Origin of the sequence: Mesorhizobium sp. M7A.F.Ca.US.010.02.1.1, from assembly GCF_004023085.1 — a bacterium.
Taxonomy (GTDB): Bacteria; Pseudomonadota; Alphaproteobacteria; order Rhizobiales; family Rhizobiaceae; genus Mesorhizobium.
Genome location: NZ_RZRV01000044.1, coordinates 1 through 49,448 on the forward strand (window position 1 = coordinate 1; position 49,448 = coordinate 49,448).

General features: G+C 63.1%; 61 protein-coding genes and 1 pseudogene. 31 read left to right on the forward strand and 31 right to left on the reverse strand.

All coding sequences use genetic code 11. The annotated features are described in order from the left end of the window. A partial coding sequence (locus tag EOA19_RS29355; protein ID WP_164893072.1) for an ABC transporter ATP-binding protein occupies positions 1 to 1,166 on the forward strand: 1,166 nt, incomplete at its 5' end. A gap of 110 nt (positions 1,167 to 1,276) precedes the next feature. Here EOA19_RS29355 and EOA19_RS29360 read toward each other — a convergent pair. Continuing rightward, positions 1,277 to 1,840, reverse strand: a complete 564-nt coding sequence (locus EOA19_RS29360; protein WP_128305574.1) for a TetR/AcrR family transcriptional regulator — start codon at positions 1,838 to 1,840, stop codon at positions 1,277 to 1,279. 103 nt (positions 1,841 to 1,943) lie between these two features. Between EOA19_RS29360 and EOA19_RS29365 the strand changes: the two genes are divergently transcribed. From EOA19_RS29365 to EOA19_RS29375, 3 genes are all read left to right on the forward strand, one after another. Then, the gene (locus tag EOA19_RS29365; protein WP_128305575.1) at positions 1,944 to 2,759 is read left to right on the forward strand and encodes an oxidoreductase; all 816 of its coding nucleotides are present in this window, start codon (positions 1,944 to 1,946) and stop codon (positions 2,757 to 2,759) included. 85 nt (positions 2,760 to 2,844) lie between these two features. After that, positions 2,845 to 3,711, forward strand: coding sequence for an alpha/beta hydrolase (locus tag EOA19_RS29370; RefSeq protein ID WP_128305576.1), 867 nt, complete (start codon positions 2,845 to 2,847; stop codon positions 3,709 to 3,711). 59 nt (positions 3,712 to 3,770) lie between these two features. Then, positions 3,771 to 4,772 carry an NADP-dependent oxidoreductase gene (locus EOA19_RS29375; protein WP_128305577.1) on the forward strand — a complete coding sequence of 334 codons (1,002 nt, stop codon included), beginning with the start codon at positions 3,771 to 3,773 and terminating at the stop codon, positions 4,770 to 4,772. Between the two features lie 20 nt (positions 4,773 to 4,792). Here the strand turns inward: EOA19_RS29375 and EOA19_RS29380 are convergent, their stop codons facing one another. The 3 genes from EOA19_RS29380 to EOA19_RS29390 form a co-directional block, all read right to left on the reverse strand. After that, on the reverse strand, positions 4,793 to 5,266 hold the full coding sequence (locus EOA19_RS29380) for a VOC family protein (protein WP_174800353.1): 474 nt from the start codon (positions 5,264 to 5,266) through the stop codon (positions 4,793 to 4,795). 43 nt (positions 5,267 to 5,309) lie between these two features. Beyond that, on the reverse strand, positions 5,310 to 6,458 hold the full coding sequence (locus EOA19_RS29385; RefSeq protein WP_128305578.1) for an amidohydrolase: 1,149 nt from the start codon (positions 6,456 to 6,458) through the stop codon (positions 5,310 to 5,312). 163 nt (positions 6,459 to 6,621) lie between these two features. Then, positions 6,622 to 7,065: an SRPBCC family protein gene (locus EOA19_RS29390; protein ID WP_023809353.1), complete on the reverse strand. Its 444-nt coding sequence runs from the start codon at positions 7,063 to 7,065 to the stop codon at positions 6,622 to 6,624. A 439-nt stretch (positions 7,066 to 7,504) separates the two neighbouring features. Here EOA19_RS29390 and EOA19_RS29395 point away from each other — a divergent pair, with 439 nt between their 5' ends. Further along, positions 7,505 to 7,648: a hypothetical protein gene (locus EOA19_RS29395; protein WP_023809352.1), complete on the forward strand. Its 144-nt coding sequence runs from the start codon at positions 7,505 to 7,507 to the stop codon at positions 7,646 to 7,648. Between the two features lie 98 nt (positions 7,649 to 7,746). Here EOA19_RS29395 and EOA19_RS29400 read toward each other — a convergent pair whose 3' ends face one another. Continuing rightward, the gene (locus tag EOA19_RS29400) at positions 7,747 to 8,439 is read right to left on the reverse strand and encodes a DUF2270 domain-containing protein (RefSeq protein WP_128305579.1); all 693 of its coding nucleotides are present in this window, start codon (positions 8,437 to 8,439) and stop codon (positions 7,747 to 7,749) included. 117 nt (positions 8,440 to 8,556) lie between these two features. Here EOA19_RS29400 and EOA19_RS29405 point away from each other — a divergent pair, with 117 nt between their 5' ends. Further along, a complete protein-coding gene (locus EOA19_RS29405) occupies positions 8,557 to 9,285 on the forward strand; it encodes a gamma-glutamylcyclotransferase (protein WP_128305580.1) in 729 nt (242 codons plus the stop codon). 196 nt (positions 9,286 to 9,481) lie between these two features. Further along, positions 9,482 to 10,633 carry an acyltransferase gene (locus EOA19_RS29410; protein WP_023809349.1) on the forward strand — a complete coding sequence of 384 codons (1,152 nt, stop codon included), beginning with the start codon at positions 9,482 to 9,484 and terminating at the stop codon, positions 10,631 to 10,633. Here EOA19_RS29410 and EOA19_RS29415 read toward each other — a convergent pair. The 5 genes from EOA19_RS29415 to EOA19_RS29435 form a co-directional block, all read right to left on the reverse strand. Then, complete coding sequence (locus EOA19_RS29415; protein WP_128305581.1) at positions 10,620 to 12,599, reverse strand: glycoside hydrolase family 127 protein; 1,980 nt, start codon at positions 12,597 to 12,599, stop codon at positions 10,620 to 10,622. The two genes, EOA19_RS29410 and EOA19_RS29415, sit on opposite strands and share 14 nt — an antisense overlap. A gap of 23 nt (positions 12,600 to 12,622) precedes the next feature. Further along, positions 12,623 to 13,480 (reverse strand): carbohydrate ABC transporter permease, encoded by an 858-nt coding sequence (locus EOA19_RS29420; RefSeq protein WP_128305582.1) that lies wholly within the window; start codon positions 13,478 to 13,480, stop codon positions 12,623 to 12,625. Further along, entirely contained in the window at positions 13,480 to 14,406 is a 927-nt protein-coding gene (locus EOA19_RS29425; protein ID WP_128305583.1) for a sugar ABC transporter permease, read from the reverse strand. The genes EOA19_RS29420 and EOA19_RS29425 overlap by 1 nt, the downstream gene beginning before the upstream one ends. 198 nt (positions 14,407 to 14,604) lie before the next feature. Beyond that, positions 14,605 to 15,852, reverse strand: coding sequence for a sugar ABC transporter substrate-binding protein (locus EOA19_RS29430; protein ID WP_128305584.1), 1,248 nt, complete (start codon positions 15,850 to 15,852; stop codon positions 14,605 to 14,607). 63 nt (positions 15,853 to 15,915) lie between these two features. Further along, positions 15,916 to 16,959: a LacI family DNA-binding transcriptional regulator gene (locus EOA19_RS29435; RefSeq protein WP_128305585.1), complete on the reverse strand. Its 1,044-nt coding sequence runs from the start codon at positions 16,957 to 16,959 to the stop codon at positions 15,916 to 15,918. 619 nt (positions 16,960 to 17,578) lie between these two features. Here EOA19_RS29435 and EOA19_RS29440 point away from each other — a divergent pair. Both EOA19_RS29440 and EOA19_RS29445 read left to right on the forward strand, forming a co-directional pair. Further along, the gene (locus tag EOA19_RS29440; protein WP_023809343.1) at positions 17,579 to 17,782 is read left to right on the forward strand and encodes a hypothetical protein; all 204 of its coding nucleotides are present in this window, start codon (positions 17,579 to 17,581) and stop codon (positions 17,780 to 17,782) included. A 5-nt stretch (positions 17,783 to 17,787) separates the two neighbouring features. Further along, positions 17,788 to 17,979, forward strand: coding sequence for a hypothetical protein (locus EOA19_RS29445; RefSeq protein ID WP_023809342.1), 192 nt, complete (start codon positions 17,788 to 17,790; stop codon positions 17,977 to 17,979). A 28-nt stretch (positions 17,980 to 18,007) separates the two neighbouring features. Here the strand turns inward: EOA19_RS29445 and EOA19_RS29450 are convergent, their stop codons facing one another. Next, positions 18,008 to 18,274 (reverse strand): DUF1488 domain-containing protein, encoded by a 267-nt coding sequence (locus EOA19_RS29450; RefSeq protein ID WP_128305586.1) that lies wholly within the window; start codon positions 18,272 to 18,274, stop codon positions 18,008 to 18,010. Then, positions 18,271 to 18,519 carry a hypothetical protein gene (locus EOA19_RS29455; protein WP_023760015.1) on the reverse strand — a complete coding sequence of 83 codons (249 nt, stop codon included), beginning with the start codon at positions 18,517 to 18,519 and terminating at the stop codon, positions 18,271 to 18,273. Before EOA19_RS29455 ends, EOA19_RS29450 begins: the two co-directional genes overlap by 4 nt. A 250-nt stretch (positions 18,520 to 18,769) precedes the next feature. Between EOA19_RS29455 and EOA19_RS29460 the strand changes: the two genes are divergently transcribed. The 3 genes from EOA19_RS29460 (at position 18,770) to EOA19_RS29470 (ending at position 21,551) form a co-directional block, all read left to right on the forward strand. Continuing rightward, positions 18,770 to 19,132: a co-chaperone GroES gene (locus EOA19_RS29460; RefSeq protein ID WP_128305587.1), complete on the forward strand. Its 363-nt coding sequence runs from the start codon at positions 18,770 to 18,772 to the stop codon at positions 19,130 to 19,132. Between the two features lie 33 nt (positions 19,133 to 19,165). Next, positions 19,166 to 20,794: a chaperonin GroEL gene (gene groL / locus EOA19_RS29465; protein WP_128305588.1), complete on the forward strand. Its 1,629-nt coding sequence runs from the start codon at positions 19,166 to 19,168 to the stop codon at positions 20,792 to 20,794. A gap of 259 nt (positions 20,795 to 21,053) precedes the next feature. Beyond that, a complete protein-coding gene (locus EOA19_RS29470; RefSeq protein ID WP_127271638.1) occupies positions 21,054 to 21,551 on the forward strand; it encodes a GAF domain-containing protein in 498 nt (165 codons plus the stop codon). A 12-nt stretch (positions 21,552 to 21,563) separates the two neighbouring features. Here the strand turns inward: EOA19_RS29470 and EOA19_RS29475 are convergent, their stop codons facing one another. The 3 genes and pseudogenes from EOA19_RS29475 to EOA19_RS29485 form a co-directional block, all read right to left on the reverse strand. After that, positions 21,564 to 22,619, reverse strand: a complete 1,056-nt coding sequence (locus EOA19_RS29475) for a YeiH family protein (protein ID WP_128305589.1) — start codon at positions 22,617 to 22,619, stop codon at positions 21,564 to 21,566. Positions 22,620 to 22,758: 139 nt separating this feature from the next. Beyond that, positions 22,759 to 23,136: an ester cyclase gene (locus EOA19_RS29480; RefSeq protein ID WP_164893073.1), complete on the reverse strand. Its 378-nt coding sequence runs from the start codon at positions 23,134 to 23,136 to the stop codon at positions 22,759 to 22,761. Positions 23,137 to 23,507: 371 nt separating this feature from the next. After that, positions 23,508 to 23,624: pseudogene (locus EOA19_RS29485) on the reverse strand (cation transporter); the annotation flags it as partial. Positions 23,625 to 23,933: 309 nt separating this feature from the next. Here EOA19_RS29485 and EOA19_RS29490 point away from each other — a divergent pair. From EOA19_RS29490 to EOA19_RS29545, 12 genes are all read left to right on the forward strand, one after another. Then, positions 23,934 to 24,413 (forward strand): GNAT family N-acetyltransferase, encoded by a 480-nt coding sequence (locus tag EOA19_RS29490; RefSeq protein ID WP_128305590.1) that lies wholly within the window; start codon positions 23,934 to 23,936, stop codon positions 24,411 to 24,413. A 15-nt stretch (positions 24,414 to 24,428) separates the two neighbouring features. Further along, positions 24,429 to 24,812, forward strand: a complete 384-nt coding sequence (locus EOA19_RS29495) for an ACT domain-containing protein (RefSeq protein WP_128305591.1) — start codon at positions 24,429 to 24,431, stop codon at positions 24,810 to 24,812. A 159-nt stretch (positions 24,813 to 24,971) separates the two neighbouring features. Next, on the forward strand, positions 24,972 to 26,405 hold the full coding sequence (locus tag EOA19_RS29500; protein ID WP_128305592.1) for an aldehyde dehydrogenase family protein: 1,434 nt from the start codon (positions 24,972 to 24,974) through the stop codon (positions 26,403 to 26,405). Positions 26,406 to 26,578: 173 nt separating this feature from the next. Beyond that, a complete protein-coding gene (locus EOA19_RS29505) occupies positions 26,579 to 27,001 on the forward strand; it encodes an MbcA/ParS/Xre antitoxin family protein (protein ID WP_128305593.1) in 423 nt (140 codons plus the stop codon). Further along, positions 26,995 to 27,693 (forward strand): RES family NAD+ phosphorylase, encoded by a 699-nt coding sequence (locus EOA19_RS29510; RefSeq protein ID WP_128305594.1) that lies wholly within the window; start codon positions 26,995 to 26,997, stop codon positions 27,691 to 27,693. Before EOA19_RS29505 ends, EOA19_RS29510 begins: the two co-directional genes overlap by 7 nt. A gap of 71 nt (positions 27,694 to 27,764) precedes the next feature. Further along, positions 27,765 to 28,097: a metalloregulator ArsR/SmtB family transcription factor gene (locus EOA19_RS29515; RefSeq protein ID WP_128305595.1), complete on the forward strand. Its 333-nt coding sequence runs from the start codon at positions 27,765 to 27,767 to the stop codon at positions 28,095 to 28,097. A gap of 93 nt (positions 28,098 to 28,190) precedes the next feature. After that, on the forward strand, positions 28,191 to 29,255 hold the full coding sequence (arsB, locus tag EOA19_RS29520; protein ID WP_032908875.1) for an ACR3 family arsenite efflux transporter: 1,065 nt from the start codon (positions 28,191 to 28,193) through the stop codon (positions 29,253 to 29,255). Further along, positions 29,252 to 29,674 (forward strand): arsenate reductase (glutaredoxin), encoded by a 423-nt coding sequence (gene arsC / locus EOA19_RS29525; RefSeq protein WP_023809326.1) that lies wholly within the window; start codon positions 29,252 to 29,254, stop codon positions 29,672 to 29,674. Before arsB ends, arsC begins: the two co-directional genes overlap by 4 nt. A 63-nt stretch (positions 29,675 to 29,737) precedes the next feature. After that, entirely contained in the window at positions 29,738 to 30,058 is a 321-nt protein-coding gene (locus EOA19_RS29530) for a metalloregulator ArsR/SmtB family transcription factor (RefSeq protein WP_023809325.1), read from the forward strand. A 44-nt stretch (positions 30,059 to 30,102) separates the two neighbouring features. Next, positions 30,103 to 31,530, forward strand: a complete 1,428-nt coding sequence (locus EOA19_RS29535; protein WP_128305596.1) for an NAD(P)-binding domain-containing protein — start codon at positions 30,103 to 30,105, stop codon at positions 31,528 to 31,530. After that, positions 31,523 to 32,752: an arsenite efflux MFS transporter ArsK gene (gene arsK, locus EOA19_RS29540; protein WP_128305597.1), complete on the forward strand. Its 1,230-nt coding sequence runs from the start codon at positions 31,523 to 31,525 to the stop codon at positions 32,750 to 32,752. The genes EOA19_RS29535 and arsK overlap by 8 nt, the downstream gene beginning before the upstream one ends. Positions 32,753 to 32,963: 211 nt before the next feature. Beyond that, the gene (locus EOA19_RS29545; RefSeq protein ID WP_128305598.1) at positions 32,964 to 33,467 is read left to right on the forward strand and encodes a hypothetical protein; all 504 of its coding nucleotides are present in this window, start codon (positions 32,964 to 32,966) and stop codon (positions 33,465 to 33,467) included. 9 nt (positions 33,468 to 33,476) lie between these two features. On the opposite strand, the gene EOA19_RS29550 is transcribed toward EOA19_RS29545, so the two are convergent. The 7 genes from EOA19_RS29550 to EOA19_RS29580 form a co-directional block, all read right to left on the reverse strand. After that, positions 33,477 to 34,205: an amino acid ABC transporter ATP-binding protein gene (locus tag EOA19_RS29550; RefSeq protein WP_031213610.1), complete on the reverse strand. Its 729-nt coding sequence runs from the start codon at positions 34,203 to 34,205 to the stop codon at positions 33,477 to 33,479. Positions 34,206 to 34,261: 56 nt separating this feature from the next. Further along, a complete protein-coding gene (locus tag EOA19_RS29555; protein WP_023813259.1) occupies positions 34,262 to 34,936 on the reverse strand; it encodes an amino acid ABC transporter permease in 675 nt (224 codons plus the stop codon). Further along, positions 34,933 to 35,604 (reverse strand): amino acid ABC transporter permease, encoded by a 672-nt coding sequence (locus EOA19_RS29560; RefSeq protein ID WP_023813260.1) that lies wholly within the window; start codon positions 35,602 to 35,604, stop codon positions 34,933 to 34,935. The genes EOA19_RS29555 and EOA19_RS29560 overlap by 4 nt, the downstream gene beginning before the upstream one ends. A 104-nt stretch (positions 35,605 to 35,708) precedes the next feature. Further along, positions 35,709 to 36,497 (reverse strand): ABC transporter substrate-binding protein, encoded by a 789-nt coding sequence (locus EOA19_RS29565; RefSeq protein ID WP_023813261.1) that lies wholly within the window; start codon positions 36,495 to 36,497, stop codon positions 35,709 to 35,711. A gap of 109 nt (positions 36,498 to 36,606) precedes the next feature. Beyond that, a complete protein-coding gene (locus EOA19_RS29570) occupies positions 36,607 to 37,770 on the reverse strand; it encodes a saccharopine dehydrogenase family protein (RefSeq protein ID WP_023813262.1) in 1,164 nt (387 codons plus the stop codon). Beyond that, the gene (locus tag EOA19_RS29575) at positions 37,767 to 38,267 is read right to left on the reverse strand and encodes an Lrp/AsnC family transcriptional regulator (RefSeq protein ID WP_023813263.1); all 501 of its coding nucleotides are present in this window, start codon (positions 38,265 to 38,267) and stop codon (positions 37,767 to 37,769) included. The genes EOA19_RS29570 and EOA19_RS29575 overlap by 4 nt, the downstream gene beginning before the upstream one ends. 132 nt (positions 38,268 to 38,399) lie before the next feature. Next, a complete protein-coding gene (locus tag EOA19_RS29580) occupies positions 38,400 to 39,263 on the reverse strand; it encodes a LysR substrate-binding domain-containing protein (protein WP_128305599.1) in 864 nt (287 codons plus the stop codon). A gap of 138 nt (positions 39,264 to 39,401) precedes the next feature. On the opposite strand from EOA19_RS29580, the gene EOA19_RS29585 reads away from it, so the two are divergent. Together EOA19_RS29585 and EOA19_RS29590 are read left to right on the forward strand one after the other, a co-directional pair. Next, the gene (locus EOA19_RS29585) at positions 39,402 to 39,608 is read left to right on the forward strand and encodes a hypothetical protein (RefSeq protein WP_023813266.1); all 207 of its coding nucleotides are present in this window, start codon (positions 39,402 to 39,404) and stop codon (positions 39,606 to 39,608) included. Positions 39,609 to 39,629: 21 nt separating this feature from the next. Further along, positions 39,630 to 40,379, forward strand: a complete 750-nt coding sequence (locus EOA19_RS29590; RefSeq protein WP_023813267.1) for a sulfite exporter TauE/SafE family protein — start codon at positions 39,630 to 39,632, stop codon at positions 40,377 to 40,379. Between the two features lie 15 nt (positions 40,380 to 40,394). Here the strand turns inward: EOA19_RS29590 and EOA19_RS29595 are convergent, their stop codons facing one another. The 3 genes from EOA19_RS29595 to EOA19_RS29605 form a co-directional block, all read right to left on the reverse strand. After that, entirely contained in the window at positions 40,395 to 40,913 is a 519-nt protein-coding gene (locus EOA19_RS29595; RefSeq protein WP_023813268.1) for an acetyltransferase, read from the reverse strand. Then, complete coding sequence (locus tag EOA19_RS29600) at positions 40,910 to 41,185, reverse strand: DUF1778 domain-containing protein (protein ID WP_023813269.1); 276 nt, start codon at positions 41,183 to 41,185, stop codon at positions 40,910 to 40,912. The genes EOA19_RS29595 and EOA19_RS29600 overlap by 4 nt, the downstream gene beginning before the upstream one ends. A 107-nt stretch (positions 41,186 to 41,292) precedes the next feature. Continuing rightward, positions 41,293 to 41,742, reverse strand: coding sequence for a universal stress protein (locus EOA19_RS29605; RefSeq protein ID WP_023813270.1), 450 nt, complete (start codon positions 41,740 to 41,742; stop codon positions 41,293 to 41,295). A gap of 208 nt (positions 41,743 to 41,950) precedes the next feature. Here EOA19_RS29605 and EOA19_RS29610 point away from each other — a divergent pair, with 208 nt between their 5' ends. Next, positions 41,951 to 42,532, forward strand: a complete 582-nt coding sequence (locus EOA19_RS29610) for a histidine phosphatase family protein (RefSeq protein WP_128305600.1) — start codon at positions 41,951 to 41,953, stop codon at positions 42,530 to 42,532. Positions 42,533 to 42,562: 30 nt separating this feature from the next. On the opposite strand, the gene EOA19_RS29615 is transcribed toward EOA19_RS29610, so the two are convergent. Then, complete coding sequence (locus tag EOA19_RS29615) at positions 42,563 to 42,964, reverse strand: VOC family protein (protein ID WP_128305601.1); 402 nt, start codon at positions 42,962 to 42,964, stop codon at positions 42,563 to 42,565. Positions 42,965 to 43,092: 128 nt separating this feature from the next. Further along, on the reverse strand, positions 43,093 to 43,845 hold the full coding sequence (locus EOA19_RS29620; protein WP_128305602.1) for a pseudouridine synthase: 753 nt from the start codon (positions 43,843 to 43,845) through the stop codon (positions 43,093 to 43,095). 29 nt (positions 43,846 to 43,874) lie between these two features. On the opposite strand from EOA19_RS29620, the gene EOA19_RS29625 reads away from it, so the two are divergent. Continuing rightward, positions 43,875 to 44,459 carry an SRPBCC domain-containing protein gene (locus EOA19_RS29625; protein ID WP_245486370.1) on the forward strand — a complete coding sequence of 195 codons (585 nt, stop codon included), beginning with the start codon at positions 43,875 to 43,877 and terminating at the stop codon, positions 44,457 to 44,459. A gap of 37 nt (positions 44,460 to 44,496) precedes the next feature. Here EOA19_RS29625 and EOA19_RS29630 read toward each other — a convergent pair whose 3' ends face one another. Then, the gene (locus EOA19_RS29630) at positions 44,497 to 45,330 is read right to left on the reverse strand and encodes a helix-turn-helix transcriptional regulator (protein WP_164893074.1); all 834 of its coding nucleotides are present in this window, start codon (positions 45,328 to 45,330) and stop codon (positions 44,497 to 44,499) included. Between the two features lie 92 nt (positions 45,331 to 45,422). On the opposite strand from EOA19_RS29630, the gene EOA19_RS29635 reads away from it, so the two are divergent. Next, the gene (locus tag EOA19_RS29635) at positions 45,423 to 46,307 is read left to right on the forward strand and encodes an SDR family oxidoreductase (RefSeq protein ID WP_128305604.1); all 885 of its coding nucleotides are present in this window, start codon (positions 45,423 to 45,425) and stop codon (positions 46,305 to 46,307) included. A 235-nt stretch (positions 46,308 to 46,542) separates the two neighbouring features. Here EOA19_RS29635 and EOA19_RS29640 read toward each other — a convergent pair whose 3' ends face one another. Genes EOA19_RS29640 through EOA19_RS29650 form a run of 3 tightly spaced genes read right to left on the reverse strand, consistent with a single transcriptional unit; the run spans position 46,543 to position 47,844 of the window. Further along, complete coding sequence (locus EOA19_RS29640; protein WP_128305605.1) at positions 46,543 to 47,244, reverse strand: RibD family protein; 702 nt, start codon at positions 47,242 to 47,244, stop codon at positions 46,543 to 46,545. Between the two features lie 4 nt (positions 47,245 to 47,248). Continuing rightward, positions 47,249 to 47,650, reverse strand: a complete 402-nt coding sequence (locus EOA19_RS29645; RefSeq protein ID WP_128305606.1) for a type II toxin-antitoxin system HicB family antitoxin — start codon at positions 47,648 to 47,650, stop codon at positions 47,249 to 47,251. 5 nt (positions 47,651 to 47,655) lie between these two features. Beyond that, positions 47,656 to 47,844: a type II toxin-antitoxin system HicA family toxin gene (locus EOA19_RS29650; RefSeq protein ID WP_128305607.1), complete on the reverse strand. Its 189-nt coding sequence runs from the start codon at positions 47,842 to 47,844 to the stop codon at positions 47,656 to 47,658. 363 nt (positions 47,845 to 48,207) lie between these two features. Between EOA19_RS29650 and EOA19_RS29655 the strand changes: the two genes are divergently transcribed. After that, positions 48,208 to 49,155, forward strand: coding sequence for a substrate-binding domain-containing protein (locus tag EOA19_RS29655; protein WP_128305608.1), 948 nt, complete (start codon positions 48,208 to 48,210; stop codon positions 49,153 to 49,155). A gap of 90 nt (positions 49,156 to 49,245) precedes the next feature. Then, positions 49,246 to 49,448 (forward strand): hypothetical protein (locus tag EOA19_RS35695; protein WP_206638133.1); only part of this gene is annotated, 203 nt, incomplete at its 3' end.

Here is a 49,448-nt window from a genome sequence, read left to right on the forward strand (position 1 = left end):
AGACCATAGGCTTTCGCTATCCTCATCAGGTCTCCGGCGGGCAGTTGCAACGGGCAATGACAGCGATGGCAATGGCTTGTCGTCCGGACCTCATAATATTCGACGAGCCAACAACGGCGCTCGACGTGACCACGCAGGTTGAAGTTCTAGCTTCCATTCGCAACATCGTGGAGGAATTCAGCACCGCTGCAATCTACGTGACGCATGACCTAGCGGTGGTGGCGCAAATGGCGGATCGTATCATGGTTCTGCGCCACGGACGTACCGTGGAGGAGGCTGATACACGCCAGATGCTGGCCTCGCCCAGCCAGGAATATACAAAAACGCTCTGGGCCGTACGCAAGCTCGCCAAGCCCGAAGTTCCAGCCGATGACAATCTGCTGACGATAGACAACGTTACCGCGGCCTATGCAGGAAAGGTCAAGGTGCTCCAGGATGTCTCCATCAAGGTTCCGCGCGGAAGAACCGTGGCTGTGGTCGGCGAATCCGGTTCGGGGAAATCGACGCTCGCTCGAGTCGTCACCGGCCTTTTGCCGCCAATTTCAGGTTCGATTTCTTTTGCCGGCCAGCTTCTTTCCACGGGCCTGAAGACGCGGCCGAAGGAGGTCCTGCGCCGCATACAGATGATTTATCAAATGCCCGACAACGCCCTGAATCCGCGCCAAACGGTCGAAGAGGTCATAGCGCGGCCGCTCGAATTCTACCTCGGCCTTCGGGGCGCGCGGAGGGATCGCCGGATCGGCGAACTTATGCACATGGTCGAGATGAGCGAAGATTTTCTGGAACGCCTGCCTGGCGAGCTGTCGGGTGGCCAAAAACAGCGCGTCTGCATTGCCCGCGCGTTGGCTGCCGATCCGGAGCTTATCATCTGCGACGAGATCACGTCCGCGCTCGACCAGATCGTCCAAGAGGAAATTCTCAAGCTTCTCATACGTCTCCAACGTGAACTCGGAATGAGCTACATCTTCATTACCCATGACATTGCTACCGTGCGCGCGATAGCCGACGAAATCGTCGTCATGCACCGCGGCAAAGTCGTCGAGCAAGGATTGAAGAGCGAAGTTCTCACGCCACCGCACGCGGCCTATACCGAACGGCTATTGTCCTCTGTTCCGGAAATGAATCCGGACTGGCTGACAAGGCTGCTGGCCAGCCGGAAGATCTGACGGATCGGCTATCCGTCAACGCCCGGCATATTCCTCACGATCAGCTTCCTTCGCGATCACCCGATGTCAGCCATATGGCCGGCAACGCCGTTACGATCTTTCCTGGAGCGCTAACGCTGCTCGATCAGCGTCTTCGCCGCGTCTTTCCCCGCCGAGAGGATGCGATCGGACAATTCCGTTCCGCCCACGGCGCGGGCCATTTGCAGCGTGCCGAGGAGCGTTGCGAAGACAGCCAGCGCCACGCCCTCCGGATCCTTGCCCTTCGGAAGCGCTTGCGCCAACTGGCGCACCAAAGCCAGCAGGTGGTCTGTATAGGCTTCACGCGTTTCAGGCGGCTGACGGGCGAGCTCCGGCAGCAGCGCAGCTGACGCGCAGCCCTTTCCGGGATTGTCCCGGTGCTCGGCCGACAGATACGTGTCGATGGCCATCTCCACGCCCGAAGCCAATGCTTCCGCCAGTTGCTGCGCCTGAAGCTCCATCGCCGCCGCCACGCTTTCGCGGACAAGCTGCGCCTTGGATTGAAAGTGTGGATAGAAGGCGCCGTTCGTCAGCCCGGCGTCGCTCATGATGGTCGCCAGTCCGGACGCAGCTATGCCGTCGCCGCGAAAGCGTTCCGCTGCGACCTCCATGATCCGTCCGCGCGAAGCGTCCTTCCGGCCCTTTTCGTAGCGCATGGCTGCTATTCCTTTCTGCTATTGCATTATGAGCGTAATCTGATATTACGAATGTAATTCAACGGGCGCAAAAAAGCTAGCCCTCATGATTTTGGAGCACGAAATGAATGCGAATTCCGGAAAAACCGCTGTTGTGACGGGAGCCTCTTCGGGCATTGGCCGCGCCAGTGCCGAGGCTCTGGCAAGGGCGGGGTTCACGGTTTTCGGAACCAGCCGGCGCAAGGCCGACGACGGCCCGGACGGGGTGACCATGCTGGTTTGCGACGTGACCGACGGTGAAGCCGTTGCCGCACTCGTTTCGACGGTGCTGTCGCAAACCGGCCGGATCGACCTCTTGGTCAACAATGCCGGCGTCGGCCAGCTTGGAGGCGCCGAGGAATTCTCGATTGCACAGGTGCAGGCCTTGTTCGACGTCAATCTGTTCGGCGTCATCCGCGTGACCAATGCGGTGCTGCCGTCGATGCGGCGGCGTGGCGAAGGGCGCATTGTCAATATCGGCTCTGTGCTGGGACTGGTGCCGGCGCCGTATTCAGCGCATTATTCGGCAGTCAAGCACGCGCTCGAGGGCTATTCGGAATCGCTCGACCATGAGGTTCGTGCCTTCAATATCCGTGTCTCGGTCATCGAGCCGGCATTCGTTCGTACTGTCTTCGACCAGAACGGGCTCCAGCCGGATTCGCCTTTGCAGGAATACGATCAGGCTCGAGCTACGCTGGAAGCGCTGCTTCGCGATGTGATGCCTGTCGCCGATCGGCCCGAAGTGGTGGCGCAGGTGGTCGTCAAAGCAGCGACCGATGCCCGTCCGCGACGGCGCTACACCGCCGGCAAGGCAGCGCGCCAAGTCAGCCTGCTGCGTCGCTTTGCTCCCGCAGGGATATTCGACAAGAGCCTGCGCAAACAGTTCCGCCTGCCGGTTTGAACAACAACGAGCAGAGGATTTCACGCACATGCGTCTAGGAACGACAACACGATTGGCCAGCCCCCACAAGGCGGAGGTGCCAAGCATGACACATGGGTTCAAGCGGTCGCCCCACTTACGGGCATCGTTCCAGGACACGCCAACGCATTCCGTCGATGTCGGCGGCACGGCATTCGTCTATCGGCAGCTCGGACCAAGGACGGGCGTGCCGGTAATCCTGCTGAACCATCTCGGCGCTCAACTGGACAATTTCGATCCACGCATCGTCGATGGCCTCGCCGCGGCCCGGTGGGTGATCGCCTTCGACAACAGGGGCGTTGGTGCTTCAGGCGGCAAAACGCCGTCACGCGTCGCCGAGATGGCACGGGATGCGGTCGCCTTTGTCCGGGCGCTGGGGTTCGATCAAGTCGATCTCTTCGGTTTCTCACTCGGCGGCTTCGTGGCGCAGGAGATCGTGCTGACCGAACCCAGGCTTGTGCGCAAGCTCATCCTGGCCGGCACCGGACCGGCCGGCGGCCAAGGCATCGACAAGATGACACCACTTACGATCGTGGACATGATCAAGGGTGCGCTGACTTTTCGGGATCCGAAATACTATCTGTTCTTCACCAGAACGGTGAATGGGCGTCGCGCCGCGAAGGCGTTCCTGCAGCGGCTGACAGAGCGCAAGGCCGACCGCGACAGGCCGATATCGCTTAGCGCATTCGGCGCGCAACTCCGGGCGGTGAAGGCTTATGGACTACAGGCGCCGCAAGATTTGAGCGCCATCCGCATCCCCGCGCTGATCGCAAATGGCGATCACGACAGGATGGTGCCGAGCGTCAATACCCACGATCTCGCCCGCCGCATTCCGGGGGCGCAATTGGTGATCTATGCGGATGCCGGCCATGGCGGGGTGTTCCAGAACCACGCGGATTTCGTTCCGAAAGCATTGGCCTTTCTCGAGGCCTGACACCTCTCACCGGGCGGCTTTCGTCCCGAACATCAACAATCTCTCAGAAAGTCACTGCCATGAAGGCATTCGTCGTCGACAAGTATAGTAAGAACGGCACGCTGCGGCTGGCCGAAATGCCGGAGCCGAAACTCGGGGACAGCGATGTCCTTGTCGAGGTCCACGCCGCGGCGGTGAACCTGCTGGATTCCAAGGTCAAAACCGGAGAGTTCAAGCTGATCCTGCCCTATCGCCGACCATTCATCCTGGGTCACGACGTGGCCGGGAGGGTTGTCCGCGTGGGATCGAAAGTCCGCAAGTTCAAACTCGGCGACGACGTCTATGCGCGGCCGCGCGATGGCCGGATCGGGACATTTGCCGAGTTCATAGCCATGGATGAGGCGGATGTGGCGCTGAAGCCCGGGAACCTCAGCATGGAAGAGGCGGCCTCGATCCCGCTGGTCGGCCTGACCGCCTGGCAGGCGCTCATCGAAAGGGCCAACCTGAAGAGGGGACAGAAGGTCTTCATTCAAGCCGGATCCGGCGGCGTGGGGACATTCGCCATCCAACTGGCAAAGCATCTCGGCGCGACCGTTGCGACCACCGCCAGCGCGGCGAGTGCCGGTCTGGTCAAGGGGCTCGGCGCCGATGTCGTCGTCGACTACAAGAAAGACGATTTCGAAAAAGTGCTGTCGGGCTACGACGTCGTCTTGAACAGCCAGGACACAAAGACACTTGAAAAGTCACTGAATGTGCTGAAACCGGGAGGCAAGCTCATCTCCATCTCCGGCCCACCGGATCCCGACTTCGCCAGGGAAAAGGGACTGAACATGGTGCTGAAGCTGGTGCTTCGCCTGCTGAGCCGCGGTATTCGAGCGAGAGCCAACCGCCGTGGCGTGACGTTCTCGTTTCTCTTCATGTGGGCGCAGGGCGAGCAATTGAGCAAGATCGCATCGCTCATCGAAGCTGGTGCGATCCGCCCGGTTGTCGACCGGGTCTTTCCCTTCGAAGCCGCCAACGAGGCGCTGGCCTATGTCGAAACAGGACGCGCCAAGGGCAAGGTCGTCATCAAGGTCAGATAGCAACTCAGCTGCGATCGAGGTCAGCCGCGCCGGGCTGCATCGATCGCCGCGACGTCGATCTTCGTCATCTCCATCATCGCATCAAAGGCGCGTTTGGCTTCCTCGCCGCCGGCCGCCATGGCCTCGGTCAACGTGCGCGGCGTGATTTGCCAGGACACGCCCCATTTGTCCTTGCACCAGCCGCACGCGCTCTCCTGGCCGCCATTGCCGACGATGGCATTCCAGTAGCGGTCGGTTTCCTGCTGATCGTCGGTGGCGATCTGGAACGAGAAGGCCTCGCTCTGCTTGAATGTGGAGCCGCCGTTCAATCCGATGCAGGGAATGCCGGCAACGGTAAATTCGACCGTCAACACGTCGCCTTTCTTGCCGGACGGAAAGTCGCTCGGCGCACGGTGAACGGCGCCCACCCTGGTGTCGGGAAAGGTCTCCGCGTAGAAGCGAGCCGCAGCCTCGGCGTCCTTGTCGAACCAGAGGCAAATCGTGTTCTTTGGCATCGTTGGCATTGCGTGTTCCTTTCGGTGTTAGAGTTGGCGGAGGTCAGCCCAGCAAATTACGTGCCGTGCGCATGAAGATCCTTGACCCGATCGGGATCAGGTCGTCGGGAAAGTCATAGTCGGGATTGTGCAAGGCAGGGTGCCGCTCGCCTGCACCGAGGAAGAACATCGCCGACTTGGCACTATGGCCGAACAGGCCGAAATCTTCAGAGGCGCGCATCGGCAGGGCTTCTTCGCCGTGCGCGACGCCCTCTTCATCGAGCGCGCGCCGCAGATGCTCCACCGCGTCCGGCGCGTTGACGCTGGCGACGAAGATCTCGTGATAGTCCCAGCGGACGGAAAGGCGATGCTCGCCCGCGATCCTGGCGACCAGTGCTTCGGCAGCAGCGCACAGGTTTGCCATGCGCTCGTCACGCCGGGTGCGCAGCGTTGCCCACACCTCGGCGTGAGCCGGCGCGATGCCGAACACGGCTTCGCCCATCGCGGCATGGGTGACCGTCAGCATGGAGAAGTCGTTATCGGCGAAGGTCCCGCGCCCGAGCGCCGGCAGCGCCGGCATCAGCTCACTGATCGCCAGCATCGGCGAGATGCCGGTCTCCGGCATGGACGAATGGGCGGTCTTGCCTTCCAGCACGATGCGCATGCCGCGTGATGCACAGTTGACCACGCCGGCTTTGAGCCGCACCTCGCCGAACGGCACGCCGGGCAGGTTGTGCAATGAGAAAGCGAAATCCGGCACGATCTCGCCGAAGCGCGGATCGGCGACGACGCCGGCCGCGCCATTGCCGGTTTCCTCCGCCGGCTGGAACATCAGCACGACGCGGCCGCTTGCAGGCCTCTCGCGCCCCAACTGACGGCCAAGGGATGCCAGGATCGCGGTGTGTCCGTCATGGCCGCACATATGCGACTTGCCCGGCACGCGCGACGAATGCGGCACGCCTGAAAGTTCTTCGATAGGCAAGGCATCGAGTTCCGAACGGAACAGCACCGTCGGCCCCGCTTTGCCGCTGTCATATATGGCCGCGACGCCGTGCCCGCCGAGCTGTGTCAGCACCTTGTCCGGCCCCGTATCGGCGAGGAAGGCGACGACCTCTTTTGCGGTCTTCTCCTCTTCATTCGAGATTTCCGGTTGCTGATGCAGCTTGCGCCGCCATTCGGTTAGTTCGACAATGTCTCGATTGGTCAAAGTCATGCTTTTTCAGCCTCCGCTGCACTCTTCATTTCATTGACACGTCCAGTCACAGGGGGTGTCAAACGCAATGATGAATTGCTAGCGATAAAGGGCAGTTCCCGCCACAGTCCAAGTTTCGGGCTTCGGCAGGCCAGAAACGACCGTTCTCCCAGCCACTCTCAGCCTACTGATTGATCTCGGGCTCGACGAGCTTTGCCAGATTTCTGAGCGACTCCTGCCAGCCGAGATAGCAGGCCTCGACCGGAATGACGTCCGGAATGCCCGCCTGGGTGATGTCGATTTCAGTGCCGACCGACACTTTTTTCAAGACCACGGTCACTCGTATCTCGCCGGGCAGGTTGGGATCGTCGAACCTGTCGGTGTAAAGCAGGCGCTCGCCCGGAACGAGTTCGAGATACTCGCCGCCGAAGGAGTGGCTGTCGCCGGTGGTGAAATTGCGGAACGACATCTTGAACGTGCCTCCGACCTTTGCCTCGAAATTATGGACCGTGCAGGTGAAGCCGTTTGGCGGAAGCCACTTGGCCAGCGCGTCCGCTTCAACGAAGGCGCGATAGACCTTTTCCGGGCTGGTCGTCAGAACGCGGTGCAAACGTACGGTGCCGGGCATTGCTGGATCCTTTCATGAATGCCTGTTCGATACCCCAAGGACGGACGAAGGCTAGCCAGTCCGACATTGGTTTGCGAATTTTTTGGGTTTGCGAATTTTTTGAGGCGCACGGCCTGCGTACCCACAGGCATGCCGTTCGACCCCGCGCCTGTCGGGCGAGGCGGCGGACGAACTGCACCGGCTCTGGAGCTGGCGTTCACCTGCTAAATCGGGTTCCTGAGCCATCTTGTTGTTCAGGCGCGGTTTTACCGATTGGCGCGAACGGCCGCGCGTCGCGGCCAATGCTTCGAACGGGCTAAATAGGGCAGCGCGTCTTTGCCGTCCAAGTGCCGATCATTAGAATTTGCCTCTGATCAGAGTTGATTTCCTATCAGGCCGTTAATGCGGCCATGCTTTTAATAAGCATTTGCTAATAAATCCTCCGAACCTGAGGCAAGCAATGACCAAGAATCTCGGCAATGCACGTCATACGCCAGCGAAGGACCAGCAGGTCTCCCTTCTTGGCAAAGCCGCGCCGGCACTTTTTCCGCTGGTCGTGGCGGCACTGGGCTACATGATTGGCAAGCAGTTCTTCGGCATCTAGCCGCGAAGACAGGGTCTTCCGTTCCCCAAACGTCCCGGCGGATGTCAACGCCGCGGGGCGCCGTTGACATTGCAGCGGCGTGTCGCCGGACATCAACGTCAAACATGGACGTCGCCAAAGGACAGTTCGCCGTCGTCATCGGCCGTGAAAAAGACGATGGCAAGCAACCCGACATAGAATGCGGCCACAACAACCACGATCGCCACACCGGGAACGGGGCCAAGGGCGGCGCTGTCTAGGGCCTCGCGAAGCGAGCCGGCAAAGCCGGCCCTGACACCCACGGTTTGAAGGCTGGGTGTGGATATCTTGAGCACCCAGGCCAGCAACAGGATCAGAAACAGATAGATGTAATTTCGCCGCAGCCGACGGGCTAGCGCGACGCGCTGCGACAGCAGGAATTTCGGCGCGCGCAGGCCTTCGCCGACGATGAGCAGCCAGTCCGAGGCGAAGTCGGGCTGTGGGGAAAAGATCTGGGCGAAATAGTGGCGTTCGAACTGGCGTACGCGCGCCCGATAGAAATCGAAGAACCGATAGCGGCGCGCCTCGATCCACAGCAGCAGCAGGATCAGCAGCATGGCGAACAGCAGCACGCCGTGATGCGCACTGGCCGTCGACAGCGATACCGAAAGCAGCGCCGCCACCACCGTGATTGCCCAGTTGGTTGTCCTGTCCAGCCGGTCGCGCCATCCCGCCATGCGAGCGATCTCGGCGCGGTGGAAATGGGACAGCGTGTTGACGCGCTCCGCCGATGAAAGGACGGGGCCAGCGGGCTTTGCCGACGCGTCGTTCATGGCATCCTCCGGCAAGGAACAGAACAGTTTGCCGGCAACATCGTTCCAAGACGGCTGCACGGCCCTTGAGAATCCTTCAGCCTTCGGCAACATGGCGGTAGGGCTGGGAGCGCGAAGATGAGCAAGGCTATTTCCACCGCATCATCGAGGGTCCCGCGCAACACGCCGATGGCGCTGACCGAGGATCTCATCGCGCGCACCATGCGTGCTGTCGAGGATGCCGGGCCGACGCCGGGCATGGTTCACATGACCGATGCCGACTATGCGCGCATCCGCGACGAGGTGCTGGCCGGCGCTCCGGCCGGGCCGCTGAAACTATTTGCCTATGGCTCGCTGTTGTGGAAGCCCGCCGGTGAGGTGAGGGGCGGAGAACGCGCGGTGGCCAGCGGCTGGCATCGTTCGTTCTGCTTCACGGTGCAGCGTTTTCGCGGCACGGTCGAGCAGCCCGGCCTGATGATGGCGCTCGATCGCGGCGGCCAGTGCCAGGGCATGGTGTTCGAGATCGCGGAGCCGCTGGCGGCTAACCTCGAAGCGCTGCTGCGCCGCGAAATGACCATCCTGCCCGCCGTCAACGTGCCGCGCTGGCTGCAGGTCAGGACCGAAGGCGGCCCATGTCGCGCGCTTGGCTTCGTCGTCGATCCCGCCAATCCGCGTTATGCCGGCAAGCTCGACAAGCAGGCGATCGCGGCGACGCTGGTGACAGCCGCCGGTCATTGGGGCTCGGGCGCGCAATATCTTTTCGAGACGATCCGCCACCTCGAAGCCTGCGGCATCCGCGACCGCAATCTGTGGCGGTTGCAGGAATTGGTGGCCGTGGAGATCGGGCTGACCATCGCCCAGAAGTGATCCGCCCAGAAGTGATCCGCTCAGACGCGGCACGCTTCAGTCGTGTTTGGCCCCGGATGTTTGCAGGCCACAGCACTTTTTGAAGCAAATCTCTGATTTCGAAAGTCTCCGCAGTGAGGGTTTAATGAATTGAAAACAGTTCTGGCCCAACGATGACCTGAACACCGGCGCAGGACACGGTGCGCGTGGGCAAATCATGAAATCCTCGACCGGAGAGCATTACCCAGCGCTGGATCATGTTCGTGGCCTGGCGGCCTTTCTTGTCTTTTCCTGGCATTTCCTTCATGCGTCTCCTGAAGGCCCGGTGCCTTATGACTTCGTGCCGGCTCTTCCCCTCTTCAGCGTTCTGGATGAAGGGCATACTGGCGTTTCCCTGTTCATGGCGCTTTCCGGGTACCTGTTCGCCAAGCTGCTCGATGGAAAGCAGATCAACTATCTGCCCTTCTTTGCCAACAGGGCCCTCAGGCTGCTTCCGCTTCTGCTGGTCGTGATCTGTATCGAGGCTTGCCGCAGGTACCTGGCCGGACAGTCCCTCGACGGGTATTTCACGGGCGTCGGATTGGGGTTTCTTTTTCCCACCCTCCCGAATGGCGGCTGGTCGGTAACGATCGAAGCGCACTTCTACCTGTTGCTGCCGTTCTTGCTGATGGCATCCAGGCGGTTTGTGTTCGCGCCCTTGCTGTTCATCGCGGCAGCCATTGTGCTGAGGTCCGTCCTGTATGTGCAGATCGGCGAAGTGCAGTCGGCGGCGTCCGTAACCATCATAGGCCATGCGGATCAGTTCCTGGCCGGCATTCTTGCCTTCCACCTGCGTGCCCACGCGAAGAACCAACACTGGCTGGCGCTGGCCGTTCTCATGGCTTTTTCGGGGTTCTTCTGGTGGTTCGATGCAGCCGGCGGATTTTACCAACTGGGCCGCTATCCGTCGCCTCATTGGATATGGATCATCCTGCCGACCCTGGAGGCGGCAGCCTATTCTTTCGGCATCGCCTACTACGACACGAGCTTTTCGAAAAAGCGAACAAGCCCGCCGTTCAGGATACTGGAGAAGGCGGGGGCCTACAGCTATTCGATCTATCTTCTGCACCTGTTCTTCGTCATGCAATTGGCGGCGTTCATAGACACGAATGTCATGAGCATCAGCAATTTCTACGTCGCATGCCTCTGGTCCGCATTGTGCTTCGTGGCGACGATCCCGATCGGCTATCTCAGCTACACCTGCGTCGAGGCGCCATTCCTGCGCCTGCGTCTGCGCTATATGGACCGAAAGCCCGAAACTGCGGCATCGACCGCGGCTGAGCTTGGATCGGTCATCGCCCATAGACCGACCTCGTTCAGCCGTCCCTGAGCCACACCAGCATTTCGCCGGGCTCGCGGTTGTCCCAGGCGAAATAGGGAATGGCGGTCAGGCGCGTCTCGGCGGTGGTCGGCGGCTCGGGCCTGTAGAGCCCGTCCTGCCAGCCGTCGGGGACATCGGCAAGTGCCGCGGTCGACAGCGTCACCACGCCGCCGAGAAGTTCCGGCCGCTGCTGCGCTTCGATGGTGGCCGTCCGCGGCAGCGTCAGGCGATGCGGCTGGCTGTCATTGTCTGATGCCTCGACGCAATAGATCAGCGGGCCGCGTGACAGCGCGACGCGGCCGGCATCCTGGCGCACCTGCGGGTTGGCATAGAGCCGCTCGATCGGCATTTCGAGATCGAGCCGGACATCATCGCCCTTCGTCCATGTTCGCTTGATCGCGGCGTAGCCGTCGCTGGTGATCTCAGCCGGCTTGATGGCCTCGCCGTTCACCTTCAACTGGGCACTGGCGCTCCAGGCGGGAATGCGCAGGTGCAAGGTAAATTCGACCGGCGCCTGCGGTTCGAGCGCGATCTCGACGGCGCCGTCCCAGGGATACCGGCTTGCCTGCGTCAAGCTCACCGGTGTGCCTGATATGTCGAAGCGAGCTGTCGAGTCGCCATAGAGATGAACGGCCAGCGCATCGTCGGCCAGGCTGTAGAAATAGCTGCCGATCGAAGCGACCATGCGCCCGATATTGGGCGGGCAGCAGGGGCAGCGGTGCCATTTCCAGCGGTTGTGGGCGCCCCGGCTTTCCAGCGGGTTCTCGTAGAAGAACAGCGAACCGTCGAGCGACAGGCCCGAGATCGAACCATTGTAGAGCGCGCGTTCCATCATGTCGGCGTAGCGCGCGTTCGGCCCCATGCCGAGCATGCGGCTGGCCCAGAACACAAGGCCGACCGCCGCACAGGTCTCGGCATAGGCGCTTTCGTTGGGCAGGTCGTAGTCGCTGGTGAACCCCTCATTGTGCGCCGATGGTCCCAGTCCGCCGGTGACATAGAGGCTCTTGGTGGTGAGATCGTCCCACAGAAGGTCGAGTGCGGACCGCAGCGTGTCGTCGCCATATTCGGTGGCGATGTCGGCCATGCCCGAATAGAGGTACATCGCTCTGACCGCATGGCCGACGACCTTGTGCTGTTCGCGCACCGGGATGTGCGACTGGCTGTATTCATAGGTCTTGAAATGATAGGCCTTCGGGTCGGCGCCGCGGGCGCGGGCCTCCTCGTCGAAATAATGTGGCTGCTGCCCGCGCTGGTCGATGAAGTATTTGGCCAGCTCCATGTATTTCCGCTCGCCGGTCACCCGCGCCAGCTTGACCAGCGCCAGCTCGATCTCCTCATGGCCGCAATAGCCCTTCTTCTTGCCGGGCTCGGGGCCGAGCACCGACGCGATATGGTCGGCATAGCGGCACATGATGTCGAGCAGCTTGCGTTTTCCCGTCGCCTGGTAATAGGCGACCGCGCCCTCGATCAGGTGGCCGGCGCAATAGAGCTCGTGGCAGTCGCGCAGATTGGTCCAGCGCTTGCCGGGCTGGATGCGCTGATACCAGCTCGAGAGATAGCCGTCCTCCTGCTGCAGCTTGCCATACATGTCGATGACGGCATCGATCTTCTTCTCCAGTTCGGGGTTCTTGCGCCGGTAAAGCGAATAGGCCGCGGTCTCGATCGTCTTGCCGAGATCGGAATCCCAGAACATCTGCGTGGTCACCGTCGATCCGGTGAATTCCGCGCCCTGGCGATCGGCTTCGTCGGGAGAGGGCGAGTGAAAGGGGATGACTATGCCGGGCGAGGGGCGGTCCGGATCGATCTGCTCCAGCATGCGGGCCTCGACGCAGCGCTCGTAGAGGATGTCGGCGGTGCGTGTGGCGACAGCGTCGGCGCGGTCGCCCCAGAAGCCGTGCACGTCGACCTGCGGCACCGGCAGCGGGCGGAAGGCGAGCTTCGGTTTTCCGGTTTTTGCGGATGGCGATGCGGTCATGAAACTTACTCCATTCGGTCTGTCTATTTGACGGCCCCGGCCATCAGGCCGCGGATGTAGAAGCGCTGCAGCGCCAGGAACAGGATCAGGCACGGCACCATCATCACGGTGACGCCAGCCTGCACCGCGCCCCAGTCGATGGCGCCGAAGCGGCCCGACTGCAGTGCGGTCATCATCACCGGCAGCGTGAACTTGGATTGGTCGGTCATCAGCACGAGGGCGGCGAGGAATTCGTTCCAGGCGCCGAGGAAGGCAAACAGGGCGATGGTGACGACGCCCGGCCAGACCAGCGGCAGCATCACCTTCAAAAGCATTGTGAGATTGCTGGCACCGTCCATGCGGGCGGCCTCCTCGATTTCGCGCGGCACGGCGTCGAAGGCGTTGCGCATCATGAAGATCGAGAACGGCAGTTGCAGCGTCACATAGACGCCGACCAGGCCGGTCAGGGTGTTGTGCAGGCCAAGCTTGGTCAGCACCAGGAAGATCGGCGTCAGGATCGACTGGAACGGGATCATGATCGTCGACAGGATGAGGATGAAGAACAGGTTCTTGAACGGAAACCGGAAGCGCGAAAAACCGTAGCCGGCCAGCACGCTGACGGTGACCGACAGCACGACCGTCATCACCGAGACATAGATGCTGTTTTGCGCAGAGGCCCACAGCCCGTCGCCGAAGCTGTTGAGCGTGGCATAGTTCTCCAGCGAGAACCCCGACGTCGGCCAGGGCGGCAGCGGCGGCAGGCGTGCTTCGGCCGCCGGCTTGAACGCCGACAGCACCGCCCAGACGATCGGCGCCGCAAACAACACCGAGGCGATGATGCCTGTCGAATGCTCGCCGATGCGGGTCAGGAGCCGGCGGTTGCGGGAGGCGGCCTGCGCCATCAGTCGAGCCCCTCGGGTTTGCGCAGCAGCCACAGCTGGACGAGGCTGAGCGCCACCAGGACGACGAGCAGCACCATCGACAGGGCCGCGCCATAGCCGAGCTTGAACGACACGAAGGACTGGTTGAAGATCCAGTAGACCGCCGTCAGCGTCTGGTTGCGCGGGCCGCCGCGCAGGATGATGTAGAACTGGTCGAAGGCGAGGATCGAGCCGGCGACCGACAGGATCAGCGCCAGTGCCAGCGTGCGGCGCATCAGCGGCAGGGTGATCGCCCTGAACCGGGCGAAAGGCCCGGCACCGTCGATGACGGCCGCCTCCTGCAGATCCTGCGGGATCGATTGCAGGCCGGCCATCAGGATGATCATGGTGAAGCCGGCGACCTTCCAGACGACCATGGCGATGATCGACCAGAAGGCCGGCTGGAAGGTGGCCAGAAGGTTGAACTTCCTGTCGATCAGTCCGAGGTCGTAAGCGGCCGGGCTGAACAGGCCGGAATCGACATTCAGCAACCACGACCAGAGCAGGCTGGCCGAGGCGAAACCGACAACCGCCGGCATGAAGAACATGGTGCGGTAGAGATTGGTCAGCGGCCGCGGCCGTTCGACGAACAGCGCCAGCGGAAAGGCCACCACGAAGATCGCGATGGTGACGATCACCGTGTAGAAGGCGGTGAAGCGCAGCGCGTTCCAGAACCTGGTGTCGCGCAGGATGGCGACGTAATTGCCGAGGCCGATAAAGCTGTGCTCTCCCATCAGCGGCCAGTTGTGCAGCGACATCCACGCCGTCATGCCGAGTGGGATCAGGAAAAAGACGACGACCAGCGCGACAGCCGGCGCGACATATAGCAGGCCGATCCATTGTTGGCGGCTGGCGACCCTGCGGGCGCGGGGCGGGGCAGGGGTTGCTGCGGTTGTGATAGAGCTCATGCCGTGCCTGTTCTTCCGTCGGATACAGTTGGCCGCCCCACCTCCCCCTTGTGGGGAGGTCGGACCGAAGGTCCGGGTGGGGGTACTGGCGCTGCCCCCACCCCGCTGCTTTGCAGCGACCCTCGCCACAAGAGGGAGGGTAAAGAACGCGCCGGCCACCCGCCCAGGGAGACGGGCGGGTGGCCGGGTAGGCCGCCGCTATTTTTGCGGCGCCTGGTCGATAATCGACTGCATCGTCTCTTGCGCATTGGCTATGGCGCCATCGACATCGTCGCCGAAGAAGACCTCGTTGATCATCTGCGTCCACGGCCCGTTGGCGGAGTTGATCAGGTCGTTGAACACCACCGAATAGGGTGTCTTGCCCTTGGCCATAGCCTCGGCGGCGATCTGGTAGCGCGGATCGAGATCCTTCAGCGCCTCCTTGGCGATGTCGCCGCGCACCGGCAGGCTGCCGTATTTGGCAAGGATTGTCTGGCCTTCGAGCGAATAGGCGAAGTCGAGGAACTCCTTCACCACGGGCAGTTTGGTGGTGCCCTTGGTGACGACGAAATTGTCGCCGCCGGCAAAGGACGACCAGCCGCTGTCCTTGCCCGGCAGGAAGGTGACGCCGTAGTCGATATCGGGATACTGGGTGTTGAGCGCGCCAATGGCGAAGGCGCCGGACGGCGAGATGCCGATATTGCCGGCGGCAAATGCCGCAAAGAAGTTGGCGCCGGTATCGGTCTGCGCGCCCGCCGGCACCAGATCCTTCTTGACCATCGAGCGGTAGAGATCGATGGCGCCGCGCAGCTGCGGGCTGTCCAGCGTCGCTTTAGAGCCGTCTTCGCTCAGGATGTCGCCGCCAGACGCCCAGATCAGCGGTGTGAAGGTGAAGATGTTGCAGCCGCCGCAATTGCCGGAGAAGTAGAAGCCCTTGATGTTGCCGCCGAGCGCATTGACCTTCTCGGCATCGGCCGCGATCTCGGCCCAGTTGGCCGGACCTTTTTCGGGGTCGAGGCCGGCCTGCTTGAACAGCTTCTTGTTCCAGATCAGCACCGAGGCGTCGGCGGAGAAGGGCAGGCCATAGATGTGATCCTTGTAGGTGCCGGTCTTCACATGCGCCGGCGACAGGCTGGCAAAATAGGGCAGGGACTTTGCCCAGTCGGTGATGTCCTCCAATTGGCCGGCTGCGGCGAAGGACGGCGTGTAGATCAGGTCGAGCGACAGGGCGTCGGGCGCCGTGCCGCCGGCGGCCGCGGCACCGTATTTCGGGATGATCTCGGCATTGGGAATGATGTCCAGCTTGACCTGGTTGGTGTGCGCCTTGTTGTAGGCATCGACGATCCTCGGCATGAAATTCGAGCCGTCGGCGCGCACCCAAATGTTGGCCGTCTCGGCGGCGGCAGTGCCGAGACCGCCACCCAAAACGGCAGCGGCCAGAGTCAGTTTGGCAATCAGGTTCCTCATGTTCTCCTCCTCCAAGGTTGGCCGCGGTCCGCGGCTCGGCGCCGATTGCGCGGCGCTTCGTTTTCAGCCACCCGGCGGATGGCCGCATGACTGCCGCACCACCAGCCGGCACGGCAGTTTTCGAATGCCTGGCGCGGCGGGCTTGCCGCCGACCAGCGAAAGCAGGGTCAACCCGGCCTCGCGCCCGAGCGCGACCAGGTTCATGTCGACAGAGGTCAGCGGCGGGCGCGTCGCCTCGGCCACGATCTCCCAATTGTCGAAACCGATGACGCCGACATCACTGGGGACGTCGAGCCCGCGTTCGCGCAGAGCATCGATGACGCCGCGCGCGATCTGGTCGTTGCCGCAGAAGACCGCGTCCGGCCTTTCGCTTTTGCCCTCGAACAGTTGCGCAACCGCCTGGTGACCCCAGGCTTCCGACCAGGAGCCGAGCAGCGGCTCGCTGACCGGGAGGCCGTTTTCGACGAGCACGTCGCGGTAAGCCTGGACGCGCGCGTGCACCACGGCAAAGCTCGCTGGCCCGGTGACGTGGGCGATGCGCTTGCGGCCCAGCCGGCAGAAATGCTCGACGGCCAGCCGGGCGCCGCCAACATCGTCCGAGACGAAAGCGACGGCGTCGGGATCTGGCTGCGTGAAAGCATAGATCACCGGGACGCGCAGATTGGAGAGGTCGACGGGGAGATGGCGATCGATGCGCTTGCCGGTGGCGATGATGCCGTCCACGCGCTTGTCGAGCATGGCGTCGACATGCATCTGGCCCAGCCGCGGATCCTCCTCGACATTGCACAGGAACACCGAGACGCCATTGTCGACCAGCGCGTCCGAAATGCCCGACATCAGCGGCAGCGAGAAGCGGCCATAGGTATCGTTGGTGAGCAGGCCGACGGTGAAGCTGCGGCGCCGGAGCAGGCTTTGCGCCAGGCTGTTGGGCCGGAAGCCAAGCCGCCGGGCGGTCTCGCGAATGCGTTCGCGCGTCTCGGCTGTCATCCGGCCCTGGCCGTTGAGCGCCTTGGATGCGGTGGCGACGCTGACTCCGGCCTGGGCGGCCACGTCACGCAAGGTGACTGGCTTGGAAATGACCGGAACAGGCAGATCGTCCGATGGCATCGCGCCGAGATCCTTGGTTGGGAAAAGGTTTTCTCTTACCGAGCCGGATGAGGCCCGGCAGGTGGCCGAGCCCGACGACGATTGTTTGGGAAAACCTTTTCTCAGAAGAAGCTAAGCCAGATCGAATCGCTGTTCAAGGGGAAAAGTTGGTTGGCCTCCGCTCCTCTCCTCCAAAATGCAACGCGGGGTAAAAGCAGCCTCGGAAGCGCGTAGCTCTGGGGAAGAACGTCAGTCGCAGTGCTGGAGGCCCTCGGTCGAGACGGGGCGGGCTGCCGCTTGGGGCGTGAAGGATCGCAACTCTGCGCCGGAAGCGAGACCCGGCAAGGTTGGCTGGCGAACGCTCTGAAACTCGATCCGAAAATTCTGAACAATCCCTCGGGAGACGGCAAATCTCTGAAGCCTCGGTTCGATCCCGAGGCGAGGCCCCCAAAATTTGGCGTCCCAATCTGCCCCGGGCGCAGTCAGTTCCCACGAATAGATTGTGTGTTGCGAAGGCAGTACGGACTGGCCGTCAAAGCAATCCTGTCTTGAATTTGGCATGCAGGCGCTCGCGAAAAGAGTGCTATGGAAGGGGTGCGAGCGTAGTTGCTTCGCTTTTCCCTGACATTCGAGGCCTTTCGTGCGTGAACCGTCGCTGCTGCCCGTCTTTGGAAAACTTGGCCTCAAGGCCCCTGTCGCCTTGGCGGCGGCACCGGTCTCGTCGGCAGGTGTGCCGCACCTGCGGAAGCTTCTGGCCGTGCATGGCGGCATGGTGCTGAAACTGTCGGTCGTCGCCTGGACGGTGCTGATCCTGGGCGCCGTGTTTTTCACGATGCAAGGCTGACCGCCATGGCCAACCGCTACACGCTGCGCATGGAGCTTCCCCAGAGCTGGAGCATCATCGATGTCTTCACCGGCCAGCCTGCGGTTGTCCGGCAAAAGGTGATGGTCGGGATGGGGCCGCGCGAGGCCGAGGACATGGTCGTGCAGATGAATGTCCGCGACGTCAGACGCCGCGAAAGGGCCGAGCGCAAGACCTGATCGCGGTCAGCGCCAACTCGCCGCCATTTCAGCCGAAATCGGCCGCCGTCAGCACATACATGCTCTTGCGGGTGCGGTCATAGGCCTTCGACGCCACCTCGCGGATGGCGCTGCTCTCGGTGTCGAATGTCTGGAGATAACCGGCTTCATCGGCAGCTGTGCCCGGCCGCATCTTGGCCATGGCGTCGGCACCGACGGAAAACGAGATCTGAAACATGCCGTCATGGCCAACGAAACGAATGCGCTGGCCCGCTTCGTCATAGCTGCGGCTGCGGTTGGGAAAGGTGAGGCTCATGTCTTGGCCTCCGTGGCTTTCTTGGTCACCCGCTTCTTCTTCGGCGTCGGATTGAGGGCCTCGGCGACACGATCGGCCTCTTCCTTGGCCAACCGAAGCTCCCTCAGCCTTGCCGTCTTGATCTCCCTGGCTCTTGCCTCGGACATATATTCGGCGGTCGCCTTGTTTTTCTCCGCTGTCTTCTTTTGCTTGTCGACAAAGCGGGCTTCAGCTTTTTCCATGATCGTCTGATTGCCTTCGGCCATCGAAGAAATCTCCCTTGTGCCTGAAATCGTGAAAGTGAACTTGTCCGATAAATAGGCACTCGATCGGCAAAATTCAATCTTTTGAATTATTTGACATTCTGCGGATATCACGAAACGGCCAGCCGAAATAATACTTTTGAATATTTAATGTGGTCCGCGAATAATTTTTGGCACTCCTATCTATCGAGTGCCAACGCGTCTATAGAGGAGGGGCGTGGCCGCCTGTGCCGGCCCCAGAAAGAAAGTTCCCATGAAATTTCGGCCACTCCACGACCGCGTCGTCATTCGTCGCGCCGAAGGCGATATCAAATCCAAGGGCGGGATCATCATCCCCGACACTGCCAAGGAAAAGCCGCAGGAGGGCGAAGTCATCGCCGTCGGCCCTGGCGCACGCGACGAAAACGGCGCGCTTGTTCCGCTCGACGTCAAAGCCGGCGACTTCATCCTGTTCGGCAAATGGTCGGGCACCGAGGTCAAGATCGACGGCGAGGACCTTCTGATCATGAAGGAAGCCGACATCATGGGCGTCATCGACAAGAGCGAGACCGGGATCATCGACAAGGGCGAGACGGCTGTAACCGACAAGACCGTGGCCGCCAAGAAAGCTGCCTGACCTCATTTTCTCCGAACGAACTGGATAAAAATCATGTCTGCCAAGGAAATCAAATTCTCCACCGATGCGCGCGACCGCATGCTGCGCGGCGTCGAGATCCTCACCAATGCGGTGAAGGTCACGCTCGGCCCCAAGGGCCGCAACGTCATCATCGACAAGGCCTATGGCGCGCCGCGCATCACCAAGGACGGCGTCACCGTCGCCAAGGAAATCGAGCTTGCCGACAAGTTCGAGAACATGGGCGCCCAGATGGTGCGCGAAGTGGCCTCGAAGACCAACGACCTCGCCGGTGACGGCACCACCACCGCCACGGTGCTGGCCGCCTCGATCCTGCGCGAAGGCGCCAAGCTGGTCGCCGCCGGCATGAACCCCATGGATTTGAAGCGCGGCATCGACCAGGCGGTTTCCGCCGTGGTCAAGGAAATCCAGGCGCGCGCCAAGAAGGTCAAGTCGTCGGCCGAGATCGCACAGGTCGGCACCATCGCCGCCAATGGCGATGCCAGCGTCGGCGAGATGATCGCCAAGGCGATGGACAAGGTCGGCAATGACGGCGTCATCACCGTCGAGGAAGCCAAGACCGCAGAGACCGAACTCGATGTCGTCGAAGGCATGCAGTTCGACCGCGGCTATCTCTCGCCCTATTTCGTCACCAATGCCGACAAGATGCGCGTCGAGCTGGAAGAGCCCTACATCCTCATCCACGAGAAGAAGCTTGGCAATCTGCAGGCGATGCTGCCGATCCTCGAAGCGGTGGTGCAGAGCGGCAGGCCGCTGCTGATCATCTCCGAGGACGTCGAGGGCGAGGCTCTGGCGACGCTGGTCGTCAACAAGCTGCGCGGCGGCCTCAAGGTCGCGGCCGTCAAGGCGCCGGGCTTCGGCGATCGCCGCAAGGCGATGCTGGAAGACATCGCCGTGCTGACATCAGGCCAGATGATCTCCGAGGACCTCGGCATCAAGCTTGAAAACGTCACCATCGAGATGCTCGGCCGCGCCAAGCGTGTGCTGATCGAGAAAGACACCACCACGATCATCGACGGTGCCGGCACCAAGGCGACGATCCAGGCGCGCGTCGCCCAGATCAAGGGCCAGATCGAGGAGACGACCTCCGACTACGACAAGGAGAAGCTGCAGGAGCGGCTGGCCAAGCTCGCCGGCGGCGTAGCCGTCATCCGCGTCGGCGGCGTCACCGAGTCGGAAGTCAAGGAAAAGAAGGACCGCATCGACGATGCGCTGAACGCCACCCGCGCGGCGGTCGAGGAAGGCATCGTGCCCGGCGGCGGCGTGGCTCTGCTGCGTGCCCGCTCGGTACTTGGCGGCCTGACCGGCGCCAATGCCGATGTCACGGCCGGCATCACGATCGTGCTGCGGGCGCTCGAAGCGCCGATCCGCCAGATCGCCGAGAATTCCGGCGTCGAGGGCTCGATCGTCGTCGGCAAGCTCACCGACAGCAAGGACCACAATCAGGGTTTTGACGCCCAGAACGAGGTCTATGTCGACATGATCAAGGCAGGCATCGTCGATCCGGCGAAAGTGGTGCGCACCGCACTGCAGGATGCCGGTTCGATCGCGGCCCTTCTGATCACCGCCGAAGCGATGATCACCGACGTTCCGCCGAAAGACGCTGCCCCGGCGGGCGGCGGTGGCGGTATGGGCGGCTACTAAAACCCGGGACTTGTCCGATCTGTTTGAGAGGTGAATGACGGCCCCGATCGGGGCCGTCATGATTCTCAAGATGATCGCAAAGTTTACGCATAGCTGCCTTGCCGTCCGGCTCAGCGCCGGGAGGCACCCCTGATCTTGCGGCTTTCGGAGGGGACGCAATCCACGCTAGACTGTGCAGGCGGCCGTCCTGGTTGCGGAGCTCGCCGGGACTTTGTGAAGCGATCGGACGAACCGCTATCCTCGATACGGAGACACGTTCATGTTTGCGGCCAAGGCCATCGATACCTCAGACAAGGCCGCGTTCTACCGCGACCTCGCCACTCAGCTTAAGGCGCTGCTCGACGGCGAGCGCGATTCGATCGCCAACGCCGCCAACACCGCAGCACTCATCTTCCAGATGGTGCCGGACCTCAACTGGGCCGGGTTCTATTTCCTGCAGTCGGACGAGGAAATGGTGCTCGGGCCGTTCCAGGGCAAGCCGGCCTGTGTGCGCATCGCCGTCGGCAAGGGCGTGTGCGGAACGGCGGTCGAACTCGGCACCTCGATGCTGATCAAGGACGTGCATGATTTTCCCGGCCACATCGCCTGCGATGCCGACTCGCGCTCGGAACTGGTGGTGCTGCTCGAGGACGATGAAGGCGTCTTCGGCGTGCTCGATCTCGACAGTCCGCTGCCCGGCCGCTTCGACAAGGCCGACCAGGCCGGCATCGAGACGCTGGCGGCGATCTATGCCGCGTCGAGTTCGTTCGAGGACTAGGCCCGGTTTAGACTAGGCGAATTTCACCAGCAGCAGGCTGAAGCAGCCGATGAACAGGAAGGCCGAGAAGGCGAGCGCCAAGGGGCGCAGGCCGCGTGAGCGCAACTGCGAGATGTCGGCCTGCAGGCCCATGGCGGCCAGCCCCATGGTCAGCATGATGGTGGTGGCGAGCGCCATTGCCGATTTCACCTCGGCCGGCACGGTGACGAGGCTGTTCAGCGCCACGATGGCGACGAAGGCGGCGACGAACCACGGCATGGGCGGCCGCGCCGCCACCTCACTGCTGCTCCTGCGGCGCGCCATCAGGCCGAGCGCGACGACCATCGGCGCCAGCATGGCGACGCGGGTCAGCTTGGCGACGGTGGCGATCTCGCCGGACTGGGTGCCGTTCTGGAAGCCGGCGCCGATGACTTGCGCCACTTCATGGATCGAGGCGCCGGCCCACAGGCCGAAAGCGTGCTGGTCGAGGCCGAGCATGGGCGCCATGAGCGGGAAGCCGAGCATGGCGACGGTGCCGAACAAGGTGATCGAGGCGACGGCGTAGGTGACGTCCTCGTCGCGCGCATCGGTGACGATGTTGGTGGCGACGATAGCCGAGGCGCCGCAGATCGAGGTGCCGGCGGCGATCAGCTGCGCCAGCTTGGCGTCGACGCCGATCAGCCGACCGAGCGTGATGGTGAAAACGAAGGTGGCACCAAGCGTGGCCGCGACAATGCCGACGCCGCCGGCGCCGATCGAGACGACTTGGCCGAGCGTCAGCTGGAAGCCGAGCAGCACGATGGCGAAGCGCAACAGGCGCCTTTGCGAGAATGCGATACCGGCTTTGGCGTGCACCGGTGTGCCCAGCACGTTGGAGTAGATCATGCCGGCAACGACGGCCAGGATCATCGGGCTGAACAAGGCGAAGCCGGAGACATTGCGGGCCGAGAAGGCGACCGCAGTGATCATCGTGACCAAGACGATGCCGGGGACGATGCCATTCCAGTTGAGGGATTTCCGTCCTGGTGTCAGATCGGCAGGAAAAGCGCTTTTCGGAATATCGTTCGCGAAGTGGGAAATGGAAGACAATGCAATGCTCCGGACGGGTGTGCCGGAGGAATGCCATTCCTCAAATAATCTTTCCAACGAATTATTTTCGTCATAATGATCGGTTTTTACGAACGATCGGTCGGGCATTGGCTGTGCGTCATCTTCTGGCCGACCTGGATTAAAGCTGCGCTTCGATCGCCGCCTTGTCGATCACCGACCAGACGTTCCTGATTGTGTCGTCGAGGAATTCATAGAAGACGTTCTCACTGAAGGAGATCTTCCGGCCGTTGATGGGCAGGCCGAAGAAGGTTCCCTTCGGCGTGCAGTTGAACTGGAGCCGGCTGGCTATGAACGGCGGTTCGGCGATTTGCAGTTGGATGTCGAAATAGAGGTCCGGGATTTCCCGAAAATCGCGCTCCAGCATTTCTTGGTAACCCGACAGCCCGACGCGGTCGCCATTGTAGTGGACCTCGTCATGGACGAAGCGATGCAGATTTTGCCAATCCTGATTGTTGAGGCAGGCGATGTAGCCTCGATAGAGGTCGGTAACGGTCACGGCGATGGCTCCGGTGCTTGGTCTGGGTCGAGCAAAAAGATAGAACGACTGCGGGTGCAGTCCAGATGCGACATCGCCTGCCGGCGCGTCGCCTAGAACATGCCGCGGTCGTTGCTCCGCTGGTCGTCGTCCACCAGATGCGGCTGATAGATTCCCGTCCGCCGCCAAGGCCGGGCCGGGTCCGCCGGATTTGTGTGGATATCGGCGACGGCGATGGAGGGTGTTCCATTGGCCGGGCATTGCGCCGCCACCGGCCGCCGGGGGCAACGATTCCCGAAGGCGCGGTCAGGCTGTGTTGCGCGGGGAGGGAGAAACTGGCCCAGTAATTGTTGCTTGCCGCGCGTCCCTGCATCTCGACGGCGGCGGCGGTGATTGTCGGATGCGTCCTCCAGAAAATCGATGCTGTCCGCGAACAGCGATGCCGATCCGATCCAGACGGCTACGGCAAACTCGATCCCGAAATAGGCCAGGTTCAGGATGGCAACCATCCGCACCCTTGTTCAGCGTTCCGGTCATATTTTGTCCATCGATTGCCGTTTATCGCAAGGCCCGCAGCGATTCCATGACATGAGACATTACCGATCGAGCAGCCGCCTTGACAGCGCCACGCATCATGTTCCAGCTTGGCGCCATGTTCGTCCTCGCGCCCACCAACACCAAGCGACGCCGCACCTGCACAGTGCGGAGCGGCAGACTGATTGCGCGACGACAAAGACCGGCAGGATAGATCCGGTTCGTTCGTTTCCAGCCCCGCCCGCGACACCGCCGGCGGGGGTTTTCATATCTGGAGCACTTTGATGACCAACAATTCTTCTATCCGGCTTCGGCCCGCCGAGCCCGCTGACGCCACCGCGATCCGGGATATCGTTCGTGCCGCCTATGTCAAATGGGTGCCGGTGATCGGCCGCGAGCCGCTGCCTATGCGCGCCGACTACGACAAGGCTGTTGCCGAGCATCCGTTCGATCTCGCCGTCGAGGATGGCGGCATTGTCGGGATGATCGAAACCATCCTGGCCGCAGATCACCTCTGGATCGAGAATGTCTGCGTGGCACCGGATGCGCAGGGGAGAGGGATTGGCCGGCTGTTGCTGGAGCTGGCCGAGCGCAAGGCAATCGAAGCAGGACGTGCCGAGCTTCGCCTGCTGACCAATGGCGCCTTCGAGGCGAATGTGTCGCTCTACAAGAGGCAGGGCTATGTCATCGATCGGGAAGAGCCGTTCATGGGCGGCATGACGGTCTATATGAGCAAGAGGCTCGCGGGATTACCGGCAATCTGACGAAGGAGTTCGATAATGGCTGCCAGGGTCAGGCTTAAGCAACTCCTAGGGCTTTACGCGGTTTCCCGGCTGGAGGCGGGCGAGATCATTCCCGGTTGGGCGGACGGGCCAGGCTTCGTCAGCATCACAAGGACTGACGACGAGCTTTCGATCGTTTGCTTGCAGGACCGCGTGCCGCATGCCGTCAAGCAGGATATCGACTGGGTGGCCTTCAAACTCGAGGGCCCGTTTGCCTTCGATGAAACCGGTATCGTGCTGTCGGTTATCAAGCCGTTGTCGGAAAACGGGTTGGGCATCTTCCTGGTGTCCACTTTCGATGGTGACCATCTGTTGGTGAAAGCGACGGATCAGGCCGCCGCGAGGCGGTTTCTGGTCGAGGCCGGGCATATCTTGCTGTAGTCCATCCCCACCACTACTCGCTGGCCCAACCGCTCTGGCTCAATCACTGCCGCACTGGCTCAACGACTTCGGGGGTTGCGTTTGACAGCGGCGTTTGTGCATCGTTATCTCCAGCCAGATATGACGGCCCGGCGCGGCCATGCGGCCAAGGAGAAAACCATGTCACACAATCTGCAATTCTATATCGATGGCGCGTGGGTCGATCCTGTTGTGCCCAACACATTGGACGTCATAGATCCCTCGAATGAGGACGCCTTTGCGCAGATTTCGCTAGGCTCCAAGGCCGATGTCGACAAGGCGGTGGCTGCCGCCAAGCGCGCCTTCAACAGCTTTGGTTTTACAGAGGTTGGTGAGCGGCTCGACCTGCTGAACCGCATCATCGCGGTCTACAAGAAGCGCAGTGGCGATCTTGCCGTCGCTGTGTCCCGCGAGATGGGTGCGCCGCGCCAGATGGCGTTGGACAGCCAGGTCGGCATCGGTCTTGCGCATCTGCAGAAGATGGCCGACGTGCTGAAGAGTTTCGAATTCCGCCACGTCAAGGGCAACCATCTGGTGGTCAAGGAGCCGATCGGCGTCGTCGGGCTGATCACGCCGTGGAACTGGCCGCTCAACCAGATCACCTGCAAGGTCGGTCCGGCGCTGGCCGCCGGCTGCACGATGGTGCTCAAGCCCTCCGAGATCGCGCCGCTCGACGCCATCATCTTCGCCGAAATCCTGGACGAGGCCGGCGTGCCGAAGGGCGTCTTCAACCTCGTCAATGGCGACGGTCCCGGCGTCGGCCAGGCGCTGTCCAGCCATCCCGACATCGACATGATGTCATTCACCGGCTCGACCCGCGCCGGCATCCTGGTGGCCAAGGCCGCCGCCGACACGGTCAAGCGCGTGCATCAGGAGCTTGGCGGCAAGTCGGCCAACATCCTGTTCGGGGATGTCGACCTCGCAAGCGCCGTCAGCAAGGGCGTCGCCGGCTGCTTCAGCAACAGCGGCCAGTCCTGCAACGCGCCGACGCGCATGTTCGTGCCGCGCGACCGCCATGACGAGGCGGCCGGCTATGCCAAGGCCGCGGCGGAAAAGTTCACCGTCGGCCCCGCTGACGCCGCCGGCACCAAGCTCGGCCCGGTCGTCAGCCAGGTCCAGTTCGACAAGATCCAGGACCTGATCCAGGCCGGCATCGATGAAGGTGCGACGCTGGTAGCGGGCGGCCCAGGCCGGCCGGCCGAGCTTAACCGCGGCTACTATGTCAGGCCGACGGTATTCGCGGACGTCACCCACGACATGCGCATCGCGCGCGAGGAGATCTTTGGGCCGGTGCTGGCGATCATGCCCTATGACAGCGTCGACGACGTGGTCGAGACCGCCAACGACACCGTCTATGGCCTCGCTTCCTACATCCAGGCCAAGGACATGAAGAAGGCGCGCGAAGTCGCGGCGCGCATGCGCACCGGCAATGTCTACATCAACTATCCCCAATGGGACGCCGGCCTGCCGTTCGGCGGCTACAAGCAGTCGGGCAACGGCCGCGAGTATGCCGAATACGGGCTCGAGGATTTTTTGGAGATCAAGGGCATCGCGGGGTATGAGGCGGCGGAGTAGGCGGGGTACTGGCGGCAACCTTCCAGGACTTGGATTCCTCTCCCCCACTTCCGTGGGGGCGAGGAACCCAAGCCCTGCCACGTCCCGCCATCCTCTTCCCATCAAGATGCGGTTGGAGTTATCTTGCCAATTGGCAAATACATGCTATATGTCTGCCAATAGCGAGGCACAAAATGCAGCTTCAGTCCATCGTCACCACGCCGGCCACGGTCGGAGCCGCTATCTCGGATGAAGAAGCTGGCGCGCTGGCGCGCACCACGGTCAATCTGTTCAAGGCCTGGAATCTCACCGACCTGGAGGCCTGCATCCTGCTCGGCGGCATGTCGGCGCGGACCTGGGCGCGTTGGAAGACTGGGGTGAAGGAAGGCGGCGTCGGCAGGATCGACCGCGACCTGCGCACCCGCTTGGCGCATCTGATGGGCATCCATAAGGGCCTGCGCTATCTGTTCACGGAGCCGGCGCGCGGCTATGCCTGGATACGCAAGCCCAATGCCACCTTCGGCGGCCAGTCGGCGCTGGACCTGATGCTGCGCGGCGAAATCTCCGATCTCTCGGCGATGCGCGAATGGCTCGATGCGGAGCGTAGTGCATGGTGAGTGGGCTTGCGGTCCGGCGCGGCGTCCATTGGCACCAGACCTTCCGCATCATCCGCTCCATCCATCCGCCCATCGACCTCTTCGAGGACATTGCCGACCCCCGCGACTGGGAGGCGCTTGCCGCCGTCGAGGCGAAGACAAACCCGCGCATAAGGTTGGAGATCGGCGATCTCGGCAAGGTGTCGGCCGCAAGGCGGGTTTCCGGCCCCGGCGCCAGCTTCGTGATGGCGCCCTTCGTGCACTGCTCGACGCTGCGGCCGGGACGCTTTTCGGATGGCAGCTACGGCATCTACTATGCCGGCGACAGCGAGGACGTCGCGCTGGCCGAGACCATCCACCACCACCAGAAATTCATGCGTGCCACCAACGAGGGGCCGGGCTGGACGGCGGATTTCCGCGTGCTGATCGGCAGCGTCGACCGCGACCTCGATGACGTCAACGCCGTGCCCGGCGTGCTCGACCCGGACGACTATTCCGCCTCGCAGGCGGAAGGGCGGGCGCTGCGGGCCGAAGGCAGCGACGGACTGGTATGGAACAGCGTGCGCATGCCGGGCGGCGGCTGCATCGGCATCTTCTGGCCCGATGTCATTACCATTCCAGTCCAGGGCCGCCACTACAGCTACCACTGGGACGGCGCCCGCGTGGACTTCGTGCGCCAGCACGATACGGGAAAGGTGCTGGCCGTCACCTGATGGTGGGCGGACCCTTTACAGATCGTGGGGGAGTCGGTAGCACGTATCCATAAATCCAAGGATTCAGATATATGGATAAGAAGGACACTTTGAACGCGCTGGCCGCACTTGGCCAGGAGACGCGGCTGGATGTCTTCCGGCTGCTCGTGCGTGCCGGCCCGGAAGGCATCCCGGCGGGCGAGATCGCAACGAGGCTCGACACGGTCCAGAACACCATGTCGGCGCATCTGAAGGTGCTCGCCCATGCCGGGCTGATCCGTCCCGAACGCGACGGAAGGACCGTGCGCTATGTCGCCGATATGACCGGCTTGCGCGACCTGCTGGCCTATCTGATGGAAGATTGCTGCAATGGCGCGCCGGAGCTCTGCCGTCCCGTCATCAATGCCGTGACCTGTGACTGCTGAGGGGCTTGTGACTGTCCGCCGCGCGCCGTTCGAACAAGGAAAGCCATCATGACCGATCATGCTTTGAACGCAGCTGTGGCGGTGCGGCCCGGCATCGGCTTCGTCGAGAAATATCTGACGGTGTGGGTTGTACTGTGCATCGTCACGGGCATCGCGCTTGGCCATCTGCTGCCGGGCGTGTTCGGAGCCATCGCGTCGGCCGAGATCGCCAGGGTCAACATTCCTGTCGCCGTGCTGATCTGGCTGATGATCGTGCCGATGCTCTTGCGCGTCGATTTCGCCTCGCTGGCCAGGGTCGGCACCTATTGGCGCGGCATCGGCGTGACGCTGTTCATCAACTGGGCGGTGAAGCCGTTCTCGATGGCGCTGCTGGGCTGGCTCTTCATCGGCTGGCTGTTCCGGCCATGGCTGCCCGCCGTGCAGATCGATTCCTACATTGCCGGGCTGATCATCCTTGCCGCGGCGCCCTGCACGGCGATGGTTTTCGTCTGGTCGAACCTGACGCGCGGCGAGCCGAATTTCACGCTTTCGCAAGTGGCGCTCAACGACGCGATCATGATCGTCGCTTTCGCCCCCATCGTCGGCCTGCTGCTCGGCCTGTCGGCGATCACCGTGCCATGGGGCACGCTGATGCTGTCGGTCGCACTCTACATCGTCGCGCCGGTGATCGTCGCGCAGCTAGTTCGTGGCCGGCTGCTGGCAGCGAGGGGACAGGTCGGGCTCGATGCCCTGCTTGCCACGCTGCAGCCCTTGTCGCTGATTGCCTTGCTGGCGACGCTGGTACTGCTGTTCGGCTTCCAGGGCGAGCAGATCATTGCGCAGCCGCTGGTGATCGTGCTGCTGGCAGTGCCGATCCTGATCCAGGTCTATTTCAACTCCGGTCTTGCCTATCTGCTCAACCGCCTCAGCGGCGAGCGGCACTGCGTGGCTGGACCATCGGCGCTGATCGGCGCGTCGAACTTCTTCGAGCTGGCGGTGGCCGCCGCGATCGCGCTGTTCGGGCTGAATTCGGGCGCGGCTCTTGCCACCGTGGTCGGGGTGCTCATCGAGGTTCCGGTCATGCTGTCGGTGGTGTGGATCGTGAACCGCAGCAAGGGCTGGTACGAGAAGGGTGGCGCCGTCCGGAATACCATGTCGACTGGGAAGGCCTCGAAATGACCATCACCATCTACCACAACCCCGATTGCGGCACGTCGCGCAACACGCTGGCCATCATCCGGCAGTCGGGCGAGGAGCCGGAGGTGATCGAATATCTGAAGACGCCGCCGTCGCGACAAAGGCTAGTCGAACTGATCGCCGCGATGGGCATCACACCGCGAGACCTGCTGCGCGAGAAGGGCACCCCCTATGCCGAACTCAGCCTTGCCGACCCGAAATGGTCCGACGAGCAGATCGTCGATTTCATGCTGGCACATCCGATCCTTATCAACCGGCCGATCGTGGACAGCCCGCTCGGCGTCGTCCTTGCACGGCCGTCGGAAAAGGTGCTGGACATCCTGCCCAACCCGGAGATCGGTGCGTTCACCAAGGAGGATGGCGAGGTGATCACAGGCGCCTCGGGCAAACGCGCCGGCTGATGTTATTTCCATATTTTTCGAAATTAAGTTGACGGCGCGAAAAGTGCCGCGTAGTTTATTTCCATGAAACTCGAAAAAGCAGCTGCCCAGCTTGAAGCACTCGGCAATCCGACGCGACTTCAGCTCTATCGCATCCTGGTGCGCGCCGGTGACGACGGGCTTGCCGTCGGCAGCGTCCAGGGCAAGCTCGACATTCCGTCATCGACGCTGTCGCATCACCTCAAACGGCTGGTCGACACCGGGCTTGTCACGCAGGAGCGGCAAGCGACGACGCTGATCTGCCGCGCCAACTATCCCGGCATGAATGCGCTGATCGGCTATCTCGCCGACGAGTGCTGCGCTGACGCCGTCTGCGCGCCCGCCGTCGGCAAAGCACTGGTTTGATTTTTTTGCACTTATAATTCGAACATACCGGAAGGATCGAACCTATGGACATGATGGCAAACCTTCCCGTCGCGGTGATCGGCGCCGGCCCGGTCGGGCTGGCAGCCGCGGCGCATCTGGTCGAGCGCGGCATTCGTCCGTTGATCCTGGAGCGCGGCGAAAGCGTGGGTGCGGCGCTGCTCGATTGGGGCCATGTGCGGGTGTTTTCGCCATGGAAATACAACATCGATACGGCGGCGCGGGCGCTGCTCGACCGCTCCGGCTGGACGGCGCCGGACAGCCAGGGCCTGCCGACCGGCGGCGAGATCGTGCGCGATTATCTGACGCCGCTTGGCCGGCTTCCCGCGATCGCCGCCAATTTGAAGCTCGGCGCCGAGGTCACCGCGATCACCCGTCAGGGACACGACAAGGTCGCCAATGATGGCCGCAAGGACGCGCCCTTCGTCATCCGCTATCGCGATGCCGGCGGCGAACACCGCGTTCTCGCGCGCGCCGTCATCGACGCGTCCGGAACATGGTGGCGGCCAAATCCGATCGGCGTCGACGGGCTGCCGGTTTCCGGCGAAGGCGAGGCGTCGGCACGCATCGCCTATGGCATTCCCGACGTGCTCGGCAAGGCGAGAGAAGACTATGCGGGCAAGCGCATCCTGGTCATCGGCGGCGGGCACTCGGCCATCAACGTCGCGCTGGCGCTGATGGAGCTGCAGGATGCGGCGCCTGGCACCGAAATCTTCTGGGCGCTGCGCCACGCCAGCATCGAGAGATTGCTCGGCGGCGGGCTGAACGACCAGTTGCCGGAACGCGGCGCGCTTGGGCTGGCTGCCAGGCAGGCGATGGCGGATGGCAGGCTGAACATGCTGGCGCCCTTCGCCGTCAACGGCATCAAGACGCAGGGCGAGGGGCTTGTTGTCGATGCCGGCCTGGGTGGCAAGCCGTTCAGCCTGGCCATCGACCGCATCGTCGTCACCACCGGCTTCAGGCCAGACCTGTCGTTCCTGAGCGAAATCCGCATCGCGCTCGATCCCGCCGTCGAGGCGCCGCCGGCACTGGCGCCGCTGATCGATCCAAACTTCCACTCATGCGGCACGGTTCCCGCGCATGGCATTGCAGAGCTCGCCCATCCCGAACCGGGCTTCACCATCGTCGGCTCGAAATCCTACGGCCGTGCCCCGACCTTCCTGATGGCGACCGGCTACGAGCAGGTCCGCTCGGTGGTGGCCGATATTGCCGGAGACCATGCCGCGGCCCGCGAGGTCCGGCTGGTGCTGCCGGAGACCGGCGTGTGCTGCGCCGTCGGTGTCGCGACGGTAGCGGCAAGCGCCGGCTGCTGTGGCGGGCCCGCGCCGGCCGCTGTCGATGCCTGCTGCGTCAGGGATGCGGACGCCAAGGCAACCGGCGCATCGGGTTGCGGCTGCGCAACCGCGCCGGCCACCGAGCCGCGAGAGGATATGGCGGCCGGCGCCGATGCCTGAACGATCCGTCCTGCGCAAGGCGATCTGGGCGCTTGGGCTGACCCAGATCATTGGCTACGGCACGCTCTACTACAGCTTCTCGATCCTGGCGCCGGCAATGGCTGGGGAGTTCGGGCTCACGGAAGGCTGGGTGTTCGGCGCGCTGTCGGCCTCGCTGTTTGCCGGCAGCCTGTTCGCGCCGACTGCCGGGCGGTGGGCCGACCGCTTCGGCGCCGGCCGCATCATGACCGTCGGCTCGGTGGCGGCAGCCGTGGCGCTGGCGCTGTGCGCCGTCGCGCCCGACCGCGTGAGCTTCGTTGTGGCCTTGCTGGCGATGGAACTGGCCTCCAGCTTCGTTCTCTACAGCGCCGCCTTCGTTGCGATCGTGCAGATCGGGGTTCCCCGACCGCAGCGCAGCATCACCCATCTGACGCTTATCGCCGGGTTCGCCTCGACCCTGTTCTGGCCGCTGACTTCGGCGCTGCATGCGCATCTGACATGGCGCGAGGTCTATCTTTTGTTCGCCGCTCTCAATCTCGGCCTATGCCTGCCGATCCACGCGTGGCTGATGCGCCTGTCGCGCCGCCATGCAGCAGTCATGCCGCAAGAGCGCGGGTCCGCCCCCGATGAAGCGGGCACGCGGCTCGATGCGCGGCGCGGCCGGACCGCCTTCCTGCTCATGCTGGCGGGGTTCGCCACCGAGGGCTTCGTGCTGTCGGCGATCCTCATCCACATGGTGCCGCTGACGGCGGCGCTGGGGCTCGGAACCGCAGGCCTCTTCGTCTCGACCCTGTTCGGGCCGGCGCAGGTCGCCAGCCGGCTGATCAACATGCTGTTTGGCGGGCGGCTGCAGCAGACGCACCTCGCCGTCATCGCCGCATCGCTGATCACAGCAGGGCTGTGCGCACTGCTCCTGACGACGCCATGGCTGCCAGGCGCTTTCCTGTTCGTGTTGCTGTTCGGCCTTGGTTCCGGCCTCACCAGCATCGTCGGCGGCACCTTGCCGCTCGAACTCTTCGGCCGCGAGGGCTATGGTGCGCGGCTCGGATGGGCGAGCGCTGCCCGTCAGTTCACCTCGGCCTTCGCGCCGTTCGCGCTCGCCTTCATGATGGCGCGGACATCCGTCGCCAATTCGCTGTGGGTGCTGGTCGTCGTCGCCGCGAGCGGCGTGATCGCCTTCCTCGCCATCGTGCTGCTCAGACGGCGGGGCGGCCTGCCAGCGTTCGTGACCCATCTCGCGTGACTTGGCACCTGGCGCCGATCATGATGGTCTGCAAAAGGGTCCGGAACGCTGAGAGTGGGGATCGACCGCAATCCCTTTTGCATCTACCGCAGTGTACTGCCGACGGAAACCTGGCTCTTATGGAGCGCCGGGAAGACCGGCTCGACATCGAATGCGTCGCGGGGTTCCCGCTACCCGCGGTCACAGTGAACCAGGTGGAATCTTATGCAGAATGATCGTATTCAAGACCGGGTCAGCAAAACGAACGCTGGGATGGTTTGTTTGTCTGGGCGCCGGGGGCGCATTGGCAGCCATGATCTATGGTATTTTCACGCATCCCGAAGCGCAGACCCCGGCCGAGCTTTGGTCCGGAGTGGTCATCGGTGTTTTCCTTGTCGGTCTCATGGTGGCCGGGATTGCTGTCCAATACGCACGTTGGAGCATCGAAGGCGAAAACATCATCTACCGTCGTCTCTTCAGAAACAAAACGATCCCACTCTCCGAGTTGGCAGGCTTTGGACAAGTCATTGTCGTTGTCGTCGCTATTCCTTTCGTCCATGTGGATCTTTACGATCGCGAACTGAAGCTCATCGCGCGGCTTCCGGTAAGTCTCAAGGATTGGCCTGAAGCGGAAGCACGGCTTGCAGCGCGTTTGCGCTATGTCGTCAATGACGGAAGCCCCGCATTGCCCAAACGGAGGTTCGTCGATACACCGAAAAAGAAGCATGTCTTATAAGGCGTGACATCAATGCCTGAGAATCTTGCTCAGGAAAGCGCGGCTGCGGTCGGTCTTGGGGTGTGAAAAGAACTCGTCCGGCGTGCCGCTTTCGACGATGGCGCCGGCGTCCATGAACACCACGCGCTGGGCGACCTTGCGGGCAAAGCCCATCTCGTGCGTCACCACCATCATGGTCATGCCTTCCTCGGCGACCGCCACCATGACGTCGAGCACTTCGGAAATCATCTCGGGATCGAGCGCCGAGGTCGGCTCGTCGAACAGCATGATCTTGGGCCGCATGCCGAGGCAACGCGCGATCGCCACGCGCTGCTGCTGGCCGCCGGAGAGCTGTGCGGGATAGGCATTGACCTTGTCGGCGAGGCCAACCTTGGCCAACAATTCACGGCCTGCTTTTTCAGCCTCGGCACGCGGGATCTTGCGGACATGGATGGGGGCTAGCGTGACGTTCTCGAGTGCCGTCTTATGCGGGTAGAGGTTGAACGACTGGAAGACGAAGCCGATCTCGGTGCGCAGCTGCGTCATGTTGGTGGCGGGGTCGCCCAGGCGTTGGCCGTCGACGACGAGGTCGCCGTTCTTGATCGCCTCCAGGCCGTTGACGCAGCGGATCAGAGTGCTTTTGCCCGAGCCGCTCGGGCCGCAGACGACGACCACTTCGCGCGGCTCGACGCTGAGCGTGATGTCCTTGAGCACGTTGAGCGAGCCGAACCATTTGTTGACGCCGCGAAAGTCGATCATACCGGTCTTGGCAAGGCCCGTTGTGGTCATGTTTTCTGGACCTTTGGGGTTGGAAGTCACAACTGCACCTCGCCATGTGCCGCGCCCATGCGCTGCTCCAGCCGACGGGCCAGCATGATCAGGGGATAGCATACGATGAAATAGCCGACGCCGACGAGGAAGAAGACCAAGAGGCCGTTGGGCACACGCTGCACCACCAGCCAGCCGACGCGGGTGAGGTCGGTGAGACCGATGGCCGACACGACGGAAGAATCCTTGATCAGCAGCACATACTGCCCGACCAGCGGCGGCAGCACGATGCGCATGGCCTGCGGCAGCACCACCTGGCGCATGCGCTGCCAGCGCGACAGGCCGGACGCCAGCGCCGCCTCGACCTGGCCGGTCGGCACCGAGCGGATGCCGGCGACGACGATCTCGCAGATGAAGCAGGCGGCCAGATTGGTCAGCGCGATGATGCCGGCGGTGAAGGCGTCAAGCTCGATGCCGAACTCCGGCAGGATGAAGAAGATCAGGAAGATCTGCACGAGGAACGGCGTGCCGCGGATCAGGTCGACCCAGGCCCCGATCAAGCCCGAGATCAGCTGGTTGCCGCCGGTGCGCAGGATGCCGAGGCCGAAGCCGAGCAAGGTGCCGAGCACAAGGCTGATCAGCGACAGCATCACGGTCATGCCGAGGCCGCGCAGGGCCAGCGGATAGGAGCCGGCGAGGCTTTGCAGTTGTTGCCAGATCATGTCCGCGCCCCCGCCGTGCCGAGCCAGCGGCTGGAGACGCCAGCCAGTCCCTTCAGTCCGTAATAGAGCAGCAGATAGAAGGCGGCGATGGTGAGGAAACCTTCGGCCGGCATGAAGCGGTCGGAGGCGAGCAACTGGCCGGCGCGCGTCAGTTCGGCAACCGAGATCAGCGACAGAAGGGCGGAATCCTTGACCAGCACGATGGCTTGCCCAAGCAGCGGCGGGATCGTCACCTTGAAGGCTTGCGGCAGCACGACCAGGCGCATCCGTTGGACATAGGTCATGCCCGAGGCGACGCTGGCTTCGACCTGACCGCGCGGGATCGACAGGATGCCGGCACGAATGATTTCAGCGATATAGGCGCCGCTGTTCAACGACAGCGCGAGGATGCCGACGACGAGTTCCGGCAGGACGAAGCCGAGCCGGGGCAGGCCGAAATAGAGAAAATAGAGCTGCGCCAGCAAGGGCGTGGCACGCACCGCATCGATATAAGCCTTGGCCGGCACACGAAACAGCCAGCCGCGCTGCAGATTCATGGCGCACAGCACGATGCCGACGATGAGCGCCCCGACAAAGGACAGCGCCGACAGCCAGACGGTCGTGATCAGGCCCTGTCCGAACAGCGGCAGGTATTCGACGATGGTGCGGAAACTGAAATTTTCGAGCATCGTTGGGTGCAATCCCCAGAGTGCAGGAAACGACGGATGAAGCGAAATTCCAGGCGGTTTCGCGGCGCTTGAGACGCGCGCTAACCGCCTGGGTTTATCGCTGCTTAGTGGTCTTTCTTCCAGGCGTCGGAATTGACCCAGTAGTCGAGGTTCTTCTGCAGGCGACCATCGATGGTGACCTGGTTGAGGAACAGGTTCATCCAGACCAGCAGGTCCGGCTCGTCATAGCGGGTGGCGAAGGCAAGCGGCTCCTTCGACAGAAGGTCCGGCATGATGGTGAAGCTGCCGGCCGGATAGGCGGTCGACTGGCCCTTGACCGCCGAGACGTCGTTGACGCCGCAATCGGCCTGGCCGTTGTTGACGGCGTCGAGCAGCAGCGGACCGCCGCCCTTGTAGCTCTTGATGTCGGCGTCGGGGAAGGCTTTCTTGGCTTCCTTCTCGCCGGTGGCGCCGAGCAGCACGGCGATCTTGGTGCCCTTGGCCTTGCAGTCTTCGGTGGTCTTGAACTTGCTGTCGGCCTTGGTGAAGACGGTGCTGCCGGTGTACATGTAAGGCGTGGTGAAGGCGACCTTCATGCCGCGCGCCAGCGTCGGTGTCATGTCGGCGACCAGAAGGTCGGCCTTGCCTGACAGCAGCGCCGGGATCAGACCATCCCAGTCGAAATCGAGGAAGGTGATTTTCACACCCATTTCCTTGGCCATCAGTTCGGCCAGTTCAACCGAACTGCCGGTGCGTTCGCCATTGGCGCCAACCAGCGAGAAAGGGGGTCCCTGGGTCTGCACGGCGACACGCAGTTCGCCGCGCTTGGTGATGTCGTCCAGTGTTCCGGCTGAGGCAGCAGTGGTAAGGCCGGCGAGCGCAAGTCCGGCGATGAAAAGCTTGGCAATCTTCATTTGGTAGTCCTCCTTGTTTTATTGTTCCATGTCTTCGTTGTTTTTCACCCTTTGGGGTGCTTTTTGAGCGGCAGCGCCGTTGCCGGCGGCAGCCACCGTTCGAAAATCCTCAGTCCCAGGCCACCGTCTCGGTGACCTTGATGCCGCGTCTGGCAAGCTCGTCGAAGAAGGGTTCGTCGGGCACGTCCAGCAGCGGGTTGAGCAGGCCGGGTTTGGTGATCTCGCCACGCGCCAGCATCTGCGCCACGATGCTGGCGGGATAGCCGACGCCGAGGCTCATGCCGAACAGGCCCGAAGCCAGGTCCCGCTCGATGATCAGGTCCGACGTCACCGTCTTGGCGCGGCCGCTTTCGAGGCCGGAAAAGACATTGCGCATCACGCACAGGTCCTTCTCGCCGGGACCATATTGCAGTTGCGGGCCGAGCAGCCGGCCGAGGAATTCGCGCGGGCTGTTGGAGGTGCCGGGCACCTTGTCCTCAGAGAGGAAACCGAGCTCCTTTAGCGGCGCCCAGAAGGCCGACCATCCCGGCCAGCGCAGCGTGTAGCGGCCGGAACGGCGCAGACCCTTGGCTGCCTCCAGCATCTCGACATAATGCAGCGCATCGCCATTTGGGAACGCTTCCAGCCTGCCCAGGCCCGCGACCTCGATCTCATGGATGAAAGGGTTTTCGTGCTGCTGGCCGGCCGGCACCGCGACGCGCTTTCCGCCCTCGATCATGACGCTGTCGCGGTTCTGGCTGACCAGGACCATGTCGAAATTCCAGCTCACCTTGTAGCACAGCGGCTTGGCCATCGCCTTCGGCTCGGGGATGCCGCCGCAATAGGAATCGATCGCGGTGATCGAAGAGAACTGCCTGGCGGCGCGCGCGTAGAGTACGAGGTCGATGCCGGGGTCGAGCCCGCATTCGGTCATGATCGAGACGCCGGCTTGTTCGGCGGCCGGCGCCAGATCGGCGATCGACTTGGCGTAGTTGGTGGTGACCAGCGGCGTGCGCGTGGCGATCGCGGCCTGCACCGCCTCGCGCATCAATGGCTGCGGCAACAGGTCGATGACGGCGTCGACATCATCAAGCACATTGGCCAGCGCCGGGCCGATCGCGCCTTCAGGCACGACGAAGCGCACACGGGCAAGATCGGTCAGGCCGGCAAGCCGGGCCGGGCCATCCGCTGCGGTGTCGACGCAGACGATTTCCTCGACGCCGTCGCTGGCAACAAGGTCGGCGATTGCCGCCCGGCCTTGCAGGCCGAGGCCGCCGAGTACCGCGATCTTCATGCCGGCTCCTTGCGGTCGTCCGACCAGCAGCCTTCCGGCAGGCTGACCCATTTGTTGCAGGACGCCATGACGACGAAGGTTTCGCTGCGCACGACTTCGCCGGGCTCGCCGGCACCCGGGATCAGTTCGCTAGTGACGCGGTAGAGGTCGGCGACGTCACCCGCCACGGTTACGTCGACGATGATGTCGAAGCGCCCGGTGACGACCGAGGCCGAGTTGACGAAGGGCAGTTCGGCAATGCGCTGCGCCAGTTCGCGGGCCCGGCCGCGCCCTTGGGCATTGATGCCGACAATGGCCGAGATCAGCTCGGGACGCTCGGTCAGATTCAGCAGGCCGACGATCTTGAGCAGGTTGCGGTCGAGCAGGTTGCGCAACCGCGTGCGCACCGTCGGCACCGAAATCGCCAATATCTCCGCGATGCGGTTGATGCCCGGCTGTGCATCCTGCGACAGCTGTTTGACCAGCCGCCGATCGGTCAGATCGAGATGTTCTCGCAAAGTCCCCGTCTTTCACAAAAGGAAAAAACTTTGGCGGTTTTTTTGCCAATGTGCAAACAAGCTACGTCACGGATATTGGAAAAGCAAGGCAATGATTCAGCGCTACTGGTGATAGGTGGTCGCTGTCAGGGCTCAGACCAGCGCTGCCGCCAACAGTTTTGCCTGTGGCGTCAGCTCTTCGAAGCGGCGGGCGCAGAGGTTGAGCTGGCGCGTCGCCCAGTCGTCGGTCAGCCGCAGTGTGCGCACGGAACGACCCGCCGCACTTTCCGGCACGATGGCGATGCCGGCGCCTTGCGCGACCAGCCGGCAGACATTGTCGAGGCCAGGCACGCGGATGCGGACATGCAGATGGCCGCCAAGGCGGGCCGCCTGGCGCGTGATGTGCTCCTGCAGCGCATGGCCGGTGCTGAGGCCGACGAAAGATTCGCCGAGAACCTCAGTGAGGTTGACGGTGCGGCCTTCAAGGCCGGGCCGGTTCCGCGCGGCGATCACCACCAGCCGGTCGGTGAAGAACGGTTTCTGTTCGAGATGCGACAGGCCGGCCCAGGTTGCGGCGATGCCGAGATCGGCCGCACCATTGGCCACGGCTTGCGCGATCTCATGGCTGGGGCGCTCGTCGAGATCGATGTCGATCTGGGCATGGGCGACAAGGAAAGCCGGCAGGATGTCGCGCAGCAACTCGGCTGTAGCGGCGGTGTTGGGCAGCAGCCGGACGCGGGCGCGCAGGCCGGTGGCATAGGCGGCCAGATCGCCGGTCATGGCCTCGATCTGGTTCTGCACGGCGCGCGCATGATGCAGCAGCGCCTGTCCCGCCGGCGTTGGCACCACACCACGGCGGCGGCGCTCCAGGAGCGGCGCGCCGAGCCGCTCCTCCATGCCCTTGATGCGGGCGCTGGCCGACGCCAGGGCCAGGCCGGCAAGCTCGGCGCCATGGGTGATGCTGCCGCGTTCGGCCACCAGCAGGAACAGGCGGAGATCGACCAGATCGAAGCGCATTCTTTTGCTCCTGCGAATATTCAGCGCCCGGGAAGGCGATCGGCCCTCCAGCCTTCGTCCTGGCCGAAGGTTGGCAGCACAACTTCCACATTGTGATCGGCCGGGATCTTCGTCAAACAGTTTCGAAGGAGAATTGTGATGAACAAACGAACGTCAGGCCGGCTCGGCATTCTCGAAAGCACGGCGATCGTGCTGGCCATTGCCGTGGCTGGCCTTGCCATGGCGCCAGCGGGATCAGGCCTGCGGGGATGCGCGGCGACGGTCGTATCCACCAGCCGCGATGCGGCGCCGGCAAAGGCCGCCAGCCTGGATGCCGACGCAACCGATATGCTGCTGCATGACTGATCCCGCCTTGAAGATACGACCATGCTGAGCGCCGGCGTCCTCGCCTGGATCGGCGCCGTGTTCCTCGCCGCCGGCTTCGTCAAGGGCGTCGTCGGCATGGGGCTGCCTACCGTTGCGATGGGCCTGCTGGCGGTGACGATGCCGCCTGCGCAGGCCGCGGCGCTGCTGCTGATCCCGTCGTTGGTCACCAATCTCTGGCAATTGCTGACCGGCCCGTCCTTCGGCGGCCTGTGTAAGCGGCTATGGACGATGATGGCCGGCGTGATGCTCGGCACCGTTGCCGGTGCCGGGCTGCTGACCGGCACGCATACGGGCGCGGCTTCGGCCGGGCTGGGCGCCGCACTTGTGCTCTATGCGATCCTCGGCCTCGCGAAGGCCGGCTTCACCACGCCGGTGCGCCACGAAGCCTTGATGTCACCGCTGGTCGGGGTGGCGACCGGGCTGGTCACCGGCGCCACCGGCGTCTTCGTCATCCCGGCAGTGCCCTATCTGCAATCGCTGCGGCTGGAGAAAGAAGACCTGATCCAGGCGCTCGGCCTATCCTTCACCGTGTCGACGGCGGCGCTCGCCATCGGGCTGTTCAGGACCGGTGCCCTGGCGTCGCCGAGCGCGCAACTGGCGGGATCGGTCGCAGCCCTTGCGCCGGCGCTGGCCGGCATGTTCGCCGGCCAGGCATTGCGCCGGAGGATGAGCATCGAGACCTTCCGGAAAGTGTTCTTCGTCGGATTGCTGGCGCTGGGTGTCTATCTTGTGGAGGACGGTATTCTGTAAGCTTGCGGCAGGCGTTCAGAATGCAGCTATCGCCTTGGCGATCGCGGCGAAAGGCAGGACCAGGGACAGCGGCGCGTCATCCAGACGGATCGCACCGTAACCTTCATACCAGTGGGCAGCCTGGTCACCTTTGGCATCGATTAGCAAGGCAACGCCGCCGAGCTCCTCCGCGACTGCCATACAGCGCTTCCCGGCGGCGAGCAGCAAACCGCCGCCAAGGCCGCGGCCTTGTATCGTACGGTCTACGGCGAGCCGACCCAGACGGTAGACCGGCACGTCATAGCGGCCAAGGCCGCGTTTGGCGACTGCCGGGGTCCTGGCAAAGTCGATCGAAGCCGGGCTGAGAGAGTAGAAGCCGAGGATGCGCAAAGGATCTTGCGCCGTCACGGCGACGAAAGTTTTTGCGCCACCGCTTTGATGACTTTGACGCGCAAAGCGCTGCAAATAGATGTTGAGGTCCGCGTCGCCACAGTCGAAGGCGGCACGGTTATGTTGTCTCCCGATCGGCACTTCTTGCCATGTGACGGAGTTCACGCGAGAGTCTGGCCGGCTTTGGCGGCGCGGATAAGGCGGTTGGTCGGGGAGGGCGGGTTTTCAAGCAGGTCGAGGACGCGCAGACTGTCCCGTTCTGACAGCGCAAGATGTTCGGCGCGTTCGATCGCAGCCTGGGCGTCACGCAGTGCGGAGCGCGTAACGAACTCGGTCAGGCCGACATTCGACAAGGCGGCCGCACGTGCGATCACGGCTTTCGCTTCGGGCGGAATCCGGAAATCGATTCGACCGTTATCACCGACGTTGCGAGGCATGGCTATCTCCTTTGTCTGCTATTATATGGTACGGATTGAATCCGTACCATATAAATCCTGTCGCTTTAGCCTCACGGGCATGTGAGGAGCGCGCTGGGCCAAATCTGTTACCGCACCACCAGCACCGCAATCTCCGTGTAGGACAGCACTTCCGCCGTCTGGCTGCCGAGAAGCAGCTTGCCCAGTCCGCGACGGCCGTGCGAGGCCATGACGATCAGGTCGCAGCGCAGGGCCTGCGACAGTTCCAGGATGGCTTCGGCGGGCCGCTTGTCCTCGACATGGACCACCTCCGCGGCCACGCCAACGGCGTCCGCCGACGCCTTGCATTTGGCGAGCACTTCCTTGGCATAGCGGCCTGCCTCTTCCTTGTAGGCGACGAGCTCATCGCCGGCGGCATAGCCGGCCATGGCGCCGCCCCAGGCGAAGATCGGGAATGGTTCCGAGACGGTAACGAAGGTGACGGAAGCGCCGAGGTCCTTGGCCAATGTCAGGCCGTGGGCAACGCCCTTGTCGGCCAGTTCCGATCCGTCCGTGGCGATGAGCAGATGTTTGTACATGATGATCTCGACTTGTTGTGCAAGGGCCCGTGCCCTTGTGGTGGCGGGAGCCTTGTAGAGGCTGGCCTTGATATAGTTGCGGCACCAGGATGATCACAGGGCCGGCCCGCCGCGGATCAAGGCCAGGCGACCACGCAGTTTTGTACCAAGCGGATTCCCCTTTGCCGCATCGTCGCTTAAGGTGCCGGACCACATCGAAAGGCATCTCATGAGCAGCGTGTATCCCCAAATCCATCTGGTCCGGCATGGCGAGACGGCATGGAGCCTTTCGGGGCAGCATACCGGCCGCACCGACATGCCGTTGACCCCGGTTGGCGAGGCCGCCGCGCGGGGCGTCGCGGATAGGCTCAAGGGCCTGTCCTTTTCGGCCGTATGGTCGAGCCCGTCGCAGCGCGCCTACAACACCAGCGTATTGGCCGGCTTCGGCGCGCAGAGCGTCAAGAAAGACGATCTGCAGGAGTGGGACTATGGCGCCTATGAGGGGCTGACGACAAAACAGATCCTGGCCGAGCGCCCCGGCTGGAATGTGTTTCGCGATGGTTGTCCAAAGGGCGAGATGGCGGCCGATGTGGGCGCGCGGGCCGACAGGATCATTGACGGGTTACGCAAGGCCAATGCCGACATGTTGGTGTTTTCCAGCGCGCATTTTTTGCGCGTGCTGGCGGCGCGCTGGATCGGGCTGCCGCCCGAAGGCGGCGCGCTGTTCGTGCTCGATACGGCAAGCATCAGCGTGCTCGGCTACGAGCATGATCTGAGCGAGCCGGTCATCCGGAAATGGAACCAGAAGTAGTGCGGCATCGGCCGGCGGTACCGCTCCGCCCTACCTGTCGAATTTCCTGATCGCCTCGGCGGTTACCGGCGTGAAGAAATTCACCAGATTGCCATCGGGGTCGCGAAACAGCAGCGAGCGATTACCCCAGGGCATTGTGGTCGGCTTTTGCACCGTTACATCCCTGAGTAGGTCCGAGAGCCTGGCGAATTCAGCATCGACGTCGCCGACGCGGAACTCAAGGATGACGGTGTGGTTGTCGGCGGGGCGGGCGATGTCGTCGCCGAACAGCATCAAGGTGCGCGTGCTGCCGATTGCCAACGTGCAGGCAGGTGTCGCGAGTTCGGCGAAGTCTTCTGTGTACATAGTCACGGGCATGCCGGTGATCTCGCCATAGAAGCGCACGAGACGCTGGACGTCCGACGTGATGATGCGGACAGAGACGAAATTCATTTGTTTTGCTCCTGGATTGCTGGAGCCGCGGCCCGGCCCATGAGTCACCTATAGGCCAGGCCTCCTGACAGCTTCCTGTCAGGAGGTGGCGCGGATGCAAGGCCGCCGACATCGACGATACGCGGGGCTCACCCCGCCAGCAGCTCCAGTTCCTCCGGCGTCAAATGCCGTGCCGTACCCTTGGCGAGGTCGCCGAGCGGCAGGCGGCCGATAGCGATGCGGATGAGGCGCAGAACCTCGACGCCGTGCGCGGCGAGCAGGCGACGGATGTGGCGGTTACGGCCTTCGTCGAGGACGATCTCCAGCCAGGCGGTGCGGCCGCCGCTGCGCAAAAGTTCGATCGAACTGACGCTCAGGGTCTCGCCATCGACGGTCACGCCGGCGCGGAATTTGTCCAGCATCGCTGCGTCCGGCACCATGCCGATCTGCACGTGATAGGTCTTGGGCAAATGCGAGGCCGGATCCATCAGCCGGTTGGCAAACCGGGTGTCGTTGGTCATCAACAGCAGGCCTTCGCTCGCCTTGTCGAGGCGACCGACCGGGGAGACGAAGGGCAGGTCGAGCCCTTCCAGGCAGGCATAGACGGTGTCGCGTTGTTGCGGGTCGTCGCGGGTGGTGACCAGCCCGCGCGGCTTGTTGAGGACGAGATAGACCTTGCGCTCGGCAACCACCGGCCTGTCGTCGACAACGATGCGGTCGCGGTCGAGGTCGACGCGCAGGGCTGCATCGCGCACGACCTTGCCGCCGACACGCACGCGGCCTTCGGCGATCAGCACCTCGGCCTGCGTGCGAGAGCACAGGCCGAGCTTCGACAGCGCCCGGTTCAGGCTGACGCCGGGCGCCGCCTGCCTGCCGCTTTGTCGTGTCTGCCGTGGTGTCATGCTGCCGTCTGTGCTGGTGGAGCCGACAAATGCCACGGGCTGCAATGGCTTCGCAAGACGCGCTGCTGCAATCGTGCGCAAGGCAAGGGGGCAGTGGCGGCATCCGCGGTTCTTGGACCGGCGATATTGTCGCCGCCGCATCCGCGATAAACCTGCTTCGCTTGAGTGAGTCTCTCGACATCTCGCCGATCACCAAGACCGTCGTCATCAGTGCCGAGCCGGCCAAGGTCTGGCGGATACTGACGATGCCAGAAATGATCCCGCAATGGATGTCCGACGAGGAGTTGACTGTCAGCCTGCAAGGGCATGCCGGCGGCGCGATCGTGATGCGCGGACTGCTGCACGGAATGCCGTTCGAGAACCATGGCACCATCCGCGCTTTTGAGCCGGAAAAGAGCTTCGCGTACGGCTACTGGAGCACGCTGTCGGCCTCGCGGCTGGCGGACGTGCCCGAAAACCACACCGTGGTCAGCTTCGATCTGGCGCCGATGGATGGGGGGACGAAGCTGACGCTGACGCTCAGCGACTTCGCCGAACCGGCGATCCGTCCGCATGCCAATCTCTACTGGGGGCCGACCTTGCAAATCCTGAAAGCGGTCTGCGAGCGCGCTTGAGGGCGGGCGTCATCCCCGCGGACGGGCCGTCCGGCCCTTACTCTTTGGGGTGTCGGGCGAGAGCCAGCGCGCGAATACGGTCGGCGACGGCGCTGTCGACCGGGTTGTAGACGGTCAGGCTCAGATCCGGCCGGCCGTCGACCGCGAAGCCCGAATATTCCAGTTCGATATCACCGAGTTCCGGGTGCTTCAGGCGCTTTGTCCCGTCGCCGTGGCTGAGCACGTCGTTTTCGCGCCACAGCGCGTCGAATTCCGGGCTGGCGCTGCAGAGTTCGTCGACGAGCTCGCGCACCTCGGAGACAGCGCCGGCGCGTGCCGCATCGGCACGGAACGAAGCGACCACGAAACGGGCCAGGTTTTTCCAATCGTGCTGCTTGGCGCGGATGACGGGGCGCAGGAACATGAAACGCAGGATGTTGCGCTCGCCTTCGGGCAGGGCGCTGTAGTCGGTCAGCACGACCCGCGCGGCGCGGTTCCAGGCAACGACGTCCCAGGTGGCGGTCCTGACTATGGCGGGGCTGGCATCGAGCGTGTCGATGAGGCGCTGCAGCCGGGGGCTGACGCCCTCGTCGCCTCTGTAGCGGACCTCGGGCGGGCGCCCCAGCCCGAGCATGAAAAGATGTTCGCGTTCCGCCTCGGTCAGCAGCAGCCCCTTGGCGATGCGATTGAGGACATCGGCCGAGGGTGCGCCGCCGCGGCCCTGCTCCAGCCATGTGTACCAGGTCGGGCTTATGTTGGCGCGCTGGGCGACCTCTTCCCGGCGCAGTCCCGGCGTGCGTCGGCGGCCCGAAAAGCCGAAGGAAGCCGGATCGAGCCGCGTGCGCCGGTCTTTGAGGAACGCTGCCAGCGAGCCGGCGGGATTGGAGGGCATCCTGTTAGTCATTATACCATGATAAGATCACTACTTTAATAGGATATATAGACCAGCAATATTACGCAGGCAACTAGTGCAGGAGATTTTGCATGCGTATCTTTCTCACCGGCGCGACCGGTTTCATCGGTTCGGCGCTGGTTCCCGAACTCGTCAAGGCGGGCCACCAGGTGGTCGGCGTGACCCGCTCCGACGCCGGCGCCGAGGCGCTGGCTGCCGCTGGTGCCGAGGTGCACCGGGGGACCCTCGAAGATCCCGAGGGGCTGCGCGACGGCGCGGCCAAGGCGGAGGCTGTGATCCACACGGCGTTCGACCACGATTTTTCGCGGTTTGCCGAAAATTGCGAAAAGGACAAGCGCGTCATCGCCGCACTCGGCGCCGCGCTGGCCGGCTCCGACCGGCCGCTGGTGATCACCTCCGGGGTCGGCATGGGCAGCCCCGGGCATGGCGAACTGGCGATCGAGGACGTCTTCAATCCCGACCACCCCAATCCGCGCATCGCCTCGGAGCTGGCCGGCAATGCCTTGCTGGACGCCGGCATCAATGTGTCGGTGGTGCGGCTGCCGCAGGTCCACAATCCGGTCAAGCAAGGGCTTATCACGCCGCTCATCGAAATCGCGCGTGAAAAAGGCGTCTCGGCCTATGTCGGCGAAGGCCGCAACCGCTTCTCCGCGGGCCATCTCCTCGACGCCGCGCGGCTTTACCGGCTGGCCGTGGAAAAGCGGCAGCCGGGCGCGCGCTATCACGCTGTCGGCGAAAAAGGCGTCGAGGTGCGGGCCATCGCCGAGGCGCTTGGCCGGGGCCTGAAATTGCCGGTCGTTTCCATCGCGCCTGAAAGAGCGGCGGAGCATTTCGGCTGGATGGCGATGTTCGCGCCGATGGATCTGCCGGCCTCCAGCGCGCTGACACAGGCACGATTGGGCTGGCACCCGACCGGCCCGACGCTGATCGCCGATCTCGATGCCATGCGGTATTGATGCGCCTAGCAACGTTTGAGGTGAGCCGAAGTCTCTGAACCTCGTCATCCCTGGGCGAAGCAGGAGCGCAGCTCCGTCGCGGAGACCCTGGGATCCATGCCGCGACCTTCATCATAGGGTGCAGCGGAGCAGAATTCTGCACCGCTGCGGGGCTTCCAAGTCCCGGCATGGATCCCGGGGTCTGCGCTGCGTCGCTTCGCTCCTTGCTCCGCCCCAGGATGACGACTTCTCGGGATCATGCTCCAGGGCTGACCGCGTAGCGCAGATGGACGAGCCCATGCGCCAAGGCCTCGCAGCTCTTCAGGGACAACTGCATCTTGCCCGGCAGGCCACTGTCGCCGAACTCGACGAAGGCCTGGTTCCCGGCGCGCCCGTCGAGCGCGGGCGCGACGAGAAGGCTCAGCTCATCGACGAGCCCAGCCGCAAGGAAGGAACCGTTGATGCCGGCACCGCCCTCGAGCAGCAACCGGCGGATGCCGAGTTCGCTGCCGAGCACCTCGAGCATCGCCGCGAGATTGATGTCCGCCGCTTCCGACACGATATAGGATACGCCGTCGGCGGCGAGCTCGGCCAGGTGGCTGTCGGCGACATCATGCCCAAGCAGCACCACGACATGGTCGCCGCCGATGTCGGGTTTGGAAAAATGAAGCTTGCCCGAGACATCGAGCGCCACGGCATAACTGCCCGCATCCCTTTGCGCGAAATGATAGGGCCGGTCGACCTTGCCGGCATTGGCCGGCGGATGCGCGCCGGCCTTGCTCATCTCGGCCATGGTGACGCGGCCGACGATCCAGGCGTCAGCCGCGAGATCATTGTGGATATGCTCGTAGAGGCTCGACCACTCCGCCCGGGTCCCGTCCGGACTTGTCGTGTAGCGGCTTGGATGAAGGCTGCCGTCGAGTGATGCGAGCATATGGCAGATGATTTGCGGCTTCATCGGGTCACGCCGCTTCAAGCGCCATCACTTTTTCAGCGGCCTTTGCGAGAAACCCGGATCGGGTATAGCCATGAGCTTCGGCAAAGGCATCGATCCTTTGGAGAATGTCGTCCGGAAGCGTCACGTTGATACGCACTGTTTTCCTGGTCTGGGTCTGGGCCGAGACCAGGATTGCAACACCGTCGCGATTATCGGCGTCCGCCATCACAGCCTCCAAACTGGAGGGTTCAGGAACAGCCCCGCCATCCTCGACCAACCCTTCGATGTGGAGGGCGAGGGCCTCTTCAGCCATGGACCGGGCGTCATCCAGATCCTTGCCGGCGGTAATCACGCCTGGGAAATCAGGGAAAGACACACCGAAGTCGCTGTCGGCATCCTTATGGATAAGTCCGATATACTGCTTCATGGCCGTCACCTCAGTTTCAGTCCAGATTGTTTTTCGATGCTGCGCAGGGTGCCTATTGGAATATCGCGCTTGGGACGAGGGACGGTGACCCGCCCTAGCCTGTCGCGGTGTTTGAATTGCGCATGACTGCCCCTTCGGGCAACTTCAACCCACCCATCAGCTTCCAACAGGCGGATAATGTCGGCGCTTTTCATGTGTATTTATACACATTTAATGATGGCTTTTCAACAAGGAATATGAAGTCAGTCAACGCCAAATAGGCCGCAGGAGGCGAAGCGCCGTGTCTACTGTGCTGGGAAGCATGCCGCACGATCCAAAAATCCGACAATTCCGATAATTTGCCGGACGGCGCTGTTATATCGAGGTTGCACAAATGGTTGGCGCTGGGTTAGCATCCCTGTGCAGGCGTCGGTGGGAGGCTCTTTTTACAGCGGCGGCCAGCTGGAGCGGCATGCGTTTTCGGGCGCAGGGAGGATGCTCCACACTTTGAACCGACGCATGATCCTTCCTGAAACCGATCCGGTTTTCGGGCGTGCGTCCTTGTGGAGGAGGATCCCATGAACAGACGTGAATTCCTGCTGTCGTCCGCGGCTTTCGGCGCCATGATGGTTGCCGCGCCCTCGGTGTTTGCGCAGGACAAGCTCACCATCCTTGGCTCGGTGCCCAGTCTCGGCTTTCCGTTCTTCGTGCACATGCTGAACGAGATCAAGGCGGAAGCCGCCACGCAAGGCGTCAATCTGACCGAAAGCGACGGCCAGAACTCGGCCACCAAGCAGACCGCCGACATCGAGGCCGCCCTGGTGCAGAAGGTCAACGCCATCGTCATCTCGCCGCTCGACGTCAACGCACTGGCGCCGGCCATCGAGGAAGCGGTCAAGGCCGGTGTTCCCGTAGTGACGATCGACCGCCGCGTCGACGGCGTCGAGGGCATCCTCGCGCATGTCGGCGCCGACAATGTGAAGGGCGGCGAGGCGGAAGCCAACGCCGTGGTGGCGGCGTTCCCGAACGGCGCCAAGCTGTTCCATCTGCAGGGCCAACCCGGTGCCGGCCCGGCGATCGACCGCAACAAGGGCGTGCACAATGTGCTCGATCCCTTGAAGGACAAGTATCAGATCGTCTTCGAGCAGACCGCCAACTTCGCCCGCGCCGAGGCGCTGTCGGTGACTGAGGCCGGCCTTGCCGCCAACGGCAAGCCCGACGCCATCGTCTGCGCCAATGACGACATGGCGCTCGGCGCCATGGAGGCCTGCGCCGCTCGCAACTTCACCGACGTCAAGATCTACGGCTTCGATGCACTGCCGGAAGCGCTGGTCGCGGTGCGCGACGGCAAGCTTGCGGGCACCGTCGAGCAGTTTCCCGGCGAGCAGTCGCGCACCGCGGTGCGCATCGCGGTGGCCTTTGCCAAGGACAAGACCGAGCCGCAGGAGAAGCTGGTGCTTTTGACGCCGATCGTCATCGGCAAGGACAATCTCGACAAGGCGGAGAGGATTGGCGAGACGAAGTAGGGCGATTTGGCGGGGATCGGCCGATTGGCAAAGCCGGTGGGACAGCACCCCCCTCTGTCCTGCCGGACATCTCCCCCGCAAGCGGGGAGATTGGCTGTCCGTCCTGCTTTCGCCAATCTCCACACCGCAGGAAAAGCGCTACCAGCAAAGCTGCCGATCTCCCCCCTGTTTGGACCGGAGACATCGCGAACAGGTGTGCGAGGACATCGCGAACAGTTTTGTCACTTATCGTCTGCAGAGGTTGAGGTCGACTGTTTCTATTTTCTGATGTCTGAAGAAGGCTTGGAAGACGC

Excerpts from the sequence above, each read along its gene's own strand:
- EOA19_RS29545 (WP_128305598.1), top strand. The coding sequence starts at position 32,964 with ATGATCGTATTCAAGACCGGGTCAGCAAAACGAACGCTGGGATGGTTT.
- EOA19_RS29410 (WP_023809349.1), top strand. The coding sequence starts at position 9,482 with ATGAAATCCTCGACCGGAGAGCATTACCCAGCGCTGGATCATGTTCGT.
- EOA19_RS29570 (WP_023813262.1), bottom strand. The coding sequence starts at position 37,770 with ATGAAGATCGCGGTACTCGGCGGCCTCGGCCTGCAAGGCCGGGCGGCA.
- arsC (WP_023809326.1), top strand. The coding sequence starts at position 29,252 with ATGACCATCACCATCTACCACAACCCCGATTGCGGCACGTCGCGCAAC.
- EOA19_RS29370 (WP_128305576.1), top strand. The coding sequence starts at position 2,845 with ATGACACATGGGTTCAAGCGGTCGCCCCACTTACGGGCATCGTTCCAG.
- EOA19_RS29650 (WP_128305607.1), bottom strand. The coding sequence starts at position 47,844 with ATGAAAAGCGCCGACATTATCCGCCTGTTGGAAGCTGATGGGTGGGTT.
- EOA19_RS29635 (WP_128305604.1), top strand. The coding sequence starts at position 45,423 with ATGCGTATCTTTCTCACCGGCGCGACCGGTTTCATCGGTTCGGCGCTG.
- EOA19_RS29625 (WP_245486370.1), top strand. The coding sequence starts at position 43,875 with ATGCCACGGGCTGCAATGGCTTCGCAAGACGCGCTGCTGCAATCGTGC.
- EOA19_RS29535 (WP_128305596.1), top strand. The coding sequence starts at position 30,103 with ATGGACATGATGGCAAACCTTCCCGTCGCGGTGATCGGCGCCGGCCCG.
- EOA19_RS29420 (WP_128305582.1), bottom strand. The coding sequence starts at position 13,480 with ATGGCGCAGGCCGCCTCCCGCAACCGCCGGCTCCTGACCCGCATCGGC.
- arsK (WP_128305597.1), top strand. The coding sequence starts at position 31,523 with ATGCCTGAACGATCCGTCCTGCGCAAGGCGATCTGGGCGCTTGGGCTG.
- EOA19_RS29645 (WP_128305606.1), bottom strand. The coding sequence starts at position 47,650 with ATGAAGCAGTATATCGGACTTATCCATAAGGATGCCGACAGCGACTTC.
- EOA19_RS29510 (WP_128305594.1), top strand. The coding sequence starts at position 26,995 with ATGGTGAGTGGGCTTGCGGTCCGGCGCGGCGTCCATTGGCACCAGACC.
- EOA19_RS29460 (WP_128305587.1), top strand. The coding sequence starts at position 18,770 with ATGAAATTTCGGCCACTCCACGACCGCGTCGTCATTCGTCGCGCCGAA.
- EOA19_RS29365 (WP_128305575.1), top strand. The coding sequence starts at position 1,944 with ATGAATGCGAATTCCGGAAAAACCGCTGTTGTGACGGGAGCCTCTTCG.
- EOA19_RS29425 (WP_128305583.1), bottom strand. The coding sequence starts at position 14,406 with ATGAGCTCTATCACAACCGCAGCAACCCCTGCCCCGCCCCGCGCCCGC.
- EOA19_RS29375 (WP_128305577.1), top strand. The coding sequence starts at position 3,771 with ATGAAGGCATTCGTCGTCGACAAGTATAGTAAGAACGGCACGCTGCGG.
- EOA19_RS29530 (WP_023809325.1), top strand. The coding sequence starts at position 29,738 with ATGAAACTCGAAAAAGCAGCTGCCCAGCTTGAAGCACTCGGCAATCCG.
- EOA19_RS29605 (WP_023813270.1), bottom strand. The coding sequence starts at position 41,742 with ATGTACAAACATCTGCTCATCGCCACGGACGGATCGGAACTGGCCGAC.
- EOA19_RS29630 (WP_164893074.1), bottom strand. The coding sequence starts at position 45,330 with ATGCCCTCCAATCCCGCCGGCTCGCTGGCAGCGTTCCTCAAAGACCGG.
- EOA19_RS29405 (WP_128305580.1), top strand. The coding sequence starts at position 8,557 with ATGAGCAAGGCTATTTCCACCGCATCATCGAGGGTCCCGCGCAACACG.
- EOA19_RS29490 (WP_128305590.1), top strand. The coding sequence starts at position 23,934 with ATGACCAACAATTCTTCTATCCGGCTTCGGCCCGCCGAGCCCGCTGAC.
- EOA19_RS29385 (WP_128305578.1), bottom strand. The coding sequence starts at position 6,458 with ATGACTTTGACCAATCGAGACATTGTCGAACTAACCGAATGGCGGCGC.
- EOA19_RS29555 (WP_023813259.1), bottom strand. The coding sequence starts at position 34,936 with ATGATCTGGCAACAACTGCAAAGCCTCGCCGGCTCCTATCCGCTGGCC.
- EOA19_RS29450 (WP_128305586.1), bottom strand. The coding sequence starts at position 18,274 with ATGAGCCTCACCTTTCCCAACCGCAGCCGCAGCTATGACGAAGCGGGC.
- EOA19_RS29550 (WP_031213610.1), bottom strand. The coding sequence starts at position 34,205 with ATGATCGACTTTCGCGGCGTCAACAAATGGTTCGGCTCGCTCAACGTG.
- EOA19_RS29655 (WP_128305608.1), top strand. The coding sequence starts at position 48,208 with ATGAACAGACGTGAATTCCTGCTGTCGTCCGCGGCTTTCGGCGCCATG.
- EOA19_RS29455 (WP_023760015.1), bottom strand. The coding sequence starts at position 18,519 with ATGGCCGAAGGCAATCAGACGATCATGGAAAAAGCTGAAGCCCGCTTT.
- EOA19_RS29585 (WP_023813266.1), top strand. The coding sequence starts at position 39,402 with ATGAACAAACGAACGTCAGGCCGGCTCGGCATTCTCGAAAGCACGGCG.
- EOA19_RS29580 (WP_128305599.1), bottom strand. The coding sequence starts at position 39,263 with ATGCGCTTCGATCTGGTCGATCTCCGCCTGTTCCTGCTGGTGGCCGAA.
- EOA19_RS29500 (WP_128305592.1), top strand. The coding sequence starts at position 24,972 with ATGTCACACAATCTGCAATTCTATATCGATGGCGCGTGGGTCGATCCT.
- EOA19_RS29380 (WP_174800353.1), bottom strand. The coding sequence starts at position 5,266 with ATGCCAAAGAACACGATTTGCCTCTGGTTCGACAAGGACGCCGAGGCT.
- EOA19_RS29600 (WP_023813269.1), bottom strand. The coding sequence starts at position 41,185 with ATGCCTCGCAACGTCGGTGATAACGGTCGAATCGATTTCCGGATTCCG.
- EOA19_RS29505 (WP_128305593.1), top strand. The coding sequence starts at position 26,579 with ATGCAGCTTCAGTCCATCGTCACCACGCCGGCCACGGTCGGAGCCGCT.
- EOA19_RS29590 (WP_023813267.1), top strand. The coding sequence starts at position 39,630 with ATGCTGAGCGCCGGCGTCCTCGCCTGGATCGGCGCCGTGTTCCTCGCC.
- EOA19_RS29435 (WP_128305585.1), bottom strand. The coding sequence starts at position 16,959 with ATGCCATCGGACGATCTGCCTGTTCCGGTCATTTCCAAGCCAGTCACC.
- EOA19_RS29360 (WP_128305574.1), bottom strand. The coding sequence starts at position 1,840 with ATGCGCTACGAAAAGGGCCGGAAGGACGCTTCGCGCGGACGGATCATG.
- EOA19_RS29495 (WP_128305591.1), top strand. The coding sequence starts at position 24,429 with ATGGCTGCCAGGGTCAGGCTTAAGCAACTCCTAGGGCTTTACGCGGTT.
- EOA19_RS29430 (WP_128305584.1), bottom strand. The coding sequence starts at position 15,852 with ATGAGGAACCTGATTGCCAAACTGACTCTGGCCGCTGCCGTTTTGGGT.
- EOA19_RS29640 (WP_128305605.1), bottom strand. The coding sequence starts at position 47,244 with ATGAAGCCGCAAATCATCTGCCATATGCTCGCATCACTCGACGGCAGC.
- EOA19_RS29400 (WP_128305579.1), bottom strand. The coding sequence starts at position 8,439 with ATGAACGACGCGTCGGCAAAGCCCGCTGGCCCCGTCCTTTCATCGGCG.
- EOA19_RS29445 (WP_023809342.1), top strand. The coding sequence starts at position 17,788 with ATGGCCAACCGCTACACGCTGCGCATGGAGCTTCCCCAGAGCTGGAGC.
- EOA19_RS29395 (WP_023809352.1), top strand. The coding sequence starts at position 7,505 with ATGACCAAGAATCTCGGCAATGCACGTCATACGCCAGCGAAGGACCAG.
- EOA19_RS29610 (WP_128305600.1), top strand. The coding sequence starts at position 41,951 with ATGAGCAGCGTGTATCCCCAAATCCATCTGGTCCGGCATGGCGAGACG.
- EOA19_RS29470 (WP_127271638.1), top strand. The coding sequence starts at position 21,054 with ATGTTTGCGGCCAAGGCCATCGATACCTCAGACAAGGCCGCGTTCTAC.
- EOA19_RS29390 (WP_023809353.1), bottom strand. The coding sequence starts at position 7,065 with ATGCCCGGCACCGTACGTTTGCACCGCGTTCTGACGACCAGCCCGGAA.
- EOA19_RS29620 (WP_128305602.1), bottom strand. The coding sequence starts at position 43,845 with ATGACACCACGGCAGACACGACAAAGCGGCAGGCAGGCGGCGCCCGGC.
- EOA19_RS29415 (WP_128305581.1), bottom strand. The coding sequence starts at position 12,599 with ATGACCGCATCGCCATCCGCAAAAACCGGAAAACCGAAGCTCGCCTTC.
- EOA19_RS29615 (WP_128305601.1), bottom strand. The coding sequence starts at position 42,964 with ATGAATTTCGTCTCTGTCCGCATCATCACGTCGGACGTCCAGCGTCTC.
- EOA19_RS29560 (WP_023813260.1), bottom strand. The coding sequence starts at position 35,604 with ATGCTCGAAAATTTCAGTTTCCGCACCATCGTCGAATACCTGCCGCTG.
- groL (WP_128305588.1), top strand. The coding sequence starts at position 19,166 with ATGTCTGCCAAGGAAATCAAATTCTCCACCGATGCGCGCGACCGCATG.
- EOA19_RS29565 (WP_023813261.1), bottom strand. The coding sequence starts at position 36,497 with ATGAAGATTGCCAAGCTTTTCATCGCCGGACTTGCGCTCGCCGGCCTT.
- EOA19_RS29515 (WP_128305595.1), top strand. The coding sequence starts at position 27,765 with ATGGATAAGAAGGACACTTTGAACGCGCTGGCCGCACTTGGCCAGGAG.